The organism is Pasteurella sp. XG20, assembly GCF_018968665.1.
Classification (GTDB): Bacteria; Pseudomonadota; Gammaproteobacteria; order Enterobacterales; family Pasteurellaceae; genus Pasteurella; species Pasteurella multocida.
The window spans coordinates 115,343-173,013 of record NZ_CP076656.1; the positions used below are offsets into that span (position 1 = coordinate 115,343).

Consider the following 57,671-nt stretch of genomic DNA (forward strand, 5'->3'; position numbering starts at 1 on the left):
GTGGACGTGAATTTAGAGCACGCTTGTGCCACAATTCAATATGACACCAATCGCGTGTCCATTGCTCAATTAATTGATGTGGTGGAAAATGCAGGTTTTGATGTACAACCTATTTAACCATTGATGTGATGGCGTTTCAGGGTGAGCTTAGCTCACCTTTGCTATTTGCGTTGCATGAGAGCACGCAAGTGAACGTTTTACTCGGTCCTTTTTATTATTCTTATTGAAAAACGACCGCACTGTTAGAGGAGCGGATATGCAACAAAAAATCACCCTGCACATTCAGGGCATGACCTGTCAGGCTTGTGCTAGCCGTATTGAAAAAGTCTTAAATAAAAAACCTTATATTCAACAAGCTGCAGTCAATTTTGCTAGTGAGCAAGCACAAGTCAGTTTTGATAACAGTGAACATTCTCCACAAGATATTTTGCAGCTTATTGAAAACGTAGGTTTTACAGGGAGCTTGCAATCAGAACAAGCGCCTCCTCTTGTGGAACCTAACTTACCTTCGTGGCGTTTATGGCTGTTATTACTGATTAATCTTCCGTTTATGTTTGGTATGATCGGTATGTTGCTAGGGCAGCACCACTGGATGCTCGCGCCAGAGTGGCAATTTGTCCTTGCTAGCATTGTGCAGTTTGGCTTAGCGATCCCTTTTTATAAAAGTGCATGGGGCAGTTTAAAAAGTGGCTTAGCCAATATGGATGTGTTGGTGAGTTTGGGGACGCTCAGTATCTACTTTTATTCCGTATTTATGCTGTTTACTGCCTATGGACATACTCATGAGGGCATGCCACATGTGTATTTTGAAGCCAGTGTCATGGTGCTTGGTTTTGTCAGTTTAGGCAAATTCTTAGAAGAACGCACCAAAAAACACAGCCTTAATAGTTTAGGATTACTGGTTAAACTTACTCCGCAACAAGTGAATGTACAGCGTGATGGACAATGGCAGACGTTGCCTTTGGATCAGGTTCAAATCGGTGATCTGTTACGAGTGAAGCAAGGGGAGCGAATCGCGGCGGATGGTATCGTGCAAAGTGGTACAGGTTGGAGCGATGAAAGCCATTTAACCGGCGAGTTTAAGCCTGAAATGAAAAAAGTTGGTAGCCAAGTGCTAGCGGGCGCCATGCTGAGTGACGGGTCATTAGTTTACCAAGCACAGCAACTCGGTAGCCAGACGTTATTGGGCGATATGATGAATGCGTTATCTGAAGCACAGGGGACGAAAGCGCCAATTGCGCGTTTTGCGGATAAAGTGGCAGCAGTATTTGTACCAACGGTGGTGGTTATTGCCTTACTGACCTTTGCCTTTACTTATTGGATTAAACAAGATTGGGTGAGTGCATTAATGCATGCTGTCGCGGTGTTAGTGATTGCGTGTCCTTGTGCGTTAGGTTTAGCTACGCCCGCTGCAATTATGGTGGGCATGGGCAATGCGGTCAAACATGGGATCTGGTTTAAAGATGCGGCAGCGATGGAAGAATCAGCTCGTGTGAATACAGTGGTGTTAGATAAAACGGGAACGTTAACGCAAGGAAAACCGCAAATTGCCGCTTGTTGGTTGGTGGAAAATAGTCCTTATACCGAGCAAGATGTTTATCGTTTGGCGGCCTCTGTCGAGCAACATGCCAGCCACCCTTTAGCCAAAGCGATTGTTCAGCACGCGCAAGAGAAGGGAATTGATTTGTTGCATGCAGAGCAAATTCAAACCGCACTTGGTGCTGGGATACAAGCCGAAGTGGAAGGGATTGGGCACGTGAAAGTCGGCAAAGCTGATTATTGTCATTTCACGTTACCGGCTTTAGCCGATCCGATTTGGCAGCTGGCAAGTATTGTGGCAGTCGCGGTCAATGATCAGCCCATTGGGGCATTTGCGATTGCGGATAAGCTAAAGCCTGATTCTATTGAGGGAATCAAGCGTCTGCAAGCCGCGCAGATTGAGGTATATATCATGAGTGGTGATCAGCAAAGTGCTGTGCAATATCTTGCTGATCAGCTTGGGATTAAGCATGCCTATGGTAACCTTTCACCACGAGATAAAGCGAACAAAATTGTGCAATTACAAGCAGAAGGCAACGTCGTCGCCATGGTCGGAGATGGTATTAATGACGCCCCAGCATTAGCCCGTGCTAACGTGAGTTTTGCCATGAAAAATGGAGCGGATGTGGCAGAACATACGGCGTCTGCGACATTAATGCAACAATCTGTTAATCAAATGGTGGACGGTTTACTTCTCGCGCAGGCAACCTTAAAAAATATTAAACAAAATTTGTTTTTTGCCTTTATTTATAATGTGTTAGGTATTCCTATTGCGGCATGGGGGTTATTAAATCCGATTATTGCGGGGGCTGCGATGGCATTGAGCTCCGTGTCAGTATTAATGAATGCATTACGTTTGAAACAAGTAAAATTCAATCGTGACATGTCATGACATTACAATTGGGGGATAACACTTTTTTACTATCGACCGCACTTTGCTGAGATTTTTTTGTGAGGATCCGCTGGATAAATGAAGAAAAGGGCGCTTGCTTAATGTTTGCGCCCTTTACATCGTTCTTATTTAACGTGTTACGTCATTCATTTTTAGTTTTACGCGATAAAATTAAAAAGCGACAGTCATAAGGATTTTTTTCATCGGCTTGGCGCCATGCTTCATATTCAATTTGCCAGTCTTGCCATACAATTTCAGGAAAGAAGGTATCGCCTTCTAATTCTGTTTGGATTTCAGTGAGATAGAGCTTGTCGGCTTTATGTAAATATTGCTTAAATAATTCGCCCCCGCCAATCAACAGGATTTCAGGTGAATCTTTGACAAAATCCACCGCACTTTCAAGGCTGTTTTGCCAAATCACGCCCTCATGTAGATATGGTTGACGAGAAAGCACTAAATTAGTACGTTTTGGTAATGGACGCCCAATGCTTTCAAAGGTTTTTCGTCCCATAATCACCGGTTTACCCGTGGTATTCTGGCGAAACCACGCTAAATCGGCAGGCAGATGCCAAGGCATTTGATTGTCTTTACCAATGACATGGTTTTTCGTCATAGCGACGATAAGGCTAAAGGTCATAGTGAGTTCCTGACAGGCAAACTAAAGGTGTGTTTACTATACCACAGGTTTTTGCCGATAGAACAGTAAACCCGGCAATGCGAGTCCGAAAACTAATGCACCGAGAATAAATCCAGTTTTAATAAAATAATCGATCATTTGTGCAGTGAGCGCATGGGACCAACCTTGATTATGTAATTGCACTACCGCAATCATGGCTTTATAGGCATAGACACCGGGGATCATGGGAATAATGGCTGCAACAGTAAACACTTTCGGGTGTGCTAAATAACGATGGGATAAATGCACACCGATAAAACCAATTAAGGCGGCGCCGCAAAAGGTGGCAAACACCAAGGGGAGTTCATAATGGACTAATAAAGTGCGAAGTCCATGTCCTAACGCGCCTAAGCCCGCGCAGTATTTCAAGGCTTTTGGGGGCACATTAAAGACTAAGGCAAAGCCGACTGCGGGAATCGCAGCAAAAAACATATCATCCAGTAAATTTAACATTAACATTTTATTTCCCCCATGCCGTGATACCCAATAAACTCAGCGCAAATACAATGCCTAAGCATGCCCCAAATGTGAGGATCGTCGCGAGTGCCCAACGGGCAATCCCCATATTGATATGCCCTTTTAAAATATCGGCGAGTGCATTGATCAGTGGAAAGCCGGGAACGAGCAATAATACGCTGGATGCCAAGGCAATTTGGGGCTGATTGCCGATGTTATATTTCAACGCGATACCCGCAATTAGCGAGGCGACAAAGGCGGTCACCGCAAATACAATTAAGGGGTTATAGTGTCTTGCGGCAAGTGATTGGCGAACATACATGGCGAGTGTTGCGGCGAGAAATGTAACCAATGAAACTAGTGCGTCCCCACCAGATAAATGAGCAAAACTGGCACAGGATAAGCCAATCATCAACATCACAAAATAGCGATTGTATTTAAGCGGTTTAATACGAGCCAGTTTGACATGCACTTGTTGCATATCATAGATTTTACGTTCTGCTGTAATCACAATACGTTGCACTTCGGTAACCACTTGCATATTAATTCCTTTGTCTTGGTTTTTACGGACTGTCGTGATGCAATGGTCTTGGGCTAATGTAGTAAGAATAATGGCATTTGGCGTGAGGGCACATTCTACGCTATCTACACCGAGGGCTAAGCCTAAGCGATGTGCCATTTGCACAACGATGGCACTTTCTGCACCATGTTGTAATAAGAGTTGGGCAACTTGAACACAAAGGCGAGTGATTTCTCGTTGCCGCTCCGTTTCTTGTGAAGAGGTTGAGGTCATAATCGGGTTCCTAGCTGAAAAATCAAGAAGCTTTATTATATGCCTTTTAGTGAGAAAAAATTTGTGCTAAATCATAGAAAATAGCAAGTAAACGAGATGATTTTTCTGATGATTAATGGTAAGTTAGCTTCAATTTTGTTCGACAAAAATAAGAAGATAGAGAAGATGAAAATCGACAAAACACTCGTTGTAAAATTTGGAACCAGTACGCTTACGCAAGGATCAGCGAAGTTAAATTTACCTCATATGATGGATATTGTGCGTCAGCTCGCACAGCTTCATCAAGCGGGCTTTCGTTTAGTGATTGTCACCTCAGGGGCGATTGCGGCAGGTCGTCATTATTTAAATCACCCGCAATTGCCACCGACGATTGCCTCGAAACAATTATTGGCTGCAGTGGGACAAAGTCAGCTCATTCAAACGTGGGAAAAATTGTTTGCCATTTATGATATTCATATTGGGCAGATTTTATTGACCCGTGCTGACATTGAAGATCGTGAACGTTTTTTAAATGCCAGAGATACTTTGCGCGCCTTATTAGATAATCAGATTATTCCAGTGATTAATGAAAATGACGCTGTCGCTACGTCAGAAATTAAAGTAGGCGATAACGATAATTTATCCGCGTTAGTGGCGATTTTAGTGCAAGCAGAACAGTTGTATTTGCTTACTGATCAGCAAGGTTTGTTTGATCGTGATCCGCGCAAACATCCAGACGCCAAATTGATCGCCGACGTGGACAAAATTACCGATCATATTCGCGCGATTGCGGGCGGAAGTGGCACCTCGTTAGGCACAGGCGGCATGTCCACCAAAATCAGTGCCGCGGATGTGGCAACCCGCTCCGGCATTGAAACCATTATTGCACCGGGTAATCGTCCGAATGTGATTGTGGACTTAGCTTATGGGCAAGCCATTGGCACCAAATTTAGTGTACAAGCAGATCGCTTAGAAAGTCGTAAACAATGGCTATATGCGGCGCCGTCAGCCGGTATTATTACCATTGATGCAGGGGCGGAAAACGCGATGTTAATGCAACATAAATCGTTATTGCCTGCTGGGATTGTGAACGTGGAAGGACGCTTTTCACGCGGTGAAGTGGTAAAAATTCGTACTCAGCAAGGCAAGGATGTCGCCTTAGGGATGCCACGTTATAACAGCGATGCACTCCATTTAATTCAAGGCAAACATTCGCAAGATATTGAACAGGTTCTCGGTTATGAATATGGGGCGGTTGCGGTACACCGCGACGATATGATTGTGTTATAAATCAGAAAAAGAAAGGTAACAAGATGAATTGGAAAGCAGTATTGATATTCAGTGTACTAGGTTCGCTGGTGAGCTGTGCTTCATACTCTGAACATGCGGTGCAACGTATTGAGGCAGGCAAATCTTTTGCAGTGACAGGGAATACAAAACGGATTAATACCATGGCATGTCAAGATAATGATGATTGGTATTTGGACGGTTATCGTGTGGGAAAATCGTTTCGAGAGCACCAACAAAAAATGTTGAGTCAACGAACGGCTTACTGTGAAGAACAAACGGGCAAGGCTGTGCCGGACAAGTTCCGCCATTCGTGGAACAGTGGCTATCAGCAAGGCTTGAAACGATAAACAATAGAAAAGAAAAAAGTGCGGAAAATGACCGCACTTTTTTATGTCTAGCGTTTAGCTTTAAAGAATGGCTAATAATTCGACTTCAAACACTAAGGTACTGAATGGCGGAATGGATGCACCGGCACCACGTTCGCCATAAGCGAGGTTGTGAGGAATGGTTAAACGCCATTTTGAACCCACTGGCATCATGGACAAGGCTTCAATCCAACCAGCGATCACGCCATTTACTGGGAATTCTGCAGGTTGACCACGTTTTACTGAGCTGTCAAAGACGGTACCGTCGATTAATGTCCCAGTGTAATGCACACGCACTTTGTCTTCGCGTGCCGGAATTTGCCCTTCACCAGCCACTAACACTTCATACTGTAAACCAGATTCCGTAGTATTTACCCCCGCTTTTTGCGCGTTTTCAGCTAAAAATTGTGCACCAACGGCTTCAATTTCTTTGAATTTCGCTTGTTGTGCTTCAGTGGCTTGTTGTTGCAAAGTCTGTAGGGCATGACTCACTTCATTTAACTCAAGTGCTGGTGGATTTTGATTTAACACATCAAAGATCCCTTTTGCGACGGCTTCGGCGCTCACTTCAAGTTGGCTTTCTAATAATTGTTGACCGATTTGTAAACCGATACCGTAGCTTCCTTTTGCTGAAAGGCTTTCTAATGACACTTGGTCGAAAAATTGTTGACTCATTGTTTTTCCTATTGTGGTTAAAAATTATTTTTGGTGGGCAAGAATTTCACCCATACGTACTGGACTATCCACTTGTAAATGAGATGCCAGTTGCACACGATCTTTTTCAAATAAATTGATTACCGTCGAGCCTAATTGGAACGCGCCCATTTCTTGTCCTTTCGTTAATTTGACCGCACTTGCTCCTTCATAGGTCCAGGTGGTGATTTTTTCTGGACGAGGCGGGTTGATCACGCCTGCCCACACGGTGCTCATACTCGCGGTAATGGTTGCGCCGACTAAAATTTGGACCATTTTACCAAATTCGGTATCGAATACGCAGATCACGCGCTCATTACGTGCAAATAAGTTTGGCACGTGTTCGGCTAAAAATGGATTGACTGAGAATAAGTCACCAGGCACATAAATCATTTTGCATAAAGTGGCATCACAAGGCATATGCACACGGTGGTAATCGCGTGGCGAGAGGTAGGTGGTGGCAAATTCGCCATCTTTAAAATGATGAGCGAGCGCCTCGTCGCCAGCTAACAAATCGTTCAAGCTGAAATAATGTCCTTTGGCTTGTAGCAATAAATCCTGCTCAATGTGTCCTAACTGACTAATACGACCATCTGCCGGTAAACAAAGTGCGGTAGGATTTTGATTAATTGGACGGGCATTGTCCGCTAATGGACGGATAAAAAATTCATTAAAGCTCGCATAGTCGCTGAAATTTGGTTTTGCAGCTTCACTCATATCCACATGGTATTTTTTCGCGAATAATTTAATCACAAAATGTGTGACAGCACCCCATTGCTGTTTTGCAAACCAGCCTGCGAGACGTGTTAAATAAAGTTGTGGCATCACATATTGAAAGGCAATTTTAATCCGTTGCCAGTAACTCAGTTGTGCTTTTTTTTCTAATATATTCATAGTGATAAATCATCTTTTTAAGTTAGAATAATGGGCTTGAAAAGCCGAATGCTTGGCGATTATAACAAGTTATTCCGTTTATGTAAGTATTTGCGTGAATTTACGCCAGTTGAAAGGGCGATTCACAACCGAGGTGAAACGATGAATGAGCAGCAACTTTTAGAATGTGATCGACAACATATTTGGCACCCTTATGCGGCGTTAAATGCGGATTTTCCCTTATTTGCAGTAGAATGTGCCGAAGGCGTGTATATCCAGTTAAAAAACGGTCAGCAATTGATTGATGGCATGTCATCGTGGTGGTCAGCGATTCATGGCTATAATCACCCCCGTTTAAACCACGCTGCCACGCAACAACTGAGTCAAATGAGTCATGTGATGTTTGGTGGATTAACGCACCAACCAGCGGTAGAACTGGCGCAGCAACTGGTCAACATCTTGCCGGAAAGTTTGGATAAAATTTTCTTTGCCGACAGTGGTTCGGTCGCCGTGGAAGTGGCGATGAAAATGGCAGTGCAATATCAACATGCTAAAGGCGAAACACAGCGCTATAAATTTGCTACGATTCGTTCGGGCTATCATGGTGATACCTGGCATGCGATGTCCGTGTGTGATCCCGTGACCGGCATGCACAGCTTATTTGCCAAAGGGCTACCCGTGCAATATTTTTTACCGCAACCCCCGGTAAAATTTGGGCAAGCTTGGCAACCCGAAGCGATGCAACCGTTACAGGATTTATTGGCACAACATGGTGATGAGATTGCGGGTTTAATTTTAGAACCGGTAGTGCAAGGGGCGGGCGGTATGTATTTTTATTCCCCTGAGTATTTAGTGCAAGCAAAAGCCTTGTGCGAACAGTACGGCATTTTGCTGATTTTTGATGAAATTGCCACAGGATTTGGGCGCACAGGCAAATTATTTGCTTGTGAACATGCCAATGTCGTGCCGGATGTGATGTGTATCGGTAAAGCTTTAACGGGGGGGTATTTAACCCTATCCGCTACCATTACCAACCAAGCGGTAGCAGACGTGATTTGTTCTGGCGAGGCAAAATGTTTTATGCACGGTCCGACGTTTATGGCAAATCCACTGGCGTGTGCGGTAGCAGCAGAAAGTATCAAATTGTTATTGGCAAGCCCTTGGCAACAACGTATTCAACAGATTGAACAGCAATTACGTCAAGAATTGCGCCAAGCGGAAGCCTTAGATTGTGTTGCTGAAGTGAGAGTACTTGGGGCGATTGGGGTGATTGAAATGAAAGCGCCTGTCAATATGGCAAGTTTACAACCACGCTTTGTGCAAAATGGTGTTTGGGTGCGTCCATTTGGCAAATTAGTGTATTTGATGCCACCGTATATCATCTCATCGGATCAATTGTCTCAATTAATTCATGGCACAATTCGCACCCTTCAAGAAGAGTATGCACATAAGGAATCTCTATGATCAGGTATTATCAGCAGCAGTTAGCTGATTTAAAGGCGCAGAATCAATTTCGCCAACTGCCCCAACTCATTCACCGAGGGCGTTTTATTCAACGTGAGGACAATACGATGCTGAATATGTCCTCCAATGATTATTTAGGTTTAGCCAATAACGAAGCCTTGCGTCAGGCGTTTTTCACGCAATACCAAGATCAACTCCCTGCATTGACTTCTTCTTCCTCCCGTTTATTAACAGGCTCTTTTCCGATTTATGATGAGCTAGAAAGCTTAATGGCGCAGGCATTTGGACGAGAAACTGCCTTGCTATTTAATAGCGGTTATCATGCTAATATTGGGATTTTGCCTGCTTTAGCGGACAAAAAAACGCTGATTGTGGCGGATAAACTAGTACATGCCAGTATGATTGATGGCATTCGCTTGGCACAATGTGAGTTTGTGCGTTTTCGTCATCATGATTACGCCCACCTTGAACAAATTTTGCAAAAAAATGACCGCACTTTTGAGCGGATTATCGTGGTCACGGAATCCGTGTTTAGTATGGATGGTGACTGTGCAGACCTCACCCAGTTGGTCGCATTAAAACAGCGCTATCCGCAAGTGATGTTATATGTAGATGAAGCCCATGCGATAGGCGTATTGGGGGAGAAGGGGCTAGGGTTAGCAGAACAACAAGGCTGTATCAACCAAATTGATATTTTGGTCGGCACGTTTGGCAAGGCGTTGGGCTCTATGGGGGCTTATGTGATTTGCGATCAAGTGATCCGAGATTATTTGGTTAATAAAATGCGCCCATTGATTTTTTCCACGGCACTTCCGCCGTTTAATGTGGCATGGACACATTTTGTCTTTCAACAATTACCACATTTGCAAGCCGAGCGCGCACATCTTGCTCAGCTTAGTCAACATTTACGCCAAGCGATTGTCGACATTTTTCAAGTCCCGATGCCAAGTGAAAGTTGTATCGTACCTTATATTTTGGGCGACAACGAACTGACAGTAAGAACAGCGCAACGTTTGCAACAACAAGGCTATTATTGCTTACCGATTCGCCCGCCGACAGTCCCAAAAGGTACCTCTCGTATTCGTTTTTCACTGACTGCAGATATGCAAGTGGCGGAAGTGGAACAATTTATTGCTTGTTTACAGGAGCTTGCTGAATGAAAACACAACATATTTCACAGCAAGGCGACAATCTGATCGTCTATTTTGCAGGGTGGGGCACACCACCGAGCGTGGTCGAGCACCTGATTCTGCCGGAAAATTATGATTTATGCCTTTGCTATGATTATCGAGATCTGCATTGCGATATTGATTTTTCCGCTTATCAACATATTCGCGTGGTGGCATGGTCAATGGGCGTGTGGGTAGCGGAGCGTGTGATGCAAGGTTATCCACTGCTATCTGCTACGGCGATCAATGGCACGGGCTTGCCTTGTGATGACCAATATGGTATTCCCGAAGCCATTTTTGCTGGCACGTTATCTGGTTTAAATGAAGATAATCGGACTAAATTTGAACGTCGTATTTGTGGTTCAAAAACGCTGTTAAGGGATTATCAGCACTATTCCATGCGTCCCACATTACAGGAAATTCATGCTGAACTGACCGCACTTTATACCTTTTTACAACAAGATCGCCGCACAGATTTAATCTCGTGGAGCAAGGCGATTGTCGGCTCAAAAGATAAAATTTTCCCTGCACAAAACCAGCGGGCTTATTGGCAGGATCGTTGTGCAATAACGGAAATCGCAGGGGAGCATTTGTTGTTTCCTCACTTCACCCATTGGGAAACTTGTTGGTTGTAGCACATGGATCGTATTGATAAAGGACGCATTAAACAGCGTTTTTCTGCCGCTGTGTCGAACTATGATCAGCAAGCGAGAGCACAACAGCAGATTCACCAACGTTTGCTTAGTTTACTGTCGTATATCGATAGACAAGCATTCCAACGTGCATTAGAGATTGGATGTGGTACTGGTGGATTGACGAAGCAATTAATGTCACAGTTGCAGGTTGAACACTGGGAGCTGAATGACCTTTGCGATATGCGAGAGCATCTGCAATCAGTGTTGCCCCAACCTTTTCACTTCCATTGTGGCGATGCGGAACAACTTCCCTTTCCGCAGCAGTATGATTTGATTGCCAGTGCTTCCGTGGTGCAATGGTTTGAAGATAAAGCGGGTTTTATTGCGCGTTGTAAAGTGCGCTTAAAAAAGCACGGATTTTTGTTATTCAGTACTTTCACGCCCGAGAATTTAACACAGATCAAACACCTCACCGGTGTGGGGTTAACCTATCCATGTCTTGAGGACTGGCAAAAGTGGCTAGTGCCTGAATTTGAGATTTTAGCCCTCGAACACGAGGAGATTGTGTTGCACTTTGATGATCCCTTAGCGGTGTTAAAACATTTGAAACAAACAGGCGTTACTGCCACACAGCAGCAAGGGTGGACAAAAGGGCAATTGCACGCCTTTTGCCAACAATATCAACAACATTACCGTAACGCACAACACAAAGTAGAACTCACTTACACGCCGATGTATGTGTTGGCGCGTTTAACCTAACCTTAGAAGGAAAAAGTATGGCAAAGGTTTTTTTTATCACTGGCATTGACACCGATATTGGCAAAACCATCGCCACAGGTTGGTACGCCAAGAAACTGATGCAACAAGGCGCGAGTGTCATCACGCAAAAGATGATCCAAACAGGCTGCCGAGGAATTGCCGAAGATTTACTTACACACCGAAAAATACAAGGTATTGAGCTTACAGAAGAAGATAAGCAAGGTATCACTTGTCCTTATGTGTTTGATTATCCTTGCTCACCGCATTTAGCCGCGAAATTAGAACAGCGCACGATCGAACGTAAAAAAATTGAAACCTGCACCGCACTTTTGTGTGAAAAATATGATTATGTATTATTGGAAGGGGCGGGCGGCTTGTGTGTACCTTATAATGAGGAAGAAACCACCCTTGATTATCTTTGTCAGCATCAATACCCCGTGATTTTAGTCACCTCTGGCAAGCTAGGTAGTATTAATCATACCTTATTGAGTTTACAAGTACTCAACTCCAAAAGAGTAAGTGTGCATGCTGTGATATACAACTTGTATCCGGAAACAGATCAAGTCATTAGCCAAGAAACACAACATTTTTTACGTCGTTATTTAGAGAAATACTCGCCTAATACCTTATTTGAAGTAATGGATTTGATTTCGGTCTAAGATATATTCTTGAGCAAGTTATACTTGAAATGGAGTGTTGTTTTGCCTAAGATGAAAGCGTCTCGGATTAAGACATCATTGAGTTTAGGTTGTCTCATCAATTCATCTCTTTTAATCAGGAGCTAGGCTATGAAAAAATCAAACCTTTTTGTGCTTACGTTAGGTGCATTAGCATTGACAGCGTGTACAAGCCCCCTTAAGAAAGAAGAAACGCACACGCATTGGGGATACACCGGACACGAATCGCCAGAACATTGGGCTGAACTTTCACCCAAATTCCGTATTTGTGGCGAAGGTAAAAACCAAACACCAATAGATATCAAGCATACGATTGATGGTAAGTTAGCGCCGATTAAGCTGGATTATCGACCTTCCAATGTGGAGATTATCAATAATGGGCATACTATTCAAGTGGATTTCAAAGAGGCAAGTAATCACATGCAGCTTAATGGAAAGACCTTTACCCTTAAACAATTCCATTTCCATGTGCCGAGTGAAAACTTAATTCGAGGCAAATCCTTCCCGATGGAAGCACATTTTGTACACGCAGACAATGAAGGGAATCTTGCTGTGCTTGGTGTGCTCTATGTATTATCCAGTGAAAACCAACGGTTAGCCCCAATTTGGCAAAACTTCCCGCAAAAAGCAGGGGAGAAATATACGCTTAGTACCGCTTTTGACCCAGCAACATTAATTCCGAAAAAACGCGATTACTATCGTTTCAGCGGGTCATTAACCACACCACCTTGTTCTGAAGGTGTAAATTGGTTAGTGTTAAAACACTATGACAACATTAGCCAATCTCAAGTTGAGGCGTTTGCGACTTTGATGAAAGGACACAATAATCGTCCAGTGCAACCGATCAATGCACGTGTGATTGTTGAATAACTTCTCTGTATCGTAATCCCTATCTCAGAGCGAAAGTATCACGAAAGTTTGACTGTGAATATTCGCAAAAAAACAACCGCACTTTTTTGTGCGGTTGTGTGTATTACTCGGCTTTAAAACAAGCAACAACGTGATTATCTCGTCCTTTGAGGAGCGGTTTGTCTGCAATACAGTGTTGATCTGCCAGTGGGCAACGGGTGCGGAACACACAGCCAGACGGCGGATTAATCGGGGAAGGGAGATCGCCTTCAAGCAATTGAATTTGTTTATTGCGTTCTAATTGCGGATCAGGAATCGGTACCGCAGACATCAAAGCTTTAGTATAAGGATGCTTAGTATCGTGATAGACTTGTTCATAGTCACCTAATTCCACCGCGTTACCAAGATACATGACCAAAACACGATCGGAAATGTGTTTCACCACAGCAAGGTCGTGTGCAATGAAAATCAATGATAGCCCCATTTCGCGTTGTAAAGATTTCAATAAATTCACTACTTGTGCTTGGATTGAAACATCTAAGGCGGACACTGGCTCATCGCAAATAATGAGTTTTGGTTCCACAATCAAGGCGCGCGCAATCCCGATACGCTGACATTGTCCACCCGAAAATTCATGTGGATAGCGATTGATTAAGTTAGGTAATAAGCCCACTTTCATCATCATCGCGCGTACTTTTTCTTTTACTTCTTCCGCGGTTAAATGGGGTTGGTAAATTTTTAATGGTTCTGCAATGATACTGCCAATGGTCATCCGTGGATTCAGGGAGGCTAAAGGATCTTGGAAAATCATTTGAATATCGCTACGGATCGCTTTCCATTCTTTCGCACTTTGCTGAGTTAACTCCTTACCTAGCCATAAAATATTACCGCCAGAGCTTTCCACTAAGCCAATAATCGCGCGTGCGAGAGTTGATTTTCCACAGCCCGATTCACCGACCACACCTAAGGTTTCGCCTTCGTATAACTGAAAAGAGACATGATTGACAGCCTTTAAAGTTTGGTGTTTAGCAAAGAATAAAGATTTCGTATCTTTGATGTTGAAATGAACGCTTAAATCCTTCACTTCTAGGATCACTTTTTTCTCTGTGTTCATGATGCGTTACCTCGGATTAATTGCTCGGCAGGGACAAAACAAGCGCGTAAACGTTGATCATTTAACAAGGTTAACGCCGGTGCTTTGAGGCATTGTTTAGTTGCATGAACGCAACGTGGTTGGAAAGGACAGCCACTCGGTAAGCGTAATAAGTTAGGTGGATTACCCGGAATAGTAATGAGTTCTTCTTCCTGTCCGTCAACGCGAGGCACTGCACCAATTAAGCCGATAGAATAAGGGTGGCTTGGGGTATAGAAAATTTGCTCAGCGGTGCCGTATTCCATGGTTCTGCCTGCATACATCACCAACACATTATCGCAAATTCCTGCGACCACACCGAGATCGTGAGTAATCATGATAATGGCGGTATTAAACTCACTTTTTAATTCGTTTAATAAGGTCATGATTTGAGCTTGGACTGTCACATCAAGTGCTGTGGTCGGTTCGTCAGCAATCAGTAATTTAGGACGACAAAGTAACGCCATGGCAATCATCACACGTTGACGCATCCCACCTGAAAATTCATGCGGATACATATTCATACGTTTACGTGACTCCGGCATTTTCACCGCATCTAACATCCGTACCGATTCTTCAAACGCAGTTTTATGATCCATGCCTTTATGCAACATCAGTACTTCCATTAGCTGTTCGCCGATTTTCATATAAGGGTTCAGCGAGGTCATTGGATCTTGGAAGATCATCGCAATTTGTTCAGCACGCAAGCGGTTAAGTTGTGTTTCAGGCAAGTTGAGAATTTCTTGTCCATTAAATTTTGCTGAGCCTGAAATTCGCCCGTTATCTGCTAATAGCCCCATTAGAGCAAAAGCGGTTTGCGATTTTCCTGAGCCAGATTCGCCGACAATGCCGAGGGTTTCACCGGCATTTAAAGAAAAAGTCAGATCATTGACGGCAGTAACATCGCCATCTGGGGTCTTAAAAGTTACGCGCAAATCTTGTACATCGAGTAATAAATTGTGAGTTGTCATTTTTCTCTCCAAGCGCGGGTATTAACGGTCTTTCGGGTCAAGCGCATCACGTAACCCGTCACCGATAAAGTTAAAACAAAATAGGGTAATGACTAAAAAGAGTGCGGGGAAGATTAAGAGCCAAGGCGCGGCTTCCATGGATTTTGCACCGTCATTGAGAAGACCGCCCCAGCTACTTAAAGGCTCCTGTGTGCCGAGACCTAAGAAACTTAAAAAGGATTCAAATAAGATCATGCCTGGTACAAGTAAAGAGGCATAAACGACTACGACACCAAGTACGTTTGGCACAATATGACGCCAAACAATTTGGCGTGAAGATACACCGCACACAATCGCAGCTTCAATAAATTCTTTTTGTTTCAAACTCAAGGTTTGTCCACGTACAATCCTTGCCATATCGAGCCAAGACACCATGCCAATTGCGACGAAGATTAAGAAAATGTTCCGTCCAAAGAAAGTGACTAAAAGGATAACAAAGAACATGAAAGGAAAGGAGTTAAGAATTTCCAAAAAGCGCATCATAAAGGTATCGACTTTGCCACCAATATAGCCAGATGTAGCACCATATAAGGTTCCGACTAAGACTGCAATTAAGGCACCAGCAATGCCGACTAACAGAGAAATACGTCCTCCGATCGCCACACGTACTAATAAATCACGCCCCGAGGCATCTGTACCAAAATAGTGCATGGTTTCCCACTCAGGTGGAATCGAAATTGCACCAAAATCAAGTTCGTCATAGGGGTAAGGCATGAGCATTGGCGCAAAAATGACGAACAAGCTAATGCAAAATAACACAAATAAGCTGGTTAATGCGGCTTTATTATGAAAAAAACGACGACGTGCATCTTGCCATAAGCTACGACCTTCAAGCGTGTCTAATTTTTCTGTCACCGCTTCTAGCAATTCAGTATCTTTTTGATTGTTTAACATGAGTTGACTTCCTACAACAATTGCCAATTAATAACGGATTTTGGGATCAATCACCGCATAAAGAATATCGACGATCGCATTGAATGCGATGGTTAAGGCGCCGACTAAAATAGTGAGGCTTAGGACAAGTGAGTAATCACGATTCAGTGCGCCATTCACAAACAGTTGACCAATCCCGGGAATACCAAAAATACTTTCGATCACCATGGAGCCAGTAATAATCCCCACGAAAGCGGGTCCCATATAAGAAATGACGGGCAGCATCGCCGGACGTAAAGCGTGTTTGAGTAGGATACGACGCATCGGTAAGCCTTTTGCTTTAGCTGTACGAATGAAGTTGGAATGTAGGACTTCAATCATGGAACCACGGGTAATACGTGCAATACTTGCAATATAAGAAAGGCACAGAGCAATCATGGGCATCAGCATGAATTTAAATGCACCACCTTCCCAACCGCCAGACGGTAACCATTTTAATGAAATAGAGAAAATTAAAACTAACAATGGGGCAACAACAAAGCTGGGGATGACCACCCCAGTCATAGCAAAGGTCATGATCACATAATCAAGCCATTTATTCTGTTTCAGTGCGGCAATAGTACCTGCACTGACGCCAAGGATAAGTGCGACAAAGAACGCGGAAATGCCGAGTTTGAATGACACAGGAAAGGCGGCTGATACGAGCTGATTGACGGTATAGTCTTTGTATTTAAAAGAAGGACCAAAATCACCATGCGCAAGATCTTTTAAATAGATCAGGTATTGTTTATAAAGTGGCTCATTTAAATGATATTTGGCTTCAATATTGGCGATCACTTCCGCTGGGTAATTTTTTTCACTGGTAAAGGGGCTACCTGGCGCTAAGCGCATCATGAAAAATGAAATCGTAATTAAAATAAAAAGCGTTGGAATTGCCTGTAAAAGACGGCGAAGAATTAATTTAAACATACAAGATAATCCAATCCATAGATCGCAAGGTGCGAAAACTAAAAAAGTGCGGTCGGTGTGACCCAAGTCGTGACCGCACTAAAATATATCAAAATGATTATTTGACTAAATAAACATCTTTTAGATAGAAGTTCTTACCAGGATGATTGATTGGGAATCCTTTCACATAAGGTTTCACCATACGTGGATCAACATAGTAATAGACTGGAACCAATGCAGCATCTTTAGCAAGTTGCGCTTCGAGTTTGGCATAAATCTCTGCGCGTTGAGCATCTGTTTCAGCTAAGTACGTTTCTGAAAGCAGTTTGTCAAATTCAGCACTCTTATAGAAAGCCGTGTTATTACTACTGGTTGATAAGAAGTAATTTAAGAAAGTACTTGCTTCATTATAGTCCGCACACCAACCTGCACGCGTTACTTGATAGTTACCTTGATGACGTGTATCTAAGTAAGTTTTCCACTCTTTGTTTTCTAACGTCACTTTTACGGCACCTGCGAGGTTTTTTTGCCACAATGAAGAGGCGGCTAAAGCAATTTTTTTGTGGTTTTCAGAAGTGTTGTATAGCAATGTGAAATTCAATGGATTGCTCTTATCAAAGCCTGCTTCTTTTAACAAGGCTACAGCTTGTTTATTACGCTCAGCTTGCGGGAGTGCGACCCAATCTGGTTTTTCGATTTTTTCACCACCGTTAATATATGGCGGTGTAAAGCTATACGCCGGTACTTGACCTTGTGCTGTCACTTTTTCTGTAATGATGTCGCGATCGAGTGCCATCGCAAGGGCTTTTCTGACACGTACATCATCAAATGGTGGTTTCTTGTGGTTAATTTCATACAAATAAGTACAAAGTGACGCAGGGGTATAAACTTCATTTGGGTATTCTTGTTTTAGTTTACTAAACAGCTCGACTGGTAAAGCGTGGTTGGTGATGTCTAAATCCCCTGCACGATAACGTGCCACGTCAGTATTTTCTGATTCAATTGGGTACAGTGTTACACTTGTTAAAACGGTTTTCGCATGATCCCAATAATGTGGGTTTGGCACTAATTCTAATTTTTCATTAATTGTCCAATTTTTGACCGTAAATGCGCCATTACCCACGATATTTTTTACATCTGTCCATTTGTCACCGAATTGTTCAACTAATTTTTTGTTGACTGGTGCTAAGACATAATGCTCGGTTAATTTATCTGCATAAGGCACGCTTGCCGATAAGGTCAGTTCTAACGTATGCGCATCGAGTGCTTTAACACCGAGTTCTGTAATTGGTTTTTTACCCGCTACGACATCTTCTGCATTCAATAATTTGAGGTATTTTAGATAGCTAGAATAAGGTGATGCGGTGTTTGGATCGGCTAAACGTTGGAAAGAGAAAACGAAATCTTCAGCTGTGACAGGTTCACCATTTGACCATTTTGCGTCTGGACGAAGATGGAATGTCCATTTTTTAAAGTCTGGGCTATGTTCCCATTTGATCGCTGCACCTGGGATAATATGTCCTTCTGCATCAGAGATCACTAGGGTTTCGAATAATTGACGGGAGGTAAAGCCTTCTGGTGTTCCTTCAATTTTATGTGGATCTAATGAAGCAGGATTGGAGCCAATATTCCAACGTAATTCTTGTTTGGCGGCTAATTCGGTGCCTGCGGGTACTTCTGCTGCGAAGGTTGTTTGCGTCGCAAAAAGCGTAAAGATACTTGCTAATGCCACATTAAGTCCTGTTTTTTTCATTGTGTTTGTCATAGTTTTCCCTTTATTTTATGAGTAAAAAGAAATTCTATTAATAAAGCAAAAAAATCAGACTGTAAAGTGCCGAACGTGTTATTTGTGAGCTATTTTTGATAAAATTTGAATCAACACTCTCTTTTTTCCTGTTATCTTGCATTTTTGCTACGTTTTATTAACAATTCGCCATAAGGCTTTTGTATTGAAAAGTGGAGAAAATCATTTTTCTTATACTTTCTCATGAGGTTCACGTAAAAAGTAATAATTTCCTTTGACTATTTTGTTCTCAAACGGTAATATTCACGCCCTATGCAAAAGGTAAAATTACCCCTAACTGTTGACCCAGTAAAAGATGCGCAGCGACGCTTAGATTATGATGGCTATTACGCTATTAATCAGTTGACGCGCCTTAATGAGTCAGTAAGTAAAGTGCTCAGCGATGCACAGGTTAGATTATCGTTTTTTATTGATCCACAAAAATTAGTGGTCATGAAGGGGCAAGCAAGTGTAGAAGTAGAGTTAATCTGCCAACGTTGTGAAAAGCCCTTCGTGCAAATGATTGACTGTACTTTTTGTTACAGTCCAGTGGCTAATTTGGATCAAGCCGATGTATTGCCCGAAATTTATGAACCAATCGAATTTAACGCGTTTGGGGAAATAGATTTAGTTGGTGCGATTGAAGATGAATTAATTTTAAGTCTGCCAATAGTGCCAATGCATTCATCTGAACACTGTGAAGTGTCCGTGGCTGAACAGGTTTTTGGCGAATTGCCCGAAGCGCTGGCAAAAAAACCGAACCCGTTCGCTGTATTAGCTAGTTTAAAGCAAAAGTAAATTTAGGAGTATAGCCAATGGCTGTTCAACAAAACAAAAAATCTCGTTCACGTCGTGATATGCGTCGTTCACACGATGCCTTAACCACTGCTGCAATATCTGTTGATAAAGCAAGTGGTGAAAAGCATTTACGTCACCATGTAACTGCTGATGGTTACTATCGTGGTCGTAAAGTGATTAACAAATAATTTCTAGTTTATTTAGAAAAGGTAATCACTTGAGTCGTCTAACCCTTGCGTTAGATGTGATGGGCGGGGACATTGGTCCCCGTATTACTATCCCCGCATCCCTCATTGCGTTGGAAAAAGATCCAATGCTTTCTTTATTATTGTTTGGTGATAGCCAACAAATCCTTCCTCTGCTTGAAAATATTCCTGCGTCAATGAAAGAACGTCTGACAGTCTGTCATTGTTCACGTACGATTGATAATGAACATGGTATTTCCTATGCCTTACGTCATAGTAAAGGCACCTCAATGCGTTTAGCAATTGAAGCGGTGCAGAAAGGGGATGCGCAAGGTTGTGTGAGTGCGGGTAATACCGCAGCGTTAATGGGATTGTCGAAGATCTTATTGCAACCTTTAAAAGGGATTCAGCGTCCCGCTTTGATTTCCGTGATTCCCACTGTGGATGGTGGAAAAAGTGTGATGCTTGATCTGGGCGCCAATATTGATTGTGACGCAGAAAACTTGTATCAATTTGCATTAATGGGCAGTATTTTTGCTGAAAATACCTTAAACTTAGTCTATCCTAGAATTGCCTTATTGAATATCGGTAGTGAAGATATTAAAGGACATAAGTCGATTCGTGATGCGGCGATGTTATTAGAAAAAGATCCCGCGTTGAATTACACGGGGTTTATTGAGGGTAACTTTCTATTAAATGGTCAAGCCGATGTGATTGTCAGTGATGGTTTTGTAGGAAATGTGGCATTGAAAACCCTTGAAGGTGCGGCAAAAAATGTGATCGCCTTGATTAAAGGGAAATCGAAAAATAGTCTGTTAAAACCGCTATTTTCTTGGTTACTCACCCATATTTTTAAAGAGAGTTATCAACGTTTAAAGCGAATTAATCCTGATGAATACAATGGTGCTTCCTTGATTGGATTAACGGCAGTTGTTGTCAAAAGTCATGGTAGTGCAAATAGCGATGCGTTTGCTTATGCGATTGCTGATGCAGCATTTCAAACACGTCAGCAAATCCCAACAAAAATTCTGGCTGGTTTAGAAAAGTACTAGCTGTATCAATATTAAAAAAATAATAGGTTAGAGCAACTTCAATTAGCCCATTTGGCTACGATTTTTAACGAGATTTCTTATGTATAGTAAAATCTTATCCACCGGGAGTTATTTACCCAAACATATCCGTACGAATGCCGATTTAGAAAAAATGGTGGACACCTCTGATGAATGGATTTCGGAACGTACTGGCATCAAAGAACGTCGCATTGCTGAAGCAAGCGAAACTGTGGCAACTATGGGATTTGAAGCTGCCCAGAATTGCTTAGCGGTATCGCCTATGGATGTCAATGAGATTGATCTTATTGTCGTCGCGACGACTAGCGCAACACATGCTTTTCCAAGTACGGCATGTCAAATTCAGAAAATGCTCGGTATAAAAGACGCGATTGCGTTTGATGTCGCAGCAGCCTGTTCGGGCTTTGTTTACGCCTTAACCGTTGCTGATCAATTTATCCGTACCGGAAAAGTAAAAAAAGCCCTCGTGATTGGGGCGGATCTCTTTTCCCGCGCGTTAAATCCAGAGGATCGAGGCACGATTATTTTATTTGGTGATGGTGCCGGTGCTGTGATTTTAGAAGCAAGTGAGCAAGCGGGGATCATTTCAACGCATTTACATGCAACAGGCGAAAGTGCTGAAGTCTTAACCTTAGCTAATCAGGCGCGCGGTATTGAATCCGATCCTGCCTATTTAGAAATGCAGGGTAACGCAACTTTTAAAATTGCAGTACGCGAATTAGCAAATGTGGTGGAAGAAACCTTAGAAGCCAACCAGTTAGATAAGAAAGATATTGATTGGTTAGTTCCACATCAGGCGAACTTGCGGATTATTTCCGCTACCGCAAAAAAATTAGATATGGATATGTCACAAGTCGTGGTTACACTTGATCGCCATGGCAATACGTCTGCAGGCAGTATTCCAAGTGCGCTTGATGAGGCGGTGCGTGATGGACGTATTCAGCGTGGACAATTGTTGTTATTAGAAGCATTCGGCGGTGGTCTGACTTGGGGATCGGCGTTAGTTAGGTTTTAATAGCCGGAATTGACTTAAAGTGCGGTCAGTTTTCAGTATTTTTAAAAATAAGGAAAATAACATGAAAAAATTTGCAATGGTTTTTCCAGGACAAGGCTCTCAAGCTGTAGGAATGTTAGCGGAATTAGCCACAGAATATCCTGTGGTGGAAGAGACCTTTAAACAAGCTTCGGATGTGTTAGGTTATGACTTATGGCAACTTGTGCAACAAGGACCTGCGGAAGAACTGAATAAAACTTGGCAAACACAACCAGCACTGTTAGCCGCATCTGTTGCTATTTATCGTGTATGGCAAGAGAAATATCCTCATTTGAAGCCAGACGTGATGGCTGGACATAGCTTAGGTGAATATTCTGCTTTAGTATGCGCGGGCGCACTTGATTTCCAAGATGCAGTCAAATTAGTGGAGCTGCGTGGTAAATTAATGCAACAAGCGGTTCCCGAAGGGACCGGCGCGATGTATGCGATTATTGGTTTAGATAATGAAGCTATCATCAGTGCCTGTGCCGACGCAGCACAAGGTGAGGTGGTGTCTGCGGTGAATTTTAACTCGCCGGGGCAAGTGGTGATCGCGGGAGCAAAAGCGGCGGTTGAGCGTGCCGCAGCTGCTTGTAAAGACGCCGGGGCAAAACGTGCCCTGCCTTTAGCGGTAAGTGTGCCTTCTCATTGTGCGTTAATGAAACCAGCAGCAGATCAATTAGCCGTGTCTTTAGATAATATTGCGATTAGAACACCAACTACAGCGGTGATCAATAATGTGGATGTCGCGTGTGAAACGGAAAATAGTGAAATTCGTCACGCACTTGTTCGTCAATTATATAGTCCAGTGCGTTGGACAGAAACCGTTGAATGTATGGCAAAAGATGGCGTGCAGGTTTTAGTTGAAGTCGGTCCAAACAAAGTCTTGACGGGGTTAACAAAACGTATCGTCGCTGATTTACAAGCTACTGCGGTTAATGATCTGACATCATTAAATGCGGTTGATGAACTATTCGCTTAACTCATTAAAAAAGGGGAGATTCAATGCAGGGTAAAATTGCATTAGTAACAGGCGCAACGCGTGGTATTGGTCGTGCGATTGCAGAAGAATTAAGTGCAAAAGGCGCATTTGTTATCGGTACAGCAACGTCTGAAAAAGGCGCAGAAAGTATTTCTGCCTATTTAGGCGAGAAAGGTAAAGGGCTTGTGCTGAACGTGTCTGATCTTGCCTCGATTGAAACAACGCTAGAGAAAATCAAAGCAGATTTCGGTGAGATTGATATTTTAGTCAATAATGCAGGCATTACACGTGATAATCTGTTAATGCGTATGAAAGATGAAGAATGGTTTGATATCATGCAAACTAATTTAACTTCGGTGTATCACTTATCAAAAGCCATGTTGCGTTCTATGATGAAAAAGCGTTTTGGTCGCATTATTACGATTGGTTCAGTAGTCGGATCGATGGGTAATCCTGGTCAAACTAACTATTGTGCTGCAAAAGCAGGCTTGATTGGTTTTAGTAAAGCGCTTGCAAAAGAAGTGGCTTCTCGTGGTATTACTGTGAATGTAGTAGCGCCTGGTTTTATCGCAACCGATATGACAGATGTGTTAACAGAAGAGCAAAAAGCCGGTATTTTATCTCAAGTTCCAGCAGGGCGTTTAGGTGATCCAAAAGATATTGCCAAAGCGGTCGCCTTTTTAGCTTCGGATGATGCGGGTTATATTACAGGTACTACATTACATGTGAATGGTGGGATGTATACCAACTAATAGTCATAATGCAATTACAGATTTTAGGGGATAAAAGCATAGCCAAATTTTTTGCTTAATGTTAAAATCCCCCTCGCATGTAACTTGGTTACGCCACTTTAAGCGTATATGAAGTAACGTAACTATATTTTCACTGTATGTGTTTTTTGAAAAATGCTTTTAAGGTTTGACCACCGACAAAAATCATTGTAACTTTACAAAAAATATATACACTACTAACTCATCGCAGTGAGCGAAAAACTAAACATAGGAAGAAACAAATGAGCATTGAAGAACGCGTAAAAAAAATCATCGTTGAACAATTAGGCGTTAAAGAAGACGAAGTTAAACCTGAAGCGTCTTTCGTTGAAGATTTAGGTGCGGATTCTTTAGATACTGTTGAATTAGTCATGGCTTTAGAAGAAGAGTTCGATATCGAAATTCCAGACGAAGAAGCTGAGAAAATCACGACAGTTCAATCTGCGATCGATTACGTTCAAAACAATCAATAATTCGTATTTAGGCGGTGTTATCACCGCCTAAATTTTTTCTCTTTTCTCTTCTGATTATGCCTTTTCTTATCCCTCCTTTTTTCGCCAATTTCATTTCTTTGATTTAAACCAAAAAATTGTTTAATTCTTATAAAAAATTACATCAAAGAGAATGAAAACGATTGTGTGCAAAGAGAAATCAAGTATGATTGTTTCTAGAATTTTTTATAACATTTTAGAGGTATATTTATGCTTTATTTAGAGTTTTTATTCCTGCTGGTCGCCCTTTATTTGGGTAGCCGTTTTGGCGGGATCGGGCTTGGTGTGGTATCTGGTATTGGTTTATTAATTGAAGTCTTTATTTTCCGCATGCCTCCAACTTCACCACCGATTGAAGTGATGTTAATTATTTTAGCCGTCGTGACTTGTGCTTCCATTTTAGAAGCCGCGGGCGGGTTAAAATTCATGTTGCAGATCGCAGAGCGAGTGTTACGTAGTAATCCAAAACGTGTCACCATTTTGGGACCTTTAGTGACATATACGATGACCTTTATGCTCGGTACGGGTCATGCCGTTTATTCGATTATGCCAATCATTGGTGATGTGGCATTAAAAAATAAAATTCGTCCAGAACGCCCGATGGCTGCGGCTTCTGTGGCTTCACAACTTGCGATTACGTCGAGCCCAATTTCTGCGGCAGTGGTGTATTATTTAGCACAAATCGTTGCCCTACCGGGTTTTGAACATGTCACCTTGTTAAGCATCATTTCTGTGACTGTACCGGCGACTTTAATCGGCACGATTGCATTGTCTTTATATAGCTTACGTCGCGGTAAAGAACTCGAGGCTGATCCTGAGTATCAGCGTCGTTTAGAAGATCCAGTTTGGCGTGATCGTATTTTAAATACTACGAGTACATCTTTAAACGAAACATTACCTCCAGCGGCAAGACATGCGGTTTATTTATTCTTATTAGCCTTAATTACTATTGTAATTATCGCGATGTTCCCTGAGATTCGTACTATTGGTGAAGCGAAAAAACCGATTTCTATGTCATTAATTATTCAAATGATGATGCTCGGTTTTGGCGGGATTATTTTATTGGTGACTAAAACCAATGTCCAAACTGTACCAAATGGGGTGGTCTTTAAATCGGGTATGGTTGCAGCCATTGCGATTTTCGGTATCGCCTGGATGAGTGATACTTATTTCCAATATGCAATGCCGTCGTTTAAAGCGGGTATTACAGAAATGGTACAAACCTATCCATGGACATTTGCCTTTGCCTTGTTTGCGGTATCTGTGGTGATTAACAGCCAAGCAGCAACCGCACGGATGTTATTACCAGTAGGGATTGCGATGGGATTACCAGCACCATTACTTATCGGATTAATGCCGGCAACCTATGGTTATTTCTTTATCCCGAACTATCCATCTGATATTGCCACCGTGAACTTTGATGTGACAGGCACAACCAAAATTGGTAAATATTACTTTAACCACAGTTTCATGGTGCCGGGATTAATTGGTGTGGTGACAGCCTGTTGTGTAGGATATACCTTGGCACAAATTCTGATTTAAGTATTCTTTTTCTGTTTTCCCATGCGGTCATAAAGTAATTTATTGACCGCATTTTTTTACTTGAGCATAATCAATACCTTGATATTCAGTAGGCACTTAGGAATCGACAACTCATGAAAATACTTATCAAATTGACCGCACTTTTACTATTAGGATTGAGCTGGCATGTGAATGCAGAGAACAGCGCAGAAGAAGATTGGCTTTATGAGCAACTCTTTTCACAAGCCATTGAAGGTCCTGCAACTATTCCTTTAGCGGATCAAGCCACTTTCACTTTGCCCGCAGGGATGATTTTTCTACCAGCGGAAGAAGCTAATCAATATATGGAATTAATCGGCAATAATCAGATCTTGGAACGTCTTGGTATTGTGATGGAAGATAATGAGGATTCCGAATGGATAGCAGATATTCTGTTCGATGATGTGGGCTATGTATCTGATAAAGAGGCGCGTAAGTGGGATGCTCAAGCACTTTTTACTGCTTTGCGTGAAGGAGATGAAGAACAAAATAAAATTCGTCGCGAGAGAGGTATCGCAGAAATTGAAATGGTAGATTGGATTCAAAAACCGACCTATGATGAAAAAAATAACCGTTTGATTTGGGCGGTTAATTTAAAAGAAGTAGGACCTTATGCCAATCCTGAGTTGGATAATACCATTAATTACAATACTTATGTGTTAGGTCGTGAAGGCTATATTGAATTAGGGTTTATTACAGGCGAGGATCGGATTAAAGCGGAACAACATATTGCGCAAGATTTACTATCACGGATTCGTTTTAATACAGGAAAGCGCTATGCTGATTTTGATCCAGCTACAGATGCAGTCTATGAACATGGCTTAACGAGCTTAATTGGCGGTATTACTTTAGCCACAAAAGTTGGTTTATTTGCTGTGATAACGGCTTTTGTGGCGAAATTTTGGAAAATACTGGTGGTTGTGTTGTTGGCGCTCGGATTTGTCTTGAAAGGGCTTTGGCGTAACAAAGCAAAAAAAGAAGCAAATAAGCAGATTGTCGAATAAAGAAAAAGCCTCAAAATTGATTTTGAGGCTTTTATTTCGTGATGAGGTTATGAACGTTTCATCATTTCAAAAAACTCATCATTGGTTTTGGCGACCATGAGTTTATCAATGAGGAATTCCATCGCTTCCACTTCGCCCATTGGATGTAAAATTTTACGTAGGATCCACATTTTTTGTAGTTCATCTGGGCTTGTGAGTAAATCTTCTTTACGGGTGCCTGAACGGTTGAAGTCAATGGCTGGGAAAACGCGTTTTTCGGCAATTTTGCGCGAAAGATGCAATTCCATATTACCGGTTCCTTTGAACTCTTCAAAGATAACTTCGTCCATTTTTGAGCCCGTATCTACGAGTGCTGTGGCGATAATGGTTAAGCTACCACCTTCTTCGACATTACGTGCCGCACCGAAGAAACGTTTTGGACGGTGTAACGCATTAGCATCCACACCACCAGAAAGAATTTTGCCTGATGCCGGAGTGACGGTGTTATAAGCACGTGCCAAACGTGTAATTGAATCAAGGAGGATCACCACGTCTTTTTTATGCTCAACAGAACGTTTTGCTTTCTCAATCACCATTTCAGCGACTTGTACGTGGCGAGTTGCGGGTTCATCAAAGGTCGAAGCAATCACTTCACCTTTAACCGAACGTTGCATTTCAGTCACTTCTTCTGGACGTTCGTCAATTAATAACACGATCAATTCACATTCAGGGTAATTGTAAGTAATGCTTTGTGCGATGTTTTGTAACAACATGGTTTTACCGGCTTTGGGTGGCGCCACAATCAAACCACGTTGCCCTTTACCAATCGGGGAGGCTAAATCCAAAATGCGGGCAGTTAGATCTTCCGTTGAGCCGTTACCTCGCTCCATTCTGAGACGAGAGTTCGCATGTAAAGGGGTTAAGTTTTCGAATAAAATCTTGCTACGGGACACTTCAGGTCGGTCGTCATTGACTTGATCGACTTTTAATAACGCAAAATAACGTTCACCTTCTTTAGGTGGACGAATTTTACCTTCAATTTTATCACCTGTTTGTAAGTTGAAACGACGGATTTGACTTGGTGAAACATAGATATCATCAGGACCGGCAAGGTAGGAACTGTCAGCGGAGCGTAAGAAACCGAAACCATCGGGTAGAATTTCTAACACACCACCACCAAAGATGTCCTCACCGCTTTTAGCGTGTTGTTTTAAGATTGCGAAGACAATGTCTTGTTTGCGTAGGCGAGCTAGATTTTCCAAGCCCATTTGACCTTCACCGAGTTCCACTAATTCAGAAACGGGTCTATTTTTAAGTTCTGTAAGATGCATAATATTTGAGGGTTGTTATTGATTTGATTATAAAGAATAAAAAAGGTGAATATGTGATTTTTTAGAATGTGCGTAAATTATCACTAAAACCTATGGGTGTCTAGTTTTAGTACGGTGTTTTTACTAAAAAAGTGAAAAAGTGCGGTCATTTTTTGGGGATTTTATCACTTCGTGCTATTCTTAACGCAATTTTTCTCACAGATTTATTCTTTTATGCAAAATAATTATTTATCGCAACTTCGTTTTTCTGATTTACCCTTGCACCATCAGGTGCTTGCTGCGTTACAAGAAAAAGGCTTTGATTACTGTACCCCGATTCAAGCACTTTCTTTGCCAATGAGTTTGGCGGGAAAAGATGTGGCTGGACAAGCACAAACCGGTACAGGCAAAACGATGGCGTTTTTAACAGCGACCTTTCATCATTTATTAACTCAACAAGGCGATAAAGGGGGACGTCAGCCACGCGCCTTGATTCTTGCACCAACGCGTGAGCTTGCTGTTCAAATCAATAATGATGCAGCGTTACTTACGAAAGCCACAGGATTAAAAACAGGACTTGCCTATGGTGGCGATGGCTATGAGAAACAACTCAAAGCCATTGAGCAAGGTGTTGATATTTTAATTGGTACCACTGGACGTGTGATTGACTATGTGAAACAAGGCATTGTGCGTTTAGACAAAATTCAAGTGGTCGTGTTAGATGAAGCGGATCGGATGTTTGATCTTGGCTTTATTAAAGATATTCGTTATTTATTGCGTAAATGCCCAGCGCCACAACACCGTTTGACCATGCTATTTTCTGCGACCTTATCCTATAAAGTGCGCGAATTGGCGTTTGAGGATATGAATGATCCGGAATATGTAGAAATTGAACCCTTACAAAAAACGGGACATCGTATTAAAGAAGAACTTTTTTATCCTTCAAACCAAGATAAGATGGCGTTGTTGCTCACGTTGTTAGAAGAAGAATGGCCAGAACGTTGCATTATTTTTGCTAACACGAAACATCGTTGTGAAGATATCTGGGGCTATCTGGCGGCAGATGGTCACCGTGTGGGGCTACTCACTGGCGATGTCGCACAGAAAAAACGCCTTTCACTGTTGAAGCAATTTACCGAAGGTCATTTGGATATTCTCGTGGCGACCGATGTGGCTGCACGTGGTTTACATATCTCTGATGTGTCGCATGTGTTTAATTATGATTTGCCAGATGATCGCGAGGACTATGTACACCGTATCGGTCGTACTGGGCGTGCGGGGGAGAGTGGAGTGTCGATTAGTTTTGCGTGTGAAGAATATGCGATGAATTTGCCCGCAATTGAAGAATATATCTCACATAGTATTCCTGTCAGTCAATATGATGTGGCGGCGTTATTGACCTTGCCAAAACCGTATCGGATCAAGCGTGGCAATAACAACAGCAAAAATAGTGCAAATTCAAACCGCACTTTTCAGAAAAAGCGCAGTCTAAAACGAAACTTTTAAGCTCATTGAAGTCGTGATAGAATTTGCGACTTTTTTATCATGAAGGAAAGCCTATTTTGAATACCTTAGTCGATTTTATTATTGATAAATTAGATGATTTAAAAGCCACGGATATTTTACGCTTAGATGTGCGTGGCAAATCGCCGATTACTGATGATATGGTAATTTGTACTGGCAACTCGAGTCGTCATGTGTCTTCGCTGGCACAAAATTTGATTACGGAATGTAAACAAGCAGGATTTGAAACCTTTGGCGATGAAGGACAGGAAACGGCAGATTGGATCGTCGTTGATTTAGGGCAAGCGATTGTGCATATTATGCAAGCAGACAGTCGAGAGATGTATCAGCTTGAGAAACTATGGGGCTAATCAGTGAAGATTCAACTGATTGCCGTGGGTACCAAAATGCCGAACTGGGTGACGACGGGATTTGAAGAATATCAACGTCGTTTTCCCAAAGAGATGCCTTTTGAGCTTATTGAAATTCCAGCCGGAAAACGCGGTAAAAATGCGGATATTAAACGTATTTTAGAACAAGAAGGCAAAGCGATGTTAGCCGCGTGTGGAAAAAGCCGTATCGTCACGTTAGATATTCCCGGTAAACCTTGGACTACGGAGCAATTGGCTACGCAGCTAGAGGTCTGGAAAAACGATGGGCGTGATCTCAGTTTACTGATTGGTGGTCCAGAAGGGCTGTCTGCCGAATGTAAAGCAGCAGCAGAACAAAGTTGGTCATTATCACCGCTTACGCTACCGCATCCGCTCGTGCGTGTTGTGGTCGCCGAGAGTTTGTATCGTGCTTGGTCTGTGACCATGAATCATCCATATCATCGTGAATAATGCTGTGATTCAATGAAAAAGTTAAAAAAATTGTTGGCTAAACCACAACAAGAATTGATTAGAGATAAAAAATCGGAGCGCAATTTATTTGCCCGCCGAGCATTAGTTTCATTTATTTTTGTGTGGGTGCTGACGGCAATTTTGGCAACCAATTTATACCATTTACAAATCGTCAATTACGACAGTTATCAGACTCGTTCAAATGGTAACCGCATTAAATTGTTACCTCTTCCGCCTACTCGTGGGCTTATCTATGATCGTTATGGCAAATTGTTAGCGGAAAATTTAACCTTTTTTGGTCTCTATATTGTGCCTGAAAAAGTGGAAAATTTAGAGCGCACTTTTGAAGAATTGAAAGCGATTGTGGGGCTGACGGAAGAGGATATTGAAAATTTCAAAAAAGAGCGCCGTCGCGCTTCGCGTTACACCTCTATTTTACTGAAACCACACTTAACTGAGGAGCAGATTGCCCGTTTTTCGGTCAATCAATACCGTTTTACCAGTTTAGAAGTGAAGCCGTATTTTAAACGCCATTATTTATACGGAGAACCCTTAACGCATATTCTGGGTTATGTCGCGAAAATTAATGATAAAGATGTTGAACGCCTAAAAAAAGAAGGGAAATTTGCAAATTACGCAGGCACACATGATATTGGTAAATTGGGCATTGAACGTTATTACGAAACACAATTACACGGGAGTACGGGCTTTGAAGAAGTGGAAGTCAATAACCGCGGTAAAGTGATCCGTAAATTACGCGAACAGCCAGCGATTGCAGGAAAAAGTATTCATTTGACTATTGATTTAGAATTGCAACGTTATATTACTGATTTGCTTAGCGGGCAAAAAGGGGCAGTTGTGGTGCTAGATCCAAAAGATAACAGCATTCTCGCGATGGTTTCCACACCAAGTTATGACAACAATTTATTTGTTGATGGTATATCCAGTGCGGATTATAAACGGTTATTAAATGATCCAAACCGTCCTTTATATAGTCGCGTAACACAAGGTGCTTATCCGCCAGCTTCGACTGTCAAACCGTTCATTGGTGTTGCAGCATTACATGAAAATGTGATTACACAAAATATGACCATTTTTGATCCTGGCTATTGGGTTCTACCAAATACTACCAAGCGTTTCCGGGATTGGAAAAAAACGGGGCATGGGCATACGGACTTGAATAAAGCGATTGTGGAATCGTCTGATACATATTTTTACCAAACCGCTTATAACATGGGCATTGATCGTTTATCCGATTGGATGAAACGCTTTGGTTTCGGTGTGCCGACAGGTATTGATATTCAGGAAGAAACGGCAGGGATTATGCCAAGTCGTGAGTGGAAACAAAAGCGCCATAAACGCCCATGGGTACAAGGCGATACGATTTCCGTTGGGATTGGGCAGGGTTATTGGATTGCCACCCCCTTACAAGTGGCAAAAGCCACCAGTATTTTAATCAATGAAGGGAAAGTTCATACACCACATTTAATGAAAAGTGTGGAGGGCAGTACAGTTGAACCTTATCAAGATCCACTGTTATATGAAGATATTACTGAGCCTAAAGCGGCTTACTGGGACGCGGCTAAGCGAGGTATGTATAACGTGGTCAATGCTGCGAATGGCACGGGACGTAAAGCTTTCATTGGAACCAGTTATCGTGTTGCGGGCAAATCAGGGACCGCGCAAGTCTTTAGTTTGAAAGAAAACCAAACTTATGATGCGAGTGGATTGAAAAAAGAATTGCATGATCATGCTTGGTTTACTGCTTATGCGCCTTATGATGATCCTAAAATGGTGGTGGCGATTATTTTAGAAAATGCGGGAGGGGGATCCAGTGTGGCAGCGCCTGTGGTGCGTCAAATTATGGATTATTATTTAACGCAACGATTGCCTCAAATATCGCGTTTATCTCCTGCTGACTCGTTAGCAACTGAGGACTCAGAATAATGCATAAAAAGAATATTTGGCTGTCTTTATGGCGCAAATTGCACATTGATTTATGGCTGTTGATCGGATTGATTGTAATTTCCGGTTATGGCTTATTGGTCTTATATAGTGCGTCAGGGGGGAATGAAGCGATGTTTCGTAACCGCTTGATCCAAGTTGCCTTAGGCTTTGCGGTCATGTTGGTGATGGCACAATTCCCGCCGAAGTTTTATCAGCGCATTGCTCCTCTGCTTTTTGGTGTCGGTATTATTTTATTAATTTTAGTGGATGTGATTGGGACGACGAGTAAAGGGGCACAACGCTGGTTAGATCTGGGGTTATTTCGTTTCCAACCCTCAGAAATTGTAAAACTGGCAGTGCCTTTGATGGTGGCGGTTTACCTTGGGAAACGACCATTGCCACCAACGTTAGGTCAGACCTTTATTGCACTGATTTTAATCCTCGTTCCGACATTGTTAGTGGCAATTCAGCCAGATTTAGGCACATCGATTTTGGTGAGCGCATCGGGGCTATTTGTCGTCTTTCTAGCAGGAATGAGCTGGTGGTTGATTCTGATTGCGGTTGTCGGGGTGGCTTGTTTTATTCCGATTATGTGGTTCTATTTAATGCACGATTACCAACGAACGCGTGTATTAACACTCTTCGATCCAGAAAAAGATCCATTAGGGGCAGGATTTCATATTTTACAGTCAAAAATTGCGATTGGCTCGGGCGGATTAAGTGGTAAAGGCTGGATGGAAGGAACACAGTCGCAGTTAGAGTTTTTACCTGAACCGCATACGGATTTTATTTTTGCGGTATTAAGTGAAGAATATGGCATGATCGGCTTTCTGATTTTAATGGCCATTTATTTATTTATTGTGGGGCGCGGATTGATGATCGGAGTCAACGCTCAAACCGCCTTTGGACGAATTTTAGTGGGCGCGATTACGCTGATTTTCTTCATTTACGTGTTTGTGAATATTGGCATGGTTAGCGGGATCTTGCCTGTAGTTGGTGTGCCTTTACCTTTAGTCAGTTATGGTGGCACATCTTTTGTTACCTTAATGGCAGGATTTGGGCTGATTATGTCCATTCATACCCATAAAGAACATTTTTTAAAGGGAACTAATTAAACGATTTATTATCTTAGATAGTGATTCTTAATAATTGAACTGAACGATGATGAAACAAAAAATTTTTCAAATATTGACCGCACTTTGTTGCATATTCTATGTGATGAGTGCTCAAGCAATAGATGCAAAGAAGCTTTATGGTTTACAAGGCCCGAAGTTGATCTATCAAGCACCCGTAACCAAATCACATCATTATGTGGTGAAAGGGGTGAGTTATCGCACACAAACGTCCAAAGAGGCCAGTGGCTATGCGAGAGATGGTATTGCCAGCTTTTACCATAAAAAATTTAATGGACGAAAAACGGCGAGTGGTCAAATTTACAACGAAAATTTATATACGGCTGCGCATAAAACGCTCCCCTTGAACAGCTATGTGTTGGTTACGAATTTACGTAATCAACGTAAAGTGATCGTGCGCATTAATGACCGAGGACCTTTTGTAAAAGGTCGAATTATTGATTTATCACGTGCTGCAGCGCGAGAAATCGGCTTAATTGGTAGTGGTGTTGGTCATGTGCGTGTGGAACTGATACAGTTAGATAGACAAGGGCGAATTTCAGGCGCAGCCAGTGCGACGTTGGCAAAATTAGCCAAGAACCAAGAGGCAGTCAATATGTTACTGCAAGGAGAGGATACGGTCGAATTAACACAACATACTGAAGAAAAAACAGTAAAAGCAGCGACCACTAAGCCTGAAAAATATACAACGGTTTATAAAATCCGTATACTTAATTTAGATTCAAAAAAACAAGCTGAAAAATTAATTAGTAAATTGGGACGTGAGGATATTCGTGCGGACATCACAGTAAATCAGGATAAAGTTGATATTTACTTTGGACCGTTTAGCGATAAATCTCAAGTCAATGACGTCAAAGCACAATTAAGAAAATTGAATTACTCGAAACCATTAATTGTGTACACCTTTGACGATTAACCTTATTTAAGATGGATACGGAGAGTATGTTTAAAACAGTTGTAACGAAAAGTAAAATTGCATTGATAACGGGCTTATGTATTGCCCCAAGTTTGTTGGCGCAAGATATTGATTATGGGATTGCGGTGCCACAATTGAATGCGCAAACCTTTATTTTAATGGATTATAATTCGGGTGCGGTTATTGCTGCATTGAATCCTGATCAACGCCAATATCCTGCCTCATTAACAAAAATGATGACCAGTTATGTCGTTGGTGATGCTTTAAAACAAGGTAAAATCAATAATGCGGATAGAGTGACGATTGGCGAAAGTGCATGGGGAAAGAATTTTCCTGGCTCGTCAAAAATGTTTTTAAATTTAAATCAGCAAGTGTCTGTGTCTGATTTAAACCGCGGTGTGATTATTGTGTCAGGTAATGATGCCTCTGTGGCCATTGCAGAGCATGTTGCTGGTTCTGTACCTGCCTTTGTTGACACTATGAATAAATATGCGCAACAATTTGGCTTAAAAAATACGCATTTTACCACGGTACATGGTTTAGATGAGGATAATCAATATTCCTCTGCCCGCGATATGGCGATTATTGGTGCGCATTTAATCCGTGATTTACCGGAAGAATATAAAATTTACGCAGAAAAGGATTTTACTTTTAATAAGATTAAACAGAATAACCGTAATGGCTTGTTATGGGATAAAAGCATTCAAGTGGATGGCATTAAAACGGGGCATACGGATAAAGCAGGTTATAACTTAGTTGCTTCAGCGACCAATGCAAACAATATGCGTTTGATTTCGGTGGTGATGGGTGTACCAACTATTAAAGGACGTGAAGTCGAAAGTAAAAAATTATTACAGTGGGGATTCGCGAATTTTGATACTTTTAAAACCCTTGAAGCGGGTAAAGCAATTTCTGAGCAATCTGTTTATTATGGTGACATGGGGAAAGTGTCTTTAGGGGTATTACAAGATGGATTTATTACGATCCCGAAAGGCAAACAAACTGAGTTAAAAGCCCGTTATGAGCTCAATAAAAAATACTTGCAAGCACCGTTAGCGAAAGGTGAAGTGGTGGGTCAAGTCGTTTATCAATTAGAGGGTAAAGACATCGCGAAAATTGATTTACAAGTGATGCAAGAAGTCCAAGAAGGCGGTATTTTTGGTAAGGCTTGGGATTGGTTAGTCCTAACTGTAAAAAGTTTGTTTGATTAATCAAAAACTCCCCCCATATTGAAAAGCAAGAAACCGCAATTTGATGACCGCACTTTTTAGCGAAAAGTGCGGTTCATCTTTGATAAAGAGTAGGATGTAACAATGACAGAAAAAATCATAAAACTCAATGAGATGCCACAAGCGAAATTAAAAGATCTATTGGAATTCCCGTGTGCTTTTACCTTTAAAGTTGTCGGAGCGAATCGTGCGGATCTGATAGATGATGTTGTGGTTGTGGTACAAAAATATGCAAAAGGGGATTACAATCCGCGTCAGCAATTAAGTAGCAAAGGTACCTACAATTCGGTGTCTATTGATATCATTGCAGAGCACATTGAACAAGTCGAAGTGCTTTATGTTGAGCTTGCCAAAATTGATGGCGTCAGAATGGTGCTATAACGAAAAATGCCTAATCTATCCCCACTACTTGTTCGCCAACTTGGCATACAAGATTACCAAACGGTTTGGCAACAAATGCAAACCTTTACTGATTCACGTGATGTGGATACACAAGATGAAATCTGGCTCGTTCAACACCCTGCGGTTTTTACCCAAGGGCAAGCAGGTAAAGCAGAACATTTATTGCAACAAACGACTATTCCGGTGGTGCAATCTGATCGGGGTGGACAAATCACCTATCATGGCTTAGGACAACAAGTGATGTATGTGTTGATTGATATTAAACGCCAAAAAGCCTTAGGTAATGAATTCAATGTACGGCAATTAGTGAGTGCGCTTGAACAAGCAGTGGTAAATACCTTAGCAGATTATGGCATTCACGCTTATCCCAAAGCGGATGCGCCCGGTGTGTATATTGATGAGAAGAAGATTTGTTCTTTAGGCTTACGAATCCGTAAGGGTTGCTCTTTTCATGGTCTGGCGTTGAATATTAATATGGATTTATCGCCATTCCACTTTATTAATCCTTGTGGTTATGCCGGTTTAGAAATGTGCCAGTTAGCGGATTTCATTGATCCTCAACAAGCAAGCTGTGAAAAAGTCGCACCGAAATTAGTTGCACACTTTGCACAATTATTAGGATATAATGCAACAAATTTTTAACATTTCTGAAAGTTGTTGAAAACCGACCGCACTTTCAAACGTCATTAGAAGTTAAGGAACCAAGATGGGTACACCTTTTAAAATGGAACGTGGTGTCAAATACCGTGATGCTGCTAAAACGTCCATTATCCCGGTAAAAAATATCGATCCAAATCAGGAATTATTAAAAAAACCGGACTGGATGAAAATCAAACTCCCTGCGAATTCTGCCAAAATTGATAGCATTAAAAACGGCATGCGTCGTCATGGTTTACACTCAGTGTGTGAAGAAGCATCGTGCCCGAATTTACATGAATGTTTTAATCACGGAACAGCAACCTTCATGATTTTAGGGGCAATTTGTACTCGCCGTTGTCCTTTCTGTGATGTGGCGCATGGTAAGCCTTTACCGCCGGATCCTGAAGAACCACGTAAGTTAGCAGAGACAATCCAAGACATGAAATTGCGTTATGTGGTGATTACTTCTGTGGATCGTGATGACTTGCCTGATCGTGGTGCGGGTCACTTTGCAGAATGTGTAAAAGAAATTCGTCAGCTCAATCCAAATATCAAAATTGAGATTTTGGTTCCTGATTTTCGTGGGCGAATTGAGCAAGCGTTAGATAAATTGAAAGACAATCCACCAGATGTGTTTAACCATAATTTAGAAAATGTACCACGTTTATACCGTGAAATTCGTCCAGGAGCAGATTATCAATGGTCTTTGAAATTGCTTAAAGATTTTAAAGCGATGTTTCCACATATTCCGACCAAATCAGGCTTAATGGTGGGGTTAGGTGAAACTAATGAAGAGATTCTGCAAGTGATGCAAGATCTACGCGATCATGGTGTGACTATGTTAACCTTAGGGCAATATTTACAACCAAGTCGCCATCATTTACCTGTTGCACGTTATGTACCACCCGCAGAGTTTGATGAGTTCCGTGATAAAGCACAAGCTATGGGCTTTGAACACGCTGCTTGCGGTCCATTTGTGCGTTCTTCTTATCATGCAGACTTGCAAGCCAAAGGCGAAATTGTGAAATAATGCCTTGATAAAACTTGAAAAATAAAAAATGGAAAGGGTTTAACTTTCCATTTTTTCTTACCAGATTGTGCATGTTCTCAAAGAGGGTAAGCACGATTTAAATCATATTTAAATAAAACGAGTGCGATGCCAATTAATAAAATATCTTTAAAAATAAACCCATTAAACCCTAATTGCGGTAATAGACTTACTGTGACAAGTGCTGTGATAAGGACTAAGCCACTACCTAATAACCCTGCTTTAGGCTGTCTAAATCCGATAATTAAGCCGAGATAAGCCAGAGTTTCGATAATCCCTAATAAATAACTTGTTTTATATACACCAAATAAGTCGTAAAGAAAGCTTAACCAGCTAGCGGAAATAATTGGTTTCAGAGCTTCTACTTCAAATTCAAACCATTTAGTATTAGCAAAAATAAAAAAGAGCAGAATAACGCTAAGACGTAAAAGAGTGATATCCAAATGAGATTGTTGGAAATGTTGTAACCATTTTTTCATTTTATTTTCCTTATTATGCAAATTACTGTCGTGTTATTTGGACGAGTAACCTATACTTTTCTTACAGCTTTCTTTTGTATGAAGAAGGAAATAAGACCTGTATTAATTCAATACATGTGTGTGCTTTAAACTTTTAGGGCGTGAACTGTCAAATCGGTTAATGTTGGTTTTGTATAAGAAGATGAGTGCAGTGAAGCTAATACGTTGCGATTTTAAGGTACATTTACGACACATGGCACCAAGAAAAAACAACGTCTGTTATCTACGAATATTTAAGGTATTGAAAATAAAGAAAATTAATGGCACGCCCTATTGGATTCGAACCAATGACCTACGGCTTAGAAGGCCGTTGCTCTATCCAGCTGAGCTAAGGGCGCATTTCAAATGGATACGGGGAAGAAAAGAAGTGGTCGGCGAGATAGGATTTGAACCTACGACCCACTGGTCCCAAACCAGTTGCGCTACCAAGCTGCGCTACTCGCCGACGAATGTGTAGCATTATAGTTTTCTTTTAATTCCAGTCAATGACTTTTTTCTATTTTTCAATCAAACGCTTAAATTTATCTCAATTTGACTTACATTTACAGGCGTTTTTTGCGAGAATAGCAAACGTTTTCTTTCACGTAAATAAAGGATAAAGTCATGACTGCACAAGTGATTTCTGGCACAGAACTCTCGAAAACAATTAAATCCCAAGTAGCACAAAAAATCGAAACCTATACTCAGCAGGGCAAACGCTCACCGGGTTTAGCGGTGATTCTCGTGGGGGCGGATCCGGCTTCTCAAGTCTATGTAGGAAGTAAGCGTAAAAGTTGTGCAGAAATTGGGATCCAGTCAAAATCCTATGATTTACCTGAAACCACACAAGAAAGTGAATTATTGGCATTAATTGATGAATTAAATGCAGATACGACGGTAGATGGGATTTTAGTACAATTACCACTTCCTAAACATATTGATAGCACAAAAGTGATTGAACGTATTACGCCTGAAAAAGATGTAGATGGTTTTCATCCTTATAATGTGGGGCGTTTATGTCAACGTATTCCGACTTTACGTGCTTGCACGCCTTATGGCGTGATGAAATTGCTCGAAACCACGGGGATTGATTTACACGGTAAGCATGCTGTGATTGTGGGGGCATCAAATATAGTGGGCCGCCCGATGGCACTTGAGTTGTTATTGGCAGGCTGTACTGTCACTGTCACGCATCGTTTTACCAAAGATCTCGCACATCACGTTCGTCAAGCGGATATTCTTGTGGTTGCGGTGGGTAAACCGAAGTTTATTCCGGGCGATTGGATCAAAGCGGGGGCAATTGTGATTGATGTCGGGATTAACCGTCAGGAAGGGAAATTAGTCGGCGATGTGGAATACGATGTGGCACTTGAAAAAGCGGGCTATATTACGCCTGTCCCAGGTGGTGTAGGTCCCATGACGGTGGCAATGTTAATGTTTAATACCTTGTCAGCGTATGAAATGAAAATAGCCTCTTAGAATTGGTGTAGCAAAGTGCGGTTGACTTTAAGTAAAAATTCACCGCACTTTTATAAGTGGATTGTTCTTTTGTTCTTAAAGATTGCGCGTGCCTTTTTGAGTAAGGGGATTAACCCTTAGTAATCGACAGCCAAAAATTTACTTGGTATAAACATAAGTGCTATCAACTGCCTGAAGTAGCACAGAAAATCACCTTGAAACATAAGTCGTTATCTCTTTATGATGGCGATATTTACAATTATTTAGGGTTGGAAGACCTGTTTGATATTACACAACAAGAAGAAAGCAAAACTCAGTGAGAATACGCTTCTAGTTGTTTTTGCTGCCAGTTCACCGCTTTTTATTACAGATGGGAACCTAGATTCAGGTAAATTGGATATGGATATTTTTAATCATGTCATACGCACGATTTTGTCATGAAAGGAAGAGATTGCATGTGTGTTTGAGCCATCTGGCGGATGAATTAAAACAACCCCTAACATTGCTAGGGGTTGTTTTTTTTTATGGTTAAAACGGAATATTATCTTCCTCAAAGCCCATGTCCATTGGAGGTTCGTTTTGTGGAGCGGGTTTTGTCGCTGGACGAGAAGGTTGTGCACCGTAGCCACCTGTTGGGGCATTATATTGTGGCGCAGCGGTTTGTGGGGCGTAGCCGCCGGTTTGTTGACGTTCGTTACGGCTGTCGAGCATTTGTAACACGTCGCCTTGGATTTCGGTAGTGTAGCGATCTTGCCCATTTTGGTCTTGCCATTTACGGGTTTTTAGGCGTCCTTCTACATACACTTTTGAACCTTTACGCAGATATTCCCCAGCCACTTCAGCTTGGCGACGGTAGAATACGATGCGATGCCATTCGGTGACTTCACGACGTTCGTTAGTATTTTTGTCGATCCAGCTTTCACTGGTCGCGACGCTGATATTGGCTACGGCTTCACCATTTGGCATTGTGCGGATTTCAGGATCGTTACCTAAGTTCCCTACAATAATTACTTTATTTACTCCAGCCATATAGTCCTCTTACGTTTTCTTTCAAATTGTACTGATCATTTTGACTATTTTGCCCTAAAATGAGAAAAAGATCTATGTTAAAAAATAAGATTAACTGGATATTTGCACAGTTATTTCAGAATGTGCGATAATGAACGCAATTTGGACAATTTTTGATGGCTTTTTGTATTTATGGATAAGATTGAGGTACGTGGGGCGAGAACCCATAATTTAAAAAATATTAATTTAACTATTCCTCGTGATAAATTAATTGTGATTACGGGATTATCGGGATCAGGTAAATCTTCTTTAGCCTTTGATACCCTGTATGCTGAGGGACAACGCCGTTATGTAGAATCCTTGTCGGCATATGCGCGTCAATTCTTATCCCTAATGGAAAAGCCGGATGTGGATCACATTGAAGGATTATCGCCGGCGATTTCTATTGAACAAAAATCTACTTCACATAATCCGCGTTCAACGGTGGGCACGGTCACCGAAATTCATGATTACTTACGTCTTCTTTTTGCTCGAGTAGGGGAACCGCGTTGTCCGAATCATGATGTGCCTTTAGCGGCACAAACCATTAGCCAGATGGTGGATAAGGTATTGAGTTTACCTGAAGAAAGCAAAATGATGTTGCTGGCGCCAGTGGTGAAAGAACGTAAGGGTGAACATGTTAAATTATTAGAGCAAATTGCCGCCCAAGGTTATATTCGAGCCAGAATTGACGGTGAAATTTGTGATTTATCTGATGCACCTAAATTAGAATTACATAAAAAACATACTATTGAAGTGGTTGTGGACCGTTTTAAGGTGCGGTCTGATTTAGCCACAAGATTAGCAGAATCCTTTGAAACAGCATTGGAATTATCTGGTGGCACCGCTGTAGTTGCTTCCATGGATGAGCCTGAAACGGAAGAATTGGTCTTTTCGGCTAATTTTGCTTGTCCACATTGTGGGTATTCTGTCCCAGAATTAGAACCTCGTTTATTTTCTTTTAATAATCCCGCCGGGGCGTGTCCGACTTGCGATGGCTTAGGTGTGCAACAATATTTTGATGAAAAACGCGTGGTGCAAAACCCGAGTATTTCGTTAGCCAGTGGCGCAGTAAAAGGCTGGGATCGTCGTAACTTCTATTACTACCAAATGCTCACCTCCTTAGCGAAGCATTATGAATTTGATATTGAATCACCTTTTGAGGCACTGCCGAAAAAAATCCAGCAGATTATTTTAAATGGTTCAGGTAAGGAAGAAATTGAGTTTCAATACATGAATGATCGCGGCGATGTAGTCGTGCGTCATCATGCATTTGAAGGCATTCTAAATAATATGGCGCGCCGTTATAAAGAAACGGAATCGCTGTCTGTACGTGAAGAATTAGCGAAAAATATCAGTACCTGTCCTTGCCATGATTGTGGGGGCTCACGTTTACGTCAAGAGGCACGTCATGTGTATATTGGCACCACCACTTTACCTGATGTGACAGAAAAGAGTATTGGCGAAACCTTGCATTTCTTTAGTGAATTGCATTTAAGCGGGCAAAGAGCTCAAATTGCCGAGAAAATCTTAAAAGAAATTAAAGAACGCTTACAATTTTTAGTCAATGTAGGGTTGGATTATCTTTCCCTTTCTCGTTCAGCAGAAACCTTGTCTGGTGGGGAAGCACAGCGAATTCGTTTAGCCAGTCAAATTGGTGCGGGTTTAGTGGGGGTGATGTATGTGCTAGATGAGCCGTCTATTGGTTTGCATCAACGTGATAATGAGCGATTACTGAATACATTGCTTCACTTACGTAACTTAGGGAACACCGTGATTGTGGTAGAACATGATGAGGATGCCATTATGGCGGCAGATCATATTATTGATATTGGTCCCGGGGCAGGAGTTCATGGTGGGCAAATTGTGGCAGAAGGTCCGGCAAAGGCGATTATGGCAAATCCACACTCAATTACGGGGAAATTTTTATCTGGGGTTGAGAAAATCGAAATTCCCGCAAAACGGACCGCACTTGATAAGAAAAAAATGCTGAAATTAGAAGGGGCAACGGGGAATAATCTTAAATCAGTGAATTTAGCCATTCCAGTAGGATTGTTTACCTGTGTGACAGGTGTTTCGGGGTCAGGGAAATCGACCTTGATTAATGATACGTTGTTCCCATTAGCGCAAAATGCCTTGAATCGTGCGGAAAATACGCAATTTGCGCCTTATCAATCCATTTCGGGTTTGGAATTTTTTGATAAAGTAATTGATATTGACCAAAGTCCAATTGGTCGTACACCGCGTTCGAACCCTGCCACTTATACTGGCTTATTTACGCCGATTCGAGAATTATTTGCGGGCGTGCCTGAGTCGAGAGCCCGGGGTTATAATCCCGGACGTTTTAGTTTTAATGTACGCGGTGGACGCTGTGAGGCCTGTCAAGGCGATGGTGTGATTAAAGTAGAGATGCACTTTCTGCCTGATGTGTATGTGCCTTGTGAGCAATGTAAGGGAAAACGTTATAATCGAGAGACCTTAGAGATCCGTTACAAAGGTAAAACGATTCATCAAGTGTTAGAAATGACGGTAGAAGAAGCGCGCGAGTTTTTTGATGCGATTCCGCAGATCGCCCGTAAATTACAAACTTTAATGGATGTTGGTTTATCCTATATTCGTTTAGGACAATCTTCGACCACGTTATCGGGTGGGGAAGCGCAACGAGTGAAATTAGCAACGGAGCTTTCAAAACGTGATACAGGGAAAACTTTGTATGTATTAGATGAACCGACGACAGGTTTACATTTTGCTGATATTAAACAGCTATTAACAGTCTTGCATCGTTTACGTGATCAAGGCAATACGATAGTGGTGATTGAGCACAATTTAGATGTGATCAAAACAGCCGATTGGATTATTGATTTAGGTCCTGAAGGGGGGAATGGCGGTGGACAAATTATTGCCACAGGCACACCAGAACAGGTCGCTGAAGTGAACGGTTCACATACCGCACGCTTCTTAAAAACGCTTTTACAAAAGCGCTAAAAAGCCACCATCATTGCAGTAAAATAACCCGGCGATTTAGCATTATTTTACACTCAACAAGGAGATTAATATGAAAAAAACAGTATTAGCCCTGATGTTTTCTTGTGGTATGGTGGCTTCTGCATTTGCGCATAATCATGCGGTGGAACATAAACATACCGGCGAAATGCTAGAAGTGAAAGTAGAGTTGCTGGATCCGGTTAAAGGTAATCAAGAAATCGGTAAAGTCGTGATTACTGAATCTGCTTATGGTTTGGTCTTTACGCCAGAATTGAAAAATTTAACGGCGGGTTTGCATGGTTTCCATATTCATCAAAACCCAAGCTGCGATGCCAAAGAAAAAGACGGCAAGTTAGTAGCGGGGTTGGCAGCTGGTGGACATTGGGATCCTAAAAATGCAGGTAAACATGGTTACCCGTGGTCGGATGATGCCCATTTAGGTGATTTACCTGCGTTAGCTGTGAACCAAGATGGTACTGCAAATAACCCAGTGTTAGCGCCACGTTTGAAACATTTGGACGACGTGAAAGGGCGTTCATTAATGATTCATGAGGGCGGTGATAACCATGATGATCACCCAGCGCCATTAGGTGGTGGCGGTCCACGTATGGCTTGCGGTGTGATCAAATAAAGCGTATTAATGAACAAAAAAGCGTAATGAAAAATTTCATTACGCTTTTTTATGGCAATAAAGTGCGCTCAGTTTTACTCTCAGTTTAGGCTAAACGCTGTCTGACAATTTCAAATAAGCAAACCCCTGTCGCCACAGAAACATTCAGCGAAGAGACTGAACCCGCCATTGGAATACTAATCAGTTGATCACAATGCTCACGCGTTAAACGACGCATCCCTTCACCTTCCGCTCCCATTACAAGGGCTAAGCCCCCTGTTAATTGCGTTTGATAGAGCGTATTTGTGGCTTCACCTGCAGTACCAACCACCCAAATGTTGTGTTTCTGCTGTAATTCACGCAAAGTGCGCGCGAGGTTGGTTACACGGATTAATGGCACGACTTCAGCGGCACCACAAGCTACTTTACGTGCGATAGCGGTTAATTGGGCAGATTTATCTTTTGGTACTATCACTGCACACACGCCCGCTGCATCCGCAGTACGCAAACAAGCACCTAAGTTATGTGGATCAGTCACACCATCTAACACTAATAGCAACGGATTGGACTGATTTTGTAAAAGCGTATCTAAATCTGCTTCATTCAATTCTTTCGCTGGCTGAACACGTGCCATGATACCTTGGTGTACTTCGCCCTCTGCTTTTTTATCAAGGGTTTGACGATTAACAAATTGGATAGTAATACCCAACCGATGAAGTTCATTGAGCAAAGGTTGTAAACGTTTATCGTCGCGCCCTTTGAGAGCATAAACTTCAATTAAACGCTCTGGCGCGTTGTTTAAAAAGGCACTTACTGCATGAATGCCATAAATATTTTCACTCATCTACTTTCTCTTTTTAGCTGATTTCTTACTGGCTTTTTTCGTGGTTGTTGATGGTTTAACAACGCTTGTTTTTCTTACCGCACTTTTACTGGTGCTTGGTTTACGTTTATGGCGTTGTTTTTCGAGACTTTCGGCGTAGCGTGCATTTTTCTTGAGCTTGTCTTTGGCTGTTTTGCCTTCTCGTAATGGTTTACGCTCACTCGACACTAAAGAAAAATCCACTTGGCGTTGTTCAAGGCTAACGGCTTCCACACGGATTTTTACCTTATCGCCAATGCGGTAGATCATACCACTATTTTCACCGATTAAACGTTGTCGAGCGAGATCAAATTGGTAGTAGTCGTTATCTAAGGTAGAAATGTGGACTAAGCCATCAATAAAGAGGTCATCTAAGCGGACAAATAAGCCAAAACCTGTCACAGATGAAATCACACCTGTAAATTCTTCGCCTACATGATCTTGCATATATTCGCATTTTAGCCAGTCTGCAACATCACGAGTGGCATCATCGGCCCGTCGTTCTGTCATGGAGCAGTGGTCGCCTAATACATCCATGTCATCAAGTGTATAGTGATACCCTCCCGTATCAGTGGTTCTCCGTTTCGAGCCTTTTAGTTTGGCTAACAAGTATTTAATCCCACGATGCAAAGTCAAATCAGGATAACGGCGAATTGGCGAGGTAAAATGCGCATATTCTTCGAGTGCAAGCCCAAAGTGCCCAATATTGTCAGGATGATAAACGGCTTGACTTAACGAACGTAATAACATGGTTTGCAATAACTCATGATCTGGACGTTCGCGAATTTGCTCCAATAATTTAGCGTAGTCTGCGGTACTTGGTTTACTGCCATCTTCAAGGCTTAAACCACATTCACTGAGGAACTGGCGGAAGCCTGTCACTTTTTCTTCGCTTGGACCCGCATGAATACGGAAAAGGGCTGGCTCTTGATGTTTTTCCATAAAGTTTGCCGCCGCAATATTGGCGAGGATCATACATTCTTCAATGATTTTATGCGCATCATTACGAATAACAGGCTCAATCCGTTCGATTCGCCCCATTTCATTAAACACAAACTTACTTTCAATGGTTTCAAAGTCAATGGCGCCACGTTGATGACGGGCTTCCACTAAGGCTTGGTACATTACATGGAGTTCTTTTAAATGGGGAACCAGTGTTTGATAACGAGTACAAAGTTCTTCATCGTCCTCTAAAATACGAGCAACTTTGGTATAGGTTAAGCGAGCATGAGAGTTCATGACCGCTTCATAAAATTCATAACCTGTGATTTTACCTTTTGCTGAAACATTCAGCTCACAGACCATACATAAGCGATCGACTTGTGGGTTTAATGAACAAAGTCCATTGGAGAGGATTTCCGGTAGCATAGGAACAACGCGATTTGGGAAATATACCGAGTTTCCACGCGCATGTGCTTCGGTATCAAGGGCAGTACGTAAACGAACATAGTAGCTGACATCGGCAATGGCGACCCACAGTTTCCAACCGCCTCCACGTTTTTTCTGGCAAAAAACCGCGTCGTCAAAATCGCGAGCATCTTCACCATCAATGGTAACTAACGGAAGATGACGTAAATCAATACGTCCTGATTTGGCTTCTTCAGGTACTTCTTCACTCAGTTTAGAAACTTGTTTGAGGACCGCGTCTGGAAAAACATGGGGAATATCATGATTACGGATAGCAATTTCCACCTCCATCCCTTTTGCCATATTTTCACCGAGAATTTCGCTAATCATTCCAACAGGTTGGCTAAATGTTGCGGTACGTGGTTTTAATTCAACTACAACCACTTGTCCCATACGAGCGCCTTGGCGGTGTTCATTCGGAATTAAAATGTCGCGATTAATTCGACTATCGTCAGGTACTACATAACCAATACCATCTTCTAAGAAAAAACGACCAACAATTTGTTTTTTACGCTGTTGTAAGACGCGGACAATCCGCACTTCTTGGCGACCACGGCGGTCAAAACCGCTAGGTTGGGCGAGGACATAGTCACCGTGCATTACTCGCTGCATTTGGCTGTTGGGTATAAACCAATCGCTGTCTTTACCTTCGACTTGTAAAAAACCATAACCATCACGATGACCTAATACGGTCCCTTTTAATAAATCCAGTTTTTCCGGTAAAGCGTAGCGTTTACGTTTAGTGAAAACCAATTGTCCGTCATTTTCCATCGCTCTTAAGCGACGGCGCATGGCTTCTTGTTGTTCTTCATTTTGAATAGCAAATGTGGTCAGTAATTCTTCTTTTGAGATAGGTGCATTATGTTGACGAATTGTATCAAGAATAAATTCGCGACTTGGGATCGGGTTCTCATATTTTGCGAGTTCCTCTTGATAGTTCGGATCTTGCAAATGTGGATTGTTTTTGATTTTTGCCATAATGACTCCCTTTGAGAATGGAAATACGCATTCGTTTGATGACCTCAAGTTTGACACTCTGATTTGTTGAAAGCAAGTAAAAAACCTGTTCGTGACTGAAACAATCTGTACTAGCGGGATTTGTCGTGCATGAAAGCGTAAAGACAACGCAAATTTCGACAATTTACAGAAAATTCTCTGTTATAAAGGTACATTTTTTGATACATTTAGCACAATTTTTCAATACTCAAATCAGAGTGTCCATTATTTAATTTAGTTCAGCGGAATTCTTATGTTATTTAAAAAAATTCGAGGCTTATTTTCAAATGATCTGTCCATCGATCTTGGCACAGCGAATACCTTAATTTATGTCAAAGGACAAGGGATTGTTTTAGATGAACCCTCTGTTGTGGCGATTCGCCAAGAACGTTCAGGTGCATTAAAAAGCATTGCTGCGGTTGGTCGCGATGCCAAATTAATGTTAGGCCGTACACCGAAAAGTATTGCAGCGATTCGTCCTATGAAAGATGGGGTGATCGCAGATTTCTTTGTGACAGAAAAAATGTTGCAATATTTTATTAAACAAGTGCACAGCAGCAATTTTATGCGTCCAAGTCCACGTGTCTTAGTCTGTGTACCTGCGGGAGCTACACAAGTCGAACGACGTGCAATCAAAGAATCTGCCATTGGTGCCGGTGCACGCGAGGTGTACTTGATTGAGGAACCGATGGCGGCAGCGATTGGTGCTAAATTACCTGTTTCGACTGCCACAGGTTCGATGGTGATTGATATCGGTGGTGGTACGACGGAAGTTGCGGTGATTTCTTTAAATGGCATTGTGTATTCCTCTTCAGTCCGCATTGGTGGTGATCGTTTTGATGAGGCGATTATTTCTTATGTACGCAAGACGTTCGGTTCAATTATTGGGGAACCGACAGCAGAGCGTATCAAACAAGAGATTGGTAGTGCGTTTATTCAAGAAGGCGATGAAGTCCGTGAAATTGAAGTTCATGGTCATAACTTAGCAGAAGGTGCGCCGCGTTCTTTCAAACTCACCTCACGTGATGTGTTAGAAGCTATTCAAGCCCCGTTAAATGGCATTGTTGCGGCAGTGCGCACGGCCTTGGAAGAGTGTCAACCAGAACATGCTGCGGATATTTTTGAACGTGGCATGGTCTTAACTGGTGGCGGTGCCCTTATTCGTAATATTGATGTTTTACTGTCAAAAGAAACCGGTGTACCGGTTATCATCGCCGATGATCCTTTAACCTGTGTTGCCCGTGGTGGTGGCGAGGCATTAGAGATGATCGATATGCACGGTGGTGATATTTTTAGTGACGATATCTAATATGATTTAAAAGTGCGGTGATATTAGACCGCACTTTTACTTCTCTTTTATTGCTGACAAGGCTAGCCTAATTCGTATATGAAACCTATTTTTGGAAAAGCACCTCCTTTAGGTCTTCGCTTAATTCTGGCGATTTTAGCATCCATTGCATTGATTGTTTCGGACGGTCAATCCAATGCGATGATTAAAGCACGCAGTATTATGGAAACCGCAGTAGGCGGGCTGTATTATCTTGCCAATACACCGAGAACGGTATTGGATGGGGTTTCAGATAATTTGGTTGATACCAATAAATTGCAAATTGAAAACCGAGTTTTGCGTGATCAACTGCGTGAAAAAAATGCAGATTTATTGTTGTTAGATCAACTCAAAGTAGAAAATCAACGCCTGCGCTTATTGCTTAATTCCCCTCTACGTACAGATGAGTACAAAAAAATTGCTGAAGTCTTAACGGCAGAAACTGATGTGTATCGTAAGCAAGTCGTGATTAACCAAGGACAACGTGACGGTGCTTATGTCGGGCAGCCGATTATTGATGAAAAGGGTATTGTTGGGCAACTTATCTCCGTTGGTGAAAATACGAGTCGCGTTCTTCTATTGACAGATGTGACCCATTCTATTCCAGTACAAGTACTACGTAATGATGTCCGTTTGATTGCGAGTGGGACAGGACGGAATGATGAACTGAGTTTAGATCATGTGCCGCGTTCGGTCGATATTGTCAAAGGGGATTTATTAGTCACTTCTGGATTAGGTGGGCGTTTTTTAGAAGGTTATCCTGTTGCCATTGTGGAATCCGTATCACGTGATGGGCAAAATTATTTTGCTACTGTAACAGCAAAGCCATTAGCTTCGATTGAACGTTTACGCTATGTTTTGCTTTTATGGCCGACGAATGAAGAGATGCGCAAAGTCCAGTCTATTTCACCTGCAGATATTCGACGTACTGTGCAACAACGTTTGGAAAATCAAGGAGTAGAAGCAGGTAAGGTAACAAAAACGTTGGTTAAAGAAGAAAACGACAACAATCCTGTGGAAGCAGACGAGCCGAGTCCAGTATTGGAAAATCCTGCTGAAAATCATCCATTACCGACGGTAACAGAATCACCGTCGAGAGAGGAACCGTAATGCAAAAGCGTTTTATCCTACAATGGCTAATTTTGATTTGTACTTTTATTGTGGCGTTAGTGATGGAAATTGCCCCTTGGCCAACGGACTTCCAAAATTTTAAGCCGGCGTGGTTAGTACTGGTTTTGCTCTATTGGACACTTGCGCTGCCAAATAAAGTGAGTATAGGATCGGCGTTTGTGCTTGGGGTGATTTGGGACTTAGTGCTTGGTTCTATTTTAGGGGTACATGCGTTAGTCTTATCGCTTTTTACCTATTTAGTCGCACTTAATCATTTAGTCCTACGTAATCTATCGCTCTGGATGCAAAGCTTGTTGGTCATTATCTTTGTTTTCTCGATTCGCTTTAGTATTTTTCTCATTGAATTACTTTTGCATAGCGCATCATTTAATTGGCAAGAAAGTTATGGCGCATTGGCGAGCGGGCTGTTATGGCCGTGGGTCTTTTTACTTTTACGCAAAATTCGTCGCCAATTACAGCTACATTAACCTATTTGTATTGCACGTTTTAGGCATAGTGGTCTGTTTCTTCCGCTACTTGCCCTTTACGCCATTCTATCGTACTAAATAAGCCGAGTGAATTATCCACTAAACGAACATACTCCAGTTCAACTTGCCAAACCGTGAGTTGATCAATTAAGTGATGTGAATATTCAGTTTTATATAAAGCACGGGCTTGTTCTGCTTGTGTTGAAAATAATTGACTCGAGCGACCTGTAAATTGTACACCTTGTAGAGATGGGACAAATTTTGTGGGAACAAAAATGGTACCTGCAACACGCGAGTTATTGCGAAGCACTTTCGCATGATGAGTTTGATCACCTGTAATATAAATTAATCTATTTTCTTTTTCGTCGAAAACATAATAAAAGGCATTTGCCCAAGGGAGATTATTTTCTGTACAGGCAAGAGTAAATAAGTATTGTTTCTTAATAAAATCGACTACTCGCTTATGCATATATTTTTCTCATTATTATTTTTTACGAAAAATGTTAAAAACCATTTTTATTTTGACACAATTTTGTACAGAGAGTAAATAGCTTATTCATAATAAATACAACAACATATCCATTGTATAAATGGTACTATTCTGTTCGTTTTTTGGTCTATTTTGCTTTTTATTGAGAAGAGGACATGTTTTTTACGTGAAAAAACATCTTCCTGGTTATTGAAAATAGCAAAACCTTTAGGTATTTATTTTGTACATAAAATAACAAGGAAAAATAATATGAATGGGTGGGAAAAAGCTCAAGAGATGATTGTTTCATCTCTTGAACATATTTAGCGTAAGAAAGCAGGGATGTTGCTTTCGTATTCTGCGATTTTTGCTTCGTGTTGCAAGGTTAGTCCGATATTGTCTAACCCATTTAACAAACAATGGCGACAAAAAGGGTCGATTTCAAAGGAATAGACTTTGTTATTCGCGCTGACCCTTTGTGTTTCTAGATCCACCGTAATGGTTGCACCTTCATTAGCATTGACAAACTGGAACAATTCTTCCACTTCTTCATCGCTAAGGCGAATTGGTAACATCTGATTATTTAAGCTATTGCCATAAAAAATATCAGCAAAACTGGGCGCAATAATCACACGAATACCATAATCATCGAGCGCCCAAGGTGCGTGTTCGCGAGAGGAACCACAACCAAAATTCTCACGGGCTAATAAAATACTGGCACCTTGATAACGTGGGTAGTTTAACACGAAGTCTGGGTTGGGTTGTTTTCCTTCATCATCTAAAAAGCGCCATTCATGGAATAAGTGTTGACCAAAACCAATACGAGTGACTTTTTGTAAGAACTGTTTTGGGATAATAGCATCGGTATCCACGTTTGAGGCATCAAGGGGGACGGCGATACCCGTGTGTTGTTTAAATTCTTTAGGCATGTGATTTCTCTCTTACATGTTGATTCTGTTATGCTGTACCGTACTTGCGATTTTGCTTTTCTTCGTTTAAAGATAATTTTCTTAACGGAAAGTTAGCTGTCTTCGCGTTGCTACGCTGCGTAACTTTCCTAAAAATTTTCTTACACTCAGGCAAAATCGAAGGGGCGCTTTGTCTGAGCGTTATCAATAAAGTGCGGTTAGTTTTAAAACAGTTTTTCTGTTTTCCCCTCTAGGTTTAAGAGGGGAATGTGGTTAATGTAATTCCAAGTTACGGATGTCGACAAATTTGCCGTAAACGGCAGCGGCGGCGGCCATCGCAGGACTGACTAAATGGGTGCGTCCACCACGACCTTGACGCCCCTCAAAGTTACGGTTACTAGTGGAGGCGCAACGTTCACCTGGGGCTAAGTGGTCGTTATTCATGGCTAGACACATAGAACAACCCGGTAAACGCCATTCAAAACCGGCTTCAATAAAGATTTTATCTAAGCCTTCTTTCTCGGCTTGTTCTCGCACTAAACCTGAACCCGGTACGACCAAGGCTTGTACGCCATCTGCCACTTTGCGTCCTTTGGCGATCGCTGCTGCTGCACGCAAATCTTCAATACGAGAGTTTGTGCAAGAACCAATAAAGACTTTATCAATGGCGACATCGGTCAATTTAATGCTGTGCGGTAAATCCATGTAGGCTAAGGCTTTTTCAGCAGATTGACGCTCAATCGGATCTGACATTTCCGCTGGATTTGGGATCGACTGATTAATACCAATCACTTGTCCTGGGTTGGTACCCCAAGTCACTTGTGGTTCGATTTCACTGGCTTCTAGCGTGACAACGGTATCAAATTCAGCCCCTTCATCGCTATGCAATGTTTGCCAATAGGCGACAGCCTCGTCCCAATCTTTGCCTTTCGGCGCGTAAGGTTTGTCTTTTAAGTAAGCAAACGTTGTTTCATCGGGCGCAATAATACCGGATTTCGCACCTAACTCGATAGCCATATTGCAGACGGTCATGCGTCCTTCCATGGAAAGATCGCGGATCGCTTCACCACAGAATTCCACAACGTGTCCTGTGCCACCGCCCATGGTTGTTTTACCGATGATGGCTAACACGATATCTTTCGCGCTAATCCCGTCACGTACTTTGCCACGCACTTCAATTTTCATTTTTTTTGCACGTGCTTGTTTAATGGTTTGAGTAGCAAGCACATGCTCAACTTCGGAGGTGCCGATCCCAAAGGCTAATGCCCCAAAGGCGCCATGGGTAGCGGTATGTGAGTCGCCACAGACAATGGTCATACCCGGTAAAGTTAAACCTTGTTCTGGTCCCATGACATGCACAATACCTTGATTGATGTGGTTAATATCGTAGAGTGTGATGCCAAATTGTTCAGTATTTTTGGCTAACTCTACCATTTGCACTCGTCCCATTTCGCCTGAGCCTGCTAGATCACGACTATTAGTTGGGACATTGTGATCCATGGTAGCAACGGTTTTACTCGGTTGACGAACGGAACGTCCCATGGCGCGCAAACCATCAAAGGCTTGTGGGGAGGTCACTTCATGCACTAAATGGCGGTTGATGTAAATCAATGGCGTTTCGCCATTGGCTTCGTGGACGACATGTGCGTCGAAGAGTTTTTCGTATAGGGTTTTGGACATTGTGTTATTCCTAATGATGTTTGAGCTTTAATTATTTTATTCTTCGTTACTTTTCTTTGTGTCACCAAAGAAAAGTAACCAAAAGAAAGGTGCCCCTGTGATTTTGCTTTTCTTCGCTTAAAGGCAATTTTCTTAACGGAAAGTTAGCCGTCTTCGCGTTGCTACGCTGGCGTAACTTTCCTAAAAATTTCCTTACGCTCAGGCAAAATCGAAGGGAAGTTGTCTGAGTATTAACGAAAAGTGCGGTGACAAAAACTTTAGTTTTTGAACGTTGGCTTTGCCAACGGTGGCGAAGCCATAGTAATCGTTAAGAACGATTACGTATAATTTTTTTAAAGTTTTATTCTACCGCTTGGGCGATGAGGTCGCCCATTTGTTTGGTTGAAAGTGGTTGGCTTTCATCGGCTAAATCAGCAGTGCGGTGTCCTTCTGCGAGGACGTTTTTCACAGCGTTTTCAATGGCTGTCGCGGCTTCATTTAAGTTGAAACTGTGGCGTAGCATCATGGCAGCCGATAAAATTTGTGCAATCGGGTTAGCGATGCCTTTGCCTGCGATATCAGGCGCGGAGCCACCAGCAGGTTCGTATAAACCAAAGCCTTTTTCGTTCAAGCTGGCAGAAGGCAACATCCCCATTGAGCCAGTGATCATCGCACATTCATCGGAAATAATATCGCCGAAAATATTCGAACAGAGTAACACATCGAAAAATTCAGGTTGCTTGATTAATTGCATAGTAGCGTTATCAATGTAGATATGATCTAATGTTACCTCAGGGTAATCTTTCGCCACGTCACATACCACTTCACGCCATAAGACAGAACTGATCAACACATTGGCTTTATCTACGGACGTCACGTGTTTGCTACGTTTCATTGCAGTGTCAAAAGCAACGCGAGCAATACGTTCAATTTCATAACGATGATACACTTCCGTATCAAAGGCTTTTTCATTGGCACCTTCGCCTTCACGTCCTTTCGGTTGACCAAAATAAATGCCACCGGTTAATTCACGCACAGTGACCATATCAAAGCCTTTGGCAGAAATATCGGCACGCAATGGACAGAATTTTTCTAACCCTTTGTAAAGGGTGGCTGGACGTAAGTTACAGAATAAGGCAAAGTGTTTGCGTAGTGGCAATAAGGCGCCTCGTTCGGGTTGTTGTGCTGGTGGCAAATGTTCCCATTTTGGTCCGCCTACTGAGCCAAATAAAATCGCATCGCTTTCTTCACAGCCTTTTAAGGTCGCTTCAGGTAGTGGTGTACCGTGGTTGTCGATGGCAATGCCACCCACATCAAAAGTACGATAGTTTAACTTGAATGCGTATTTTTGTTGTACCACGTCTAAGACTTTAATGGCTTCTGCCATGATTTCTGGTCCGATACCGTCGCCACTTAATACCGCGATGTTGAATGTTTGCATTTGGTTTTTCCTTTTGATCTTTTAATGAAGTTTGTCTTGGATGAATTTCTTCTTATCACATGTTGGCATCATGTTTGTTTAAAGTGCGGTGTGTTTTGAATCCGTTTTTTTACACGCCAGCAATTTTATGTAATTTCAAATCTGCCACTTTTTGCGAACGGTAAATGGCATTAATCGCATGAATCAATGCTCTGGCAGAAGATTCCACAATGTCAGTCGCAAGTCCCACGCCGTGGAAACGTCTGCCTTCGTGTTCCACCACAATATCCACTTGCCCCAAAGCTTCGGCACCTTCACCTTTAGCCGTCAAGTTGTAGTTAAGCATTTTCATCTCTAAGCCGGTGATCGCTAAAATCGCATTGTAAACCGCATCAACAGGTCCATTACCACCGTTAGACACTTGGCTCATTTTTTTGCCGTCTAATTCCACTTGCACAAAGGCAGATGCGGGTAAGTGGCTGATACATTGTGAAGTGATCACGTCTAAGGTTAAGCGATCTTCATCGCCTTGTTGCATATCAATAAACGCAAGCGCTTCTAAATCATAGTCGAACACTTGCCCTTTTTTGTCCGCCAATTTCAAGAATGCTTCATAGAGTTTATCTAAATCGTAATCACTTTCTTGGTAGCCCATCTCGCTCATATGGTTTTTCACCGCGGCACGACCTGAACGCGCGGTTAAGTTCAATTTTTCTTTTTTCAAGCCAATGCTTTCAGGCGACATAATTTCATAAGTATTTTTATGTTTTACCATACCATCTTGGTGGATACCTGAAGAATGGGCAAAGGCATTGGATCCCACAATCGCTTTATTCGGTTGAATTGGCATATTACAAAGTTGGCTCACCATTTGGCTGACACGGTGAATTTCTTGTGTGTTAATGCGAGTATCTAAACCATTGAACATATCTTGGCGCGTTTTAATTGCCATCACTACTTCTTCTAATGCGGTATTACCGGCACGTTCACCGATCCCGTTAATGGTACATTCAATTTGTCGTGCGCCATTTTGAACCGCTGTTAATGAATTGGCAGTTGCCATTCCTAAATCATTGTGGCAATGCACAGAAATAACCGCTTTATCAATGTTTGGTACACGATTCATCACATTCGCAATAATATCGCCGTATTGATATGGCAAACAGTAGCCGACAGTATCGGGAATATTGACAGTCGTGGCACCGGCTTTAATTGCGGCTTCTACAATACGGCAGATATTATCCACACCAGTACGCCCTGCATCTTCACAAGAAAACTCCACATCATCGGTGTAGTTTCTCGCGCGTTTCACGGCATTGATCGCCATATCGACCACATCTTCAAAGGTACGACGTAATTTGGCTTCCACATGTAAAGCAGACGTGGCAATAAACGTGTGAATACGGAATGCCTCCGCTACTTTCAACGCTTCTGCTGCAGCATCAATATCTTTATCCACAGCGCGAGATAAAGCACAAACGCGGCTATTCTTAATATGGTGGGCAATGGTTTGCACCGATTCAAAATCTCCAGCAGACGAAATGGGGAACCCCACTTCCATGACATCCACGCCTAAACGTTCCAAGGCGAAGGCAATTTGTAATTTTTCTTTTACCGTTAAGCTGGCTTTTAATGCCTGTTCGCCATCACGTAATGTGGTGTCAAAAATAATGATATTGTCTGCCATATTGAGATCCTTATTGTTGTTCGTGTTGTGCTATTTCGAGTATTTAAGTACAGTCGTCTTTTTTCGTTTTCATAAAAAAAGACCCGCTTACATGTGCGGGTCTAATTTGTGGGATATTTTACTGTTTTTTATCCACAACCTAGCCGCACAATGACTGTGTGAGCAGAAGGTTGAGAGATAAAGAACACATGGTAAACATAAGTAAAAAAATCCTTGTTTTGAAACTGTAACGGTTTTCATATTACCGATTAATATAAGGCTGTCAAATAAAATTTTGGTGTTTAATTTGTTTTTGTGGAGGATTTTTAGAAAGGTATAAGTATAAAAAGCTATTTCTATTGTTCTTTTTGGTTTCTGACTCTGTGTTATTACGTGAAGGGGTATTTTTATCCTGTATTTTCTATCATGTATATGAAATACCACTTTTTATTGCATAAGTGAGATGTTTGAGCACGTCTTGAGTAAGACGCGTGTTATCACACATGCCAGTGATAAAGGTTTAGCTAAGCTAAACTAAACAATTAAAACCTCAATACCTTTTTCGATGAGTTTGTCTTTCATTTCTGTCGGTAACTTATCATCAGTAACAATAGTATGGATTTTTTCTAAACCACAGACGATATTTGGCGTTTTTCGTCCAAATTTACTTGAATCAGCAAGGACAATGATTTTTTTGGCGGCGTTACACATTAATGAACTGACGCGATAAACTTCATTAAACGTCGTTAATCCAACGTCAAGATCAAGACCATCAGTACCAATAAATAACGTATCAAAAGTTGAACCAATGAAAACAGATTCTGCAAAATAACCATGAAACGACGCTGATTTTTCACGGAATGATCCGCCAGACATTAATAAGTTATAGGATTTATTGAGTTGTAGAACAGCATTAAAGATCGTTAAGCTATTTGTCATGATAGACAAGTTATCAAATGTGGTTAAATTGGGGATAATTTGTAGGACAGTACTGCCGGCATCAAAGATAATAGAATCTCCTTCGTTGATGAGGGTGGCGGCTTTTTTTCCAATTCGTTGTTTTTGG

56 protein-coding genes and 2 tRNA genes (2 of these 58 running past the window's edge) are annotated in these 57,671 nt (G+C 41.9%); 35 read left to right on the forward strand and 23 right to left on the reverse strand.

The window, feature by feature from the left end; genetic code table 11:
• On the forward strand, nucleotides 1–117 hold the 3' portion of the coding sequence (locus KPF51_RS00490; RefSeq protein ID WP_005724975.1) for a heavy-metal-associated domain-containing protein. Its footprint begins 96 nt before the window's first position; only the last 117 of its 213 coding nucleotides appear in the window; its start codon lies off the left edge, out of view; it ends in the stop codon at nucleotides 115–117.
• 139 nt (nucleotides 118–256) lie between these two features.
• The gene (locus KPF51_RS00495; protein ID WP_061406261.1) at nucleotides 257–2,431 is read left to right on the forward strand and encodes a cation-translocating P-type ATPase; all 2,175 of its coding nucleotides are present in this window, start codon (nucleotides 257–259) and stop codon (nucleotides 2,429–2,431) included.
• A gap of 142 nt (nucleotides 2,432–2,573) precedes the next feature.
• Here the strand turns inward: KPF51_RS00495 and folA are convergent, their stop codons facing one another.
• The 3 genes from folA to KPF51_RS00510 are packed head-to-tail and all read right to left on the reverse strand — an operon-like array spanning nucleotide 2,574 to nucleotide 4,356.
• Nucleotides 2,574–3,068: a type 3 dihydrofolate reductase gene (gene folA, locus KPF51_RS00500; protein WP_005724979.1), complete on the reverse strand. Its 495-nt coding sequence runs from the start codon at nucleotides 3,066–3,068 to the stop codon at nucleotides 2,574–2,576.
• A gap of 36 nt (nucleotides 3,069–3,104) precedes the next feature.
• Nucleotides 3,105–3,566 carry a threonine/serine exporter family protein gene (locus KPF51_RS00505; protein ID WP_005724981.1) on the reverse strand — a complete coding sequence of 154 codons (462 nt, stop codon included), beginning with the start codon at nucleotides 3,564–3,566 and terminating at the stop codon, nucleotides 3,105–3,107.
• 1 nt (nucleotide 3,567) lies between these two features.
• Nucleotides 3,568–4,356, reverse strand: coding sequence for a threonine/serine exporter ThrE family protein (locus KPF51_RS00510; protein WP_005724982.1), 789 nt, complete (start codon nucleotides 4,354–4,356; stop codon nucleotides 3,568–3,570).
• 165 nt (nucleotides 4,357–4,521) lie between these two features.
• On the opposite strand from KPF51_RS00510, the gene proB reads away from it, so the two are divergent.
• Together proB and KPF51_RS00520 are read left to right on the forward strand one after the other, a co-directional pair.
• The gene (gene proB, locus KPF51_RS00515) at nucleotides 4,522–5,625 is read left to right on the forward strand and encodes a glutamate 5-kinase (RefSeq protein ID WP_005724984.1); all 1,104 of its coding nucleotides are present in this window, start codon (nucleotides 4,522–4,524) and stop codon (nucleotides 5,623–5,625) included.
• Nucleotides 5,626–5,648: 23 nt separating this feature from the next.
• On the forward strand, nucleotides 5,649–5,972 hold the full coding sequence (locus tag KPF51_RS00520) for a hypothetical protein (RefSeq protein ID WP_014391510.1): 324 nt from the start codon (nucleotides 5,649–5,651) through the stop codon (nucleotides 5,970–5,972).
• A gap of 60 nt (nucleotides 5,973–6,032) precedes the next feature.
• Here KPF51_RS00520 and KPF51_RS00525 read toward each other — a convergent pair whose 3' ends face one another.
• Nucleotides 6,033–6,665, reverse strand: a complete 633-nt coding sequence (locus KPF51_RS00525) for an FKBP-type peptidyl-prolyl cis-trans isomerase (RefSeq protein ID WP_005724987.1) — start codon at nucleotides 6,663–6,665, stop codon at nucleotides 6,033–6,035.
• Nucleotides 6,666–6,689: 24 nt separating this feature from the next.
• Nucleotides 6,690–7,577 (reverse strand): archaetidylserine decarboxylase, encoded by an 888-nt coding sequence (gene asd / locus KPF51_RS00530; protein WP_005755522.1) that lies wholly within the window; start codon nucleotides 7,575–7,577, stop codon nucleotides 6,690–6,692.
• Between the two features lie 141 nt (nucleotides 7,578–7,718).
• Between asd and bioA the strand changes: the two genes are divergently transcribed.
• The 6 genes from bioA (at nucleotide 7,719) to KPF51_RS00560 (ending at nucleotide 13,130) form a co-directional block, all read left to right on the forward strand.
• Nucleotides 7,719–9,020, forward strand: coding sequence for an adenosylmethionine--8-amino-7-oxononanoate transaminase (bioA, locus tag KPF51_RS00535; protein WP_211599550.1), 1,302 nt, complete (start codon nucleotides 7,719–7,721; stop codon nucleotides 9,018–9,020).
• Nucleotides 9,017–10,180 (forward strand): 8-amino-7-oxononanoate synthase, encoded by a 1,164-nt coding sequence (gene bioF / locus KPF51_RS00540; protein ID WP_005724990.1) that lies wholly within the window; start codon nucleotides 9,017–9,019, stop codon nucleotides 10,178–10,180. The genes bioA and bioF overlap by 4 nt, the downstream gene beginning before the upstream one ends.
• Nucleotides 10,177–10,824 (forward strand): pimeloyl-ACP methyl esterase BioG family protein, encoded by a 648-nt coding sequence (locus KPF51_RS00545; RefSeq protein ID WP_005724992.1) that lies wholly within the window; start codon nucleotides 10,177–10,179, stop codon nucleotides 10,822–10,824. The genes bioF and KPF51_RS00545 overlap by 4 nt, the downstream gene beginning before the upstream one ends.
• 3 nt (nucleotides 10,825–10,827) lie before the next feature.
• Entirely contained in the window at nucleotides 10,828–11,583 is a 756-nt protein-coding gene (gene bioC, locus KPF51_RS00550; protein ID WP_064661129.1) for a malonyl-ACP O-methyltransferase BioC, read from the forward strand.
• Between the two features lie 17 nt (nucleotides 11,584–11,600).
• Entirely contained in the window at nucleotides 11,601–12,242 is a 642-nt protein-coding gene (gene bioD / locus KPF51_RS00555) for a dethiobiotin synthase (protein WP_005724996.1), read from the forward strand.
• 129 nt (nucleotides 12,243–12,371) lie between these two features.
• Nucleotides 12,372–13,130, forward strand: coding sequence for a carbonic anhydrase (locus KPF51_RS00560; RefSeq protein ID WP_064972535.1), 759 nt, complete (start codon nucleotides 12,372–12,374; stop codon nucleotides 13,128–13,130).
• Nucleotides 13,131–13,233: 103 nt separating this feature from the next.
• Here the strand turns inward: KPF51_RS00560 and oppF are convergent, their stop codons facing one another.
• From oppF to KPF51_RS00585, 5 genes are all read right to left on the reverse strand, one after another.
• Nucleotides 13,234–14,223 (reverse strand): murein tripeptide/oligopeptide ABC transporter ATP binding protein OppF, encoded by a 990-nt coding sequence (gene oppF, locus KPF51_RS00565; protein ID WP_005755531.1) that lies wholly within the window; start codon nucleotides 14,221–14,223, stop codon nucleotides 13,234–13,236.
• Nucleotides 14,220–15,212 (reverse strand): ABC transporter ATP-binding protein, encoded by a 993-nt coding sequence (locus KPF51_RS00570; RefSeq protein ID WP_005719387.1) that lies wholly within the window; start codon nucleotides 15,210–15,212, stop codon nucleotides 14,220–14,222. Before KPF51_RS00570 ends, oppF begins: the two co-directional genes overlap by 4 nt.
• Before the next feature lie 21 nt (nucleotides 15,213–15,233).
• Nucleotides 15,234–16,145 (reverse strand): oligopeptide ABC transporter permease OppC, encoded by a 912-nt coding sequence (oppC, locus tag KPF51_RS00575; RefSeq protein ID WP_005725001.1) that lies wholly within the window; start codon nucleotides 16,143–16,145, stop codon nucleotides 15,234–15,236.
• A gap of 27 nt (nucleotides 16,146–16,172) precedes the next feature.
• Nucleotides 16,173–17,093, reverse strand: a complete 921-nt coding sequence (oppB, locus tag KPF51_RS00580) for an oligopeptide ABC transporter permease OppB (RefSeq protein ID WP_005725003.1) — start codon at nucleotides 17,091–17,093, stop codon at nucleotides 16,173–16,175.
• A 97-nt stretch (nucleotides 17,094–17,190) separates the two neighbouring features.
• On the reverse strand, nucleotides 17,191–18,837 hold the full coding sequence (locus tag KPF51_RS00585) for an ABC transporter substrate-binding protein (RefSeq protein ID WP_005755533.1): 1,647 nt from the start codon (nucleotides 18,835–18,837) through the stop codon (nucleotides 17,191–17,193).
• A gap of 291 nt (nucleotides 18,838–19,128) precedes the next feature.
• On the opposite strand from KPF51_RS00585, the gene yceD reads away from it, so the two are divergent.
• The 9 genes from yceD to KPF51_RS00630 all read left to right on the forward strand — a co-directional run bounded on the left by yceD (nucleotide 19,129) and on the right by KPF51_RS00630 (nucleotide 26,748).
• The gene (gene yceD / locus KPF51_RS00590) at nucleotides 19,129–19,653 is read left to right on the forward strand and encodes a 23S rRNA accumulation protein YceD (RefSeq protein WP_005719396.1); all 525 of its coding nucleotides are present in this window, start codon (nucleotides 19,129–19,131) and stop codon (nucleotides 19,651–19,653) included.
• Between the two features lie 17 nt (nucleotides 19,654–19,670).
• A complete protein-coding gene (rpmF, locus tag KPF51_RS00595; RefSeq protein WP_005719398.1) occupies nucleotides 19,671–19,841 on the forward strand; it encodes a 50S ribosomal protein L32 in 171 nt (56 codons plus the stop codon).
• 29 nt (nucleotides 19,842–19,870) lie between these two features.
• A complete protein-coding gene (plsX, locus tag KPF51_RS00600; RefSeq protein ID WP_005737187.1) occupies nucleotides 19,871–20,890 on the forward strand; it encodes a phosphate acyltransferase PlsX in 1,020 nt (339 codons plus the stop codon).
• Between the two features lie 79 nt (nucleotides 20,891–20,969).
• Complete coding sequence (locus KPF51_RS00605) at nucleotides 20,970–21,923, forward strand: beta-ketoacyl-ACP synthase III (protein WP_005719402.1); 954 nt, start codon at nucleotides 20,970–20,972, stop codon at nucleotides 21,921–21,923.
• Between the two features lie 61 nt (nucleotides 21,924–21,984).
• Nucleotides 21,985–22,923 carry an ACP S-malonyltransferase gene (gene fabD / locus KPF51_RS00610; protein WP_061406259.1) on the forward strand — a complete coding sequence of 313 codons (939 nt, stop codon included), beginning with the start codon at nucleotides 21,985–21,987 and terminating at the stop codon, nucleotides 22,921–22,923.
• A gap of 23 nt (nucleotides 22,924–22,946) precedes the next feature.
• Nucleotides 22,947–23,675, forward strand: a complete 729-nt coding sequence (gene fabG, locus KPF51_RS00615) for a 3-oxoacyl-ACP reductase FabG (RefSeq protein WP_005725020.1) — start codon at nucleotides 22,947–22,949, stop codon at nucleotides 23,673–23,675.
• Nucleotides 23,676–23,935: 260 nt separating this feature from the next.
• On the forward strand, nucleotides 23,936–24,166 hold the full coding sequence (acpP, locus tag KPF51_RS00620; RefSeq protein WP_005725021.1) for an acyl carrier protein: 231 nt from the start codon (nucleotides 23,936–23,938) through the stop codon (nucleotides 24,164–24,166).
• Between the two features lie 228 nt (nucleotides 24,167–24,394).
• Nucleotides 24,395–25,726 (forward strand): anaerobic C4-dicarboxylate transporter, encoded by a 1,332-nt coding sequence (locus KPF51_RS00625; RefSeq protein WP_005719410.1) that lies wholly within the window; start codon nucleotides 24,395–24,397, stop codon nucleotides 25,724–25,726.
• Nucleotides 25,727–25,839: 113 nt separating this feature from the next.
• Nucleotides 25,840–26,748, forward strand: a complete 909-nt coding sequence (locus tag KPF51_RS00630) for a DUF2167 domain-containing protein (RefSeq protein ID WP_061406258.1) — start codon at nucleotides 25,840–25,842, stop codon at nucleotides 26,746–26,748.
• A gap of 47 nt (nucleotides 26,749–26,795) precedes the next feature.
• Here KPF51_RS00630 and rho read toward each other — a convergent pair whose 3' ends face one another.
• Nucleotides 26,796–28,058 carry a transcription termination factor Rho gene (rho, locus tag KPF51_RS00635; protein ID WP_005725026.1) on the reverse strand — a complete coding sequence of 421 codons (1,263 nt, stop codon included), beginning with the start codon at nucleotides 28,056–28,058 and terminating at the stop codon, nucleotides 26,796–26,798.
• Nucleotides 28,059–28,271: 213 nt separating this feature from the next.
• Here rho and rhlB point away from each other — a divergent pair, with 213 nt between their 5' ends.
• The 10 genes from rhlB (at nucleotide 28,272) to lipA (ending at nucleotide 37,678) form a co-directional block, all read left to right on the forward strand.
• On the forward strand, nucleotides 28,272–29,543 hold the full coding sequence (rhlB, locus tag KPF51_RS00640; protein WP_005752382.1) for an ATP-dependent RNA helicase RhlB: 1,272 nt from the start codon (nucleotides 28,272–28,274) through the stop codon (nucleotides 29,541–29,543).
• A 56-nt stretch (nucleotides 29,544–29,599) separates the two neighbouring features.
• On the forward strand, nucleotides 29,600–29,911 hold the full coding sequence (gene rsfS / locus KPF51_RS00645) for a ribosome silencing factor (RefSeq protein WP_005755549.1): 312 nt from the start codon (nucleotides 29,600–29,602) through the stop codon (nucleotides 29,909–29,911).
• Nucleotides 29,912–29,914: 3 nt separating this feature from the next.
• Nucleotides 29,915–30,382: a 23S rRNA (pseudouridine(1915)-N(3))-methyltransferase RlmH gene (gene rlmH / locus KPF51_RS00650; RefSeq protein WP_005719416.1), complete on the forward strand. Its 468-nt coding sequence runs from the start codon at nucleotides 29,915–29,917 to the stop codon at nucleotides 30,380–30,382.
• Nucleotides 30,383–30,394: 12 nt separating this feature from the next.
• Nucleotides 30,395–32,329, forward strand: coding sequence for a penicillin-binding protein 2 (gene mrdA / locus KPF51_RS00655; protein WP_005752384.1), 1,935 nt, complete (start codon nucleotides 30,395–30,397; stop codon nucleotides 32,327–32,329).
• On the forward strand, nucleotides 32,329–33,444 hold the full coding sequence (gene rodA, locus KPF51_RS00660; protein ID WP_005725028.1) for a rod shape-determining protein RodA: 1,116 nt from the start codon (nucleotides 32,329–32,331) through the stop codon (nucleotides 33,442–33,444). Before mrdA ends, rodA begins: the two co-directional genes overlap by 1 nt.
• Nucleotides 33,445–33,493: 49 nt before the next feature.
• Nucleotides 33,494–34,378: a septal ring lytic transglycosylase RlpA family protein gene (locus tag KPF51_RS00665; RefSeq protein ID WP_172452387.1), complete on the forward strand. Its 885-nt coding sequence runs from the start codon at nucleotides 33,494–33,496 to the stop codon at nucleotides 34,376–34,378.
• A gap of 26 nt (nucleotides 34,379–34,404) precedes the next feature.
• Nucleotides 34,405–35,589, forward strand: a complete 1,185-nt coding sequence (locus KPF51_RS00670) for a serine hydrolase (RefSeq protein ID WP_005725031.1) — start codon at nucleotides 34,405–34,407, stop codon at nucleotides 35,587–35,589.
• A 102-nt stretch (nucleotides 35,590–35,691) separates the two neighbouring features.
• Nucleotides 35,692–35,988 carry a DUF493 family protein YbeD gene (ybeD, locus tag KPF51_RS00675; protein WP_005719420.1) on the forward strand — a complete coding sequence of 99 codons (297 nt, stop codon included), beginning with the start codon at nucleotides 35,692–35,694 and terminating at the stop codon, nucleotides 35,986–35,988.
• A 6-nt stretch (nucleotides 35,989–35,994) separates the two neighbouring features.
• Nucleotides 35,995–36,651, forward strand: a complete 657-nt coding sequence (gene lipB, locus KPF51_RS00680) for a lipoyl(octanoyl) transferase LipB (protein WP_005725032.1) — start codon at nucleotides 35,995–35,997, stop codon at nucleotides 36,649–36,651.
• 64 nt (nucleotides 36,652–36,715) lie between these two features.
• Entirely contained in the window at nucleotides 36,716–37,678 is a 963-nt protein-coding gene (gene lipA, locus KPF51_RS00685) for a lipoyl synthase (RefSeq protein WP_005725033.1), read from the forward strand.
• Between the two features lie 77 nt (nucleotides 37,679–37,755).
• Here lipA and KPF51_RS00690 read toward each other — a convergent pair whose 3' ends face one another.
• The 3 genes from KPF51_RS00690 to KPF51_RS00700 form a co-directional block, all read right to left on the reverse strand.
• Nucleotides 37,756–38,175: a DUF417 family protein gene (locus KPF51_RS00690; RefSeq protein ID WP_005719426.1), complete on the reverse strand. Its 420-nt coding sequence runs from the start codon at nucleotides 38,173–38,175 to the stop codon at nucleotides 37,756–37,758.
• A gap of 300 nt (nucleotides 38,176–38,475) precedes the next feature.
• Nucleotides 38,476–38,552, reverse strand: a tRNA-Arg gene (locus KPF51_RS00695).
• A gap of 30 nt (nucleotides 38,553–38,582) precedes the next feature.
• Nucleotides 38,583–38,659 (reverse strand) — tRNA-Pro (locus tag KPF51_RS00700).
• 158 nt (nucleotides 38,660–38,817) lie between these two features.
• Between KPF51_RS00700 and folD the strand changes: the two genes are divergently transcribed.
• Nucleotides 38,818–39,672, forward strand: a complete 855-nt coding sequence (folD, locus tag KPF51_RS00705) for a bifunctional methylenetetrahydrofolate dehydrogenase/methenyltetrahydrofolate cyclohydrolase FolD (RefSeq protein WP_005725034.1) — start codon at nucleotides 38,818–38,820, stop codon at nucleotides 39,670–39,672.
• A 507-nt stretch (nucleotides 39,673–40,179) separates the two neighbouring features.
• On the opposite strand, the gene KPF51_RS00710 is transcribed toward folD, so the two are convergent.
• Nucleotides 40,180–40,680 carry a single-stranded DNA-binding protein gene (locus KPF51_RS00710; protein WP_005725039.1) on the reverse strand — a complete coding sequence of 167 codons (501 nt, stop codon included), beginning with the start codon at nucleotides 40,678–40,680 and terminating at the stop codon, nucleotides 40,180–40,182.
• 171 nt (nucleotides 40,681–40,851) lie between these two features.
• Between KPF51_RS00710 and uvrA the strand changes: the two genes are divergently transcribed.
• Nucleotides 40,852–43,683, forward strand: a complete 2,832-nt coding sequence (gene uvrA / locus KPF51_RS00715; protein WP_061406255.1) for an excinuclease ABC subunit UvrA — start codon at nucleotides 40,852–40,854, stop codon at nucleotides 43,681–43,683.
• Nucleotides 43,684–43,753: 70 nt separating this feature from the next.
• On the forward strand, nucleotides 43,754–44,314 hold the full coding sequence (sodC, locus tag KPF51_RS00720; RefSeq protein ID WP_005725042.1) for a superoxide dismutase family protein: 561 nt from the start codon (nucleotides 43,754–43,756) through the stop codon (nucleotides 44,312–44,314).
• Nucleotides 44,315–44,399: 85 nt separating this feature from the next.
• Here sodC and rlmB read toward each other — a convergent pair whose 3' ends face one another.
• Nucleotides 44,400–45,137 (reverse strand): 23S rRNA (guanosine(2251)-2'-O)-methyltransferase RlmB, encoded by a 738-nt coding sequence (gene rlmB / locus KPF51_RS00725; protein WP_005725044.1) that lies wholly within the window; start codon nucleotides 45,135–45,137, stop codon nucleotides 44,400–44,402.
• A complete protein-coding gene (gene rnr / locus KPF51_RS00730) occupies nucleotides 45,138–47,540 on the reverse strand; it encodes a ribonuclease R (RefSeq protein WP_061406254.1) in 2,403 nt (800 codons plus the stop codon).
• A gap of 271 nt (nucleotides 47,541–47,811) precedes the next feature.
• Here rnr and KPF51_RS00735 point away from each other — a divergent pair, with 271 nt between their 5' ends.
• From KPF51_RS00735 to mreD, 3 genes are all read left to right on the forward strand, one after another.
• Nucleotides 47,812–48,867, forward strand: coding sequence for a rod shape-determining protein (locus KPF51_RS00735; protein ID WP_005719450.1), 1,056 nt, complete (start codon nucleotides 47,812–47,814; stop codon nucleotides 48,865–48,867).
• A gap of 78 nt (nucleotides 48,868–48,945) precedes the next feature.
• The gene (gene mreC, locus KPF51_RS00740; RefSeq protein ID WP_005719451.1) at nucleotides 48,946–49,995 is read left to right on the forward strand and encodes a rod shape-determining protein MreC; all 1,050 of its coding nucleotides are present in this window, start codon (nucleotides 48,946–48,948) and stop codon (nucleotides 49,993–49,995) included.
• The gene (gene mreD / locus KPF51_RS00745) at nucleotides 49,995–50,483 is read left to right on the forward strand and encodes a rod shape-determining protein MreD (RefSeq protein WP_005725048.1); all 489 of its coding nucleotides are present in this window, start codon (nucleotides 49,995–49,997) and stop codon (nucleotides 50,481–50,483) included. The genes mreC and mreD overlap by 1 nt, the downstream gene beginning before the upstream one ends.
• Before the next feature lie 19 nt (nucleotides 50,484–50,502).
• Here the strand turns inward: mreD and KPF51_RS00750 are convergent, their stop codons facing one another.
• The 6 genes from KPF51_RS00750 to KPF51_RS00775 all read right to left on the reverse strand — a co-directional run.
• Entirely contained in the window at nucleotides 50,503–50,952 is a 450-nt protein-coding gene (locus tag KPF51_RS00750) for a pyridoxamine 5'-phosphate oxidase family protein (RefSeq protein WP_005719455.1), read from the reverse strand.
• Between the two features lie 323 nt (nucleotides 50,953–51,275).
• Nucleotides 51,276–51,881 (reverse strand): 3-isopropylmalate dehydratase small subunit, encoded by a 606-nt coding sequence (gene leuD, locus KPF51_RS00755; protein ID WP_061406253.1) that lies wholly within the window; start codon nucleotides 51,879–51,881, stop codon nucleotides 51,276–51,278.
• Between the two features lie 252 nt (nucleotides 51,882–52,133).
• On the reverse strand, nucleotides 52,134–53,540 hold the full coding sequence (gene leuC / locus KPF51_RS00760) for a 3-isopropylmalate dehydratase large subunit (protein WP_211599549.1): 1,407 nt from the start codon (nucleotides 53,538–53,540) through the stop codon (nucleotides 52,134–52,136).
• Nucleotides 53,541–53,880: 340 nt separating this feature from the next.
• A complete protein-coding gene (leuB, locus tag KPF51_RS00765; RefSeq protein WP_061406251.1) occupies nucleotides 53,881–54,960 on the reverse strand; it encodes a 3-isopropylmalate dehydrogenase in 1,080 nt (359 codons plus the stop codon).
• A 109-nt stretch (nucleotides 54,961–55,069) separates the two neighbouring features.
• Nucleotides 55,070–56,626: a 2-isopropylmalate synthase gene (leuA, locus tag KPF51_RS00770; protein ID WP_061406250.1), complete on the reverse strand. Its 1,557-nt coding sequence runs from the start codon at nucleotides 56,624–56,626 to the stop codon at nucleotides 55,070–55,072.
• Nucleotides 56,627–57,139: 513 nt separating this feature from the next.
• On the reverse strand, nucleotides 57,140–57,671 hold the 3' portion of the coding sequence (locus KPF51_RS00775) for a DNA-binding transcriptional repressor (RefSeq protein ID WP_005725056.1). 233 nt of this gene lie beyond the right edge of the window; the window shows 532 of its 765 coding nt (coding positions 234–765); the start codon falls outside the window, past its right edge — the gene reads right to left on this strand; its stop codon occupies nucleotides 57,140–57,142.

Coding starts and splice junctions, on each gene's coding strand:
- KPF51_RS00495 (WP_061406261.1), top strand. CDS start 257: ATGCAACAAAAAATCACCCTGCACATTCAGGGCATGACCTGTCAGGCT.
- folA (WP_005724979.1), bottom strand. CDS start 3,068: ATGACCTTTAGCCTTATCGTCGCTATGACGAAAAACCATGTCATTGGT.
- KPF51_RS00505 (WP_005724981.1), bottom strand. CDS start 3,566: ATGTTAATGTTAAATTTACTGGATGATATGTTTTTTGCTGCGATTCCC.
- KPF51_RS00510 (WP_005724982.1), bottom strand. CDS start 4,356: ATGACCTCAACCTCTTCACAAGAAACGGAGCGGCAACGAGAAATCACT.
- proB (WP_005724984.1), top strand. CDS start 4,522: ATGAAAATCGACAAAACACTCGTTGTAAAATTTGGAACCAGTACGCTT.
- KPF51_RS00520 (WP_014391510.1), top strand. CDS start 5,649: ATGAATTGGAAAGCAGTATTGATATTCAGTGTACTAGGTTCGCTGGTG.
- KPF51_RS00525 (WP_005724987.1), bottom strand. CDS start 6,665: ATGAGTCAACAATTTTTCGACCAAGTGTCATTAGAAAGCCTTTCAGCA.
- asd (WP_005755522.1), bottom strand. CDS start 7,577: ATGAATATATTAGAAAAAAAAGCACAACTGAGTTACTGGCAACGGATT.
- bioA (WP_211599550.1), top strand. CDS start 7,719: ATGAATGAGCAGCAACTTTTAGAATGTGATCGACAACATATTTGGCAC.
- bioF (WP_005724990.1), top strand. CDS start 9,017: ATGATCAGGTATTATCAGCAGCAGTTAGCTGATTTAAAGGCGCAGAAT.
- KPF51_RS00545 (WP_005724992.1), top strand. CDS start 10,177: ATGAAAACACAACATATTTCACAGCAAGGCGACAATCTGATCGTCTAT.
- bioC (WP_064661129.1), top strand. CDS start 10,828: ATGGATCGTATTGATAAAGGACGCATTAAACAGCGTTTTTCTGCCGCT.
- bioD (WP_005724996.1), top strand. CDS start 11,601: ATGGCAAAGGTTTTTTTTATCACTGGCATTGACACCGATATTGGCAAA.
- KPF51_RS00560 (WP_064972535.1), top strand. CDS start 12,372: ATGAAAAAATCAAACCTTTTTGTGCTTACGTTAGGTGCATTAGCATTG.
- oppF (WP_005755531.1), bottom strand. CDS start 14,223: ATGAACACAGAGAAAAAAGTGATCCTAGAAGTGAAGGATTTAAGCGTT.
- KPF51_RS00570 (WP_005719387.1), bottom strand. CDS start 15,212: ATGACAACTCACAATTTATTACTCGATGTACAAGATTTGCGCGTAACT.
- oppC (WP_005725001.1), bottom strand. CDS start 16,145: ATGTTAAACAATCAAAAAGATACTGAATTGCTAGAAGCGGTGACAGAA.
- oppB (WP_005725003.1), bottom strand. CDS start 17,093: ATGTTTAAATTAATTCTTCGCCGTCTTTTACAGGCAATTCCAACGCTT.
- KPF51_RS00585 (WP_005755533.1), bottom strand. CDS start 18,837: ATGACAAACACAATGAAAAAAACAGGACTTAATGTGGCATTAGCAAGT.
- yceD (WP_005719396.1), top strand. CDS start 19,129: ATGCAAAAGGTAAAATTACCCCTAACTGTTGACCCAGTAAAAGATGCG.
- rpmF (WP_005719398.1), top strand. CDS start 19,671: ATGGCTGTTCAACAAAACAAAAAATCTCGTTCACGTCGTGATATGCGT.
- KPF51_RS00605 (WP_005719402.1), top strand. CDS start 20,970: ATGTATAGTAAAATCTTATCCACCGGGAGTTATTTACCCAAACATATC.
- fabD (WP_061406259.1), top strand. CDS start 21,985: ATGAAAAAATTTGCAATGGTTTTTCCAGGACAAGGCTCTCAAGCTGTA.
- fabG (WP_005725020.1), top strand. CDS start 22,947: ATGCAGGGTAAAATTGCATTAGTAACAGGCGCAACGCGTGGTATTGGT.
- acpP (WP_005725021.1), top strand. CDS start 23,936: ATGAGCATTGAAGAACGCGTAAAAAAAATCATCGTTGAACAATTAGGC.
- KPF51_RS00625 (WP_005719410.1), top strand. CDS start 24,395: ATGCTTTATTTAGAGTTTTTATTCCTGCTGGTCGCCCTTTATTTGGGT.
- KPF51_RS00630 (WP_061406258.1), top strand. CDS start 25,840: ATGAAAATACTTATCAAATTGACCGCACTTTTACTATTAGGATTGAGC.
- rho (WP_005725026.1), bottom strand. CDS start 28,058: ATGCATCTTACAGAACTTAAAAATAGACCCGTTTCTGAATTAGTGGAA.
- rhlB (WP_005752382.1), top strand. CDS start 28,272: ATGCAAAATAATTATTTATCGCAACTTCGTTTTTCTGATTTACCCTTG.
- mrdA (WP_005752384.1), top strand. CDS start 30,395: ATGAAAAAGTTAAAAAAATTGTTGGCTAAACCACAACAAGAATTGATT.
- rodA (WP_005725028.1), top strand. CDS start 32,329: ATGCATAAAAAGAATATTTGGCTGTCTTTATGGCGCAAATTGCACATT.
- KPF51_RS00665 (WP_172452387.1), top strand. CDS start 33,494: ATGAAACAAAAAATTTTTCAAATATTGACCGCACTTTGTTGCATATTC.
- KPF51_RS00670 (WP_005725031.1), top strand. CDS start 34,405: ATGTTTAAAACAGTTGTAACGAAAAGTAAAATTGCATTGATAACGGGC.
- ybeD (WP_005719420.1), top strand. CDS start 35,692: ATGACAGAAAAAATCATAAAACTCAATGAGATGCCACAAGCGAAATTA.
- lipB (WP_005725032.1), top strand. CDS start 35,995: ATGCCTAATCTATCCCCACTACTTGTTCGCCAACTTGGCATACAAGAT.
- lipA (WP_005725033.1), top strand. CDS start 36,716: ATGGGTACACCTTTTAAAATGGAACGTGGTGTCAAATACCGTGATGCT.
- KPF51_RS00690 (WP_005719426.1), bottom strand. CDS start 38,175: ATGAAAAAATGGTTACAACATTTCCAACAATCTCATTTGGATATCACT.
- folD (WP_005725034.1), top strand. CDS start 38,818: ATGACTGCACAAGTGATTTCTGGCACAGAACTCTCGAAAACAATTAAA.
- KPF51_RS00710 (WP_005725039.1), bottom strand. CDS start 40,680: ATGGCTGGAGTAAATAAAGTAATTATTGTAGGGAACTTAGGTAACGAT.
- uvrA (WP_061406255.1), top strand. CDS start 40,852: ATGGATAAGATTGAGGTACGTGGGGCGAGAACCCATAATTTAAAAAAT.
- sodC (WP_005725042.1), top strand. CDS start 43,754: ATGAAAAAAACAGTATTAGCCCTGATGTTTTCTTGTGGTATGGTGGCT.
- rlmB (WP_005725044.1), bottom strand. CDS start 45,137: ATGAGTGAAAATATTTATGGCATTCATGCAGTAAGTGCCTTTTTAAAC.
- rnr (WP_061406254.1), bottom strand. CDS start 47,540: ATGGCAAAAATCAAAAACAATCCACATTTGCAAGATCCGAACTATCAA.
- KPF51_RS00735 (WP_005719450.1), top strand. CDS start 47,812: ATGTTATTTAAAAAAATTCGAGGCTTATTTTCAAATGATCTGTCCATC.
- mreC (WP_005719451.1), top strand. CDS start 48,946: ATGAAACCTATTTTTGGAAAAGCACCTCCTTTAGGTCTTCGCTTAATT.
- mreD (WP_005725048.1), top strand. CDS start 49,995: ATGCAAAAGCGTTTTATCCTACAATGGCTAATTTTGATTTGTACTTTT.
- KPF51_RS00750 (WP_005719455.1), bottom strand. CDS start 50,952: ATGCATAAGCGAGTAGTCGATTTTATTAAGAAACAATACTTATTTACT.
- leuD (WP_061406253.1), bottom strand. CDS start 51,881: ATGCCTAAAGAATTTAAACAACACACGGGTATCGCCGTCCCCCTTGAT.
- leuC (WP_211599549.1), bottom strand. CDS start 53,540: ATGTCCAAAACCCTATACGAAAAACTCTTCGACGCACATGTCGTCCAC.
- leuB (WP_061406251.1), bottom strand. CDS start 54,960: ATGCAAACATTCAACATCGCGGTATTAAGTGGCGACGGTATCGGACCA.
- leuA (WP_061406250.1), bottom strand. CDS start 56,626: ATGGCAGACAATATCATTATTTTTGACACCACATTACGTGATGGCGAA.